Raw genomic sequence first — 57671 nt, forward strand, 5'->3', positions numbered from 1 at the left:
CTAAATCCTTCATGTTGTTATCTTGACTCAAGTGAGCCAAATAAATGCGTGAGGTGGCATCTCCAATGACATCTGTCATCGCGAGAGCAGCATCTTCATTTGATACATGTCCGACATCACTCAGAATTCTGCGCTTAATGCTCCATGGGTAGCGGCCCATTTGCAGCATCCCGACATCATGATTGCTCTCAAACACAAACGTATTGGCTGACTTAATAATGCCTTTCATGCGGTCACTCACATAGCCTGTATCTGTCATGAGGGCAAGTTTGCGCCCTCCATAATGGAACACGTAAAACATAGGCTCTGCCGCATCGTGTGAGACGCCAAATGACTCGACATCAAGGCCGCCAAAGGATTGAACGGTCTCCATATCAAAATGGAATTTCTGCTCTGTGTCAATCTTTCCGATATGAGACTCCATTGCCTTCCATGTTTTCGCATTTGCATAGACAGGAAGCTTGTACTTTCTTGCCATGACACCAAGCCCTTTAATATGATCGGAGTGCTCGTGTGTCACAAAAATGCCGTCCAAGTCCTCAGGCTTGCGGTCGATTTGGCTAAGCAGCTCGACCATCTGTTTGCCGCTTAAACCAGCATCCACCAAAAAGGCATGCTCGTCTGTTTCTAAATAAAAAGCGTTCCCCGTACTTCCGCTCGCTAGTACACTGAACTGCAAGCTCATGTTCTCTCACTCCATTGAAGATTTGTCATCTTTCTCTATATGATCAAGTGTTGAGCCATCAATGGCATTGATCAAATATTCTTCTTCTGTCTTTTTCTTTGAACCTGCTGATACGCCTTCAAGCTCCACCCGCCATACAGGTACCATGACTTGCGTGCTTGCCCCCGGGTATTGCGTATAGTAGCCAAGCTCTACCTTTTTCACGGTCGTGTTTTGGCTCAGCATATTTTGCGTATATAAGTCCTTCACGGTTTCAAGTGCTGGGACAAGGGTTTCTTTTCTCACTTCATTAATCGATGTCACCATCGATTGCTGATATGAGACGACTTCGTTTTGATCGTTGAGATTTAAGGTGATTTGCCCGATGGTTTCGGTGTCATCAAGGCCTTCTTGGAAGATGTATTTCCCTTTATACGTTTGGAAAAAGACGATTTTTCCTGTCTCCTCATCTATATTCCACAGCTTATAATTCTTCCCATCCAGCAAACGCTGGTTCACAAGGTTCGTCGCCGCTGTTTTAATATCCTTTTTCGGCAAGGCAACTGGCTTGTTGAAGGTCATTTCAAGCAGCGTGACAGGATCATCTTTTTCTGTTTTCGGGAATGTACTTTTCGCCTTTTGATCAGCTAATCCGTTGACATCCTTTTTCGTATATTGCTTCTTTTCAGCTGTAATGCGGTATCCAATCTTCGCTTCATCTGATAGATTGCCATATTTGATCCCGTCTGCCTTCATTTCTTCCAGCGTATCCGTTTTTTCGATAATCGCAAAATGATCGGTTGACCGTTTTTCAAAGTATTGAAAACCTAGAAAGATATCGAGAACGAGAAAGGCTAGGATAAAGATCGTTTTGGTCTTATTCCACTCCATGATTCTCGCTCCCCTCTGTCAAAAGATCATTCGATAGAATCACGGTTTTGCCGTTATACTTCATACACCATACAGGCTCCAGCCAGACAAACATCGCTTGATCTTGATCTGATGCAGTTGAAGCAGCTTGATATGCAGGGAAAATCTGTTCAATTTTCTCCAGATCATCATATTTCGTCTGCTTGATGATCAAGTCCTTCAGCTCTGTCCCGTTCATCAGCTTGACCTGTTCACTTTGACTCGCTTTATTGCCAAGAATATAGTTTGGACGCTTGTAATTCAAAATGTCATCATTCGCCCATTGGACTTCAAGGGAGGTCATCCCAAATGGATGCTTTGTACTGTTCACAATCGGCAGACCGTCCATAAACATATTGAAGGACAGCTGCTGGTTGCTGTTGATGCCAAAATACTGATAATCATCAGTAAAGCTTCCCGTATCATTGAAATATTTCACGCTTCGCTTAATCAAATCCCCCGTTTGGAAAACAGTGCTGGAATTGATATTGCGGTGCTGATATTGAATGCGGTGGTCTTTTTGATTGGCTTCAAGGCGGCTTGTGCCATCTGTGTACACCGTCCGGTTTAAATTAGATTCCTCACCGACAAGGCTCGGGTCCGTAAACAAAGCGTCTTTGAACTTGTTTGTCTTAATCGTTTCGATAAAGAACATCTTCGCTTCAAGCTGCTTTTGCTTTCTCGGAAGAAGGAAATCTCGTTTAGAATTCGTCGAGAATGTATAAAGATCATAGCGCGGCATCTCGTTTTGAGCGGCTGCGATACTGTTCATAAGATTACGGTAATTGGCGGACTCAATTGTCAGCTCAAGCACCGTCTCCTTGCTGTATGAGACCAAATATACTTTTTTATTCGCCTTATCCTGCTGGGCGAATGGCACGATCATCCGATCAAACGAGTTGTATTCAATGGACTTGTTCGGCCATTTAAAGAGCGCTTGGAAAATATCAATCGGAATCGGATCATTGAACACAAGATCCAATGTTTTCCCTTGTCCTTCGCGTCCATAGAAGAAATTCTTAAATTTCTGCTCGGAATATTGATCTGACACATCATTAATCTCTTTGACATCCCAAAGGCTCACATCATTCCAAAAGTTTTGAAAGAGTTCCTTTTGATCCACTTTAAAATGCTCTCCATTTGAATGAATGAACATCTCGCGCGGCTTCACGACATCAATGAGACTTCTAGGCTCGTCGCTTGAAATCTTCTTCGTTTCCACGACCTTTGTGCCGGTATCTGCCTGATCCTGCATGACGGGCTGGAACATCCAGATGTTCCACGTAAATACAAGACTGATCGCAATTAGGATTGTCAATATTATGGTTTTAAAGGTCTCACGCTTCATCCCAATCATCCTCTTGTTCTTCATTGTACGGAAGGGTAAAGGTCACCGTTGTCCCTTTTCCTTCAATGCTGTCAGCCCAAATATCTCCGCCATGAGCTTGAACCATTTCTTTTGCAATCGCAAGACCGAGGCCGGTTCCGCCGAGCTTTCTTGTTCTTGCTTTATCTACCCGATAAAAACGTTCAAAGATTTTATCCATATCCTTCTTCGGAATACCGATTCCTTCATCTTTGACGCTGAATAACACAAGGCCTTTCTCTTCATCCAGATCAACGGTAAACGTGATGTGTCCACCCTCTGGTGAGTATTTCATGGCATTGGAAATGATATTATCGAGCACCTGAGTAATTTTATCTTGGTCGATTTCCACATATACTTCACGCTGCGGCAGGTTGCGGATAAAATCGACATGCTGCTCCTTCGTCATTTCAAAACGATCAATGACGAGCGAGATAAACCTGATAAAGTTCGTCCACTCACGGTTGAATTGATAATCCTTGCTGTCGAACTTAGACAGCTGCAGCAGGTCATTAACAAGCCGGATCATGCGCTCAGTTTCATTTTGCGTGACACTGAGGAATCTTGGCGCAAGCTCTTTATCACCAATCGCACCTTCAGCCAGCGCCTCAAGGTAGCTTCGCATCGTCGTCAGCGGTGTGCGCAGCTCATGCGATACGTTCGCGACGAATTCACGGCGTTCCGCATCAATTTTCTCCTGCTCTGTGACGTCATAAATGACCGCAATTAAGCCATCAATTTTCCCATGCTCTTTCTGAATGACGGAAAAATTCACACGCAATACAGACAGCTGGTCTTCGCGTTCAATTTCTATCAGCATGGAATCTTGATTTTCGACTAAATCTTCAAATGTATGAGTTTCCTCTAAGCCAAGCAAAGACGTGATCGGCATCTCTAGTGCTGTTTCACGTGAAACATTTAACAGCTCTAATGCAGGGCTGTTTAATAGAATAATTGCACCGTTTTGATTCGTTGCGATGACACCGTCCGTCATATAGGCAATAACAGAAGAAAGCTTTTTCCGCTCCCCCTCCGTCATCAGCTGAGCTTCCTCCAGCTCTCTCGTCAGATGGTTAAAGGTTGTCGCAAGCTGGCCAATCTCGTCATGTCCATACTTCCGGACCTTTCTGGAGAAGTTCCCTTTGGCAAGCTCAATCGCCTGCTTTCTCATATCTGAAATAGGATGAGTGATCGTTCTGAAGATGAAGATACCAAGTAGAGCAGTCGTCCCAAGTGCAATCAGTGTCCCAGTCGCTAAAATGGTGTTAATGGTTCGCATTTGGTTAAACACACTTTCCATTGAAGACACAACATAAATCACACCAACGGTCTCTTGGTTCTCATTTTTTACGGCTGTCGCAGAAATACGCACCCTTTTATTTGACTCAGGGTCATAGAATTTTTTCTCATAGTCTTTGCCGACCGCGAAAATACGGCTAATGATTTGATCAGTGATTTTCTTGCCGGCAATCTCTTGGCTGCCGTTATTTACAGAGGCAATGACCTCTCTGCTTTCGTCAATATAGCTGACTTCAGAGATTTCATTAGACTCATCTTTGTTGTTAAAATCGTTTAATATCTTTTGAGCATCCTCTTTTAATTCTGCCTTGCTTTTCGATGAATCTTGTTCTAGGTAATACGATAACGAGTAGATTCGCTGATTCAAGGAATTATCATATGAATTAATTAAGGACTGCTCTAGCTGCTTCACAAAGTACACGCCAATGATCTGCATGGCGACGATGATCAGCAGCACGTAAATCAAGGTCAATTTGAAGTGAATCGAGCGAAAAAAACCTACTTTACTCATAAGAATCTTAGTCCTGCTCTGGGTTTCTTAAATAATAGCCGACGCCTCGTCTTGTCACGATCCAGCTCGGGTGGCTAGGGTTGTCTTCAATCTTTTCACGAAGACGGCGGACTGTGACGTCTACTGTACGAACATCTCCGAAGTAATCATAGCCCCATACGGTTTGCAGCAAGTGCTCACGTGTCATGACTTGTCCGATATGTTTCGCTAAATAATGAAGCAGTTCGAACTCACGGTGCGTCAATTCAATCGTTTCCTCGCGCTTAGACACCACATACGCATCTGGATAAATAACAAGTGATCCAACCTCAATATCATTTGATTCAGATTCTTCCTCCGTCTGCGGAGCAGCGGTTTGTCTTCTCAAATTCGCTTTCACGCGGGCAAGCAGCTCACGTGTGCTGAAAGGCTTTGTCACATAATCATCTGCGCCAAGCTCAAGGCCGATGACTTTATCAATTTCAGAGTCTTTTGCTGTCAGCATGATAATCGGCATATCATATTTCTTTCTCACTTCACGGCATACTTCAACACCATCTTTATTCGGCAGCATAATGTCGAGCAGAATAATGTCCGGCTTGATTTCTTCTACCATTTCAAGGGCTTCGTTTCCATCATATGCACAATGAACCTCATAGCCCTCTTTCCTTAAATTAAATTCCAATATATCAGCAATCGGTTTTTCATCATCTACGACAAGAATCTTTTTTTCCATTGTGATTTCCTCCTGCATTTTTAGAATCTATGTCATTCCATTTTGCATGTATCATTACACCTTTTCCATTTATGAAAAAAAGGCTCACTGTCTATTATAACGTTTTACGAGGCAAAGATAAAAATAATAACGGCTTTCTTTTCTAGTAAACGTTGGATAGGAAGGCGCCGCTCGAAAAAATTGATGACTTTTTCCTTTTTTATTGAAACTTTTCCAATCACCAGACGTCTATATAGATGTAACGTCTTCTTCTTATGGAGCCGGGCCCTACCTAGGTCCGGCTTCTCCCTTTTTATGCCTTCTTTTCATAATAAAAACGCACCTGCGATTGCAGATGCGTTTGGAAGTGGCTCGGGACGGAATCGAACCGCCGACACACGGATTTTCAGTCCGTTGCTCTACCAACTGAGCTACCGAGCCATCATCAAAAAGATGAATATGTATAAATGGCGGTCCGGACGGGACTCGAACCCGCGACCTCCTGCGTGACAGGCAGGCATTCTAACCAACTGAACTACCGGACCTCAGTAACTTGCCCGAAAAAGCAATCGTGGTGCTCCTTCAAGCAAGTGAGGAAAAAATTAGCTTAACGCTAAAGTAAATCAATGACCCGTACGGGATTCGAACCCGTGTTACCGCCGTGAAAGGGCGGTGTCTTAACCGCTTGACCAACGGGCCAATACATGGTGAGCCATGAAGGACTCGAACCTTCGACCCTCTGATTAAAAGTCAGATGCTCTACCAACTGAGCTAATGGCTCTCGGCTTGTGAAAAGTGAATCTGAAGAAGCTGTATTGCGCCAAACCAATCGCTTTAAAAAAGCTGGAACATCGCATCCTAACAAGTTTCAGAGACCTTTGCAACAACGAGATTTATAATATCATAGAGTAAATACATATGGCAATACGTTTTTCGACATTTTTTTAAAAAAAGTGTCGGATTGAAATATCTTCTATCAAAGCTCCCACTTCTGCAACCGCCTTCATTAGATAGCCCTTTTCGGATGTCTTCTGCCTACTCAAACACATAGACACGTTTCAGGCCGCTCAAAAATGGCTATACATGAAACAAGTGACATTGTCATTGAAAAAGGAGGAAACAGTATGAGTTCATTCAAATTAGGAGATAAAATGCCCAACTTTTCACTTCCAACAATACAGGGCGAACACATTGATTTCGACAAACATTTAGAGGAGCATCAAAGCTGGCACCTGATCGTTTTCTTTAGAGGATCTTGGTGCCCAGTATGTGTCGAAGAATTAAAAGAACTCGAACAGCAGCAATCATACTTTCAGGACAAGGATATTCACTTGATGGCGATTTCAACGGATAACCCTGATGACTTGAAGGCATTTGCGGATAAAGAGGAACTGTCCTTCCCGATCATGTATGACCATGATCTCACGTCATTAAAAGCATATGAAGTCCACTATCACGGGGAAGATGCCCCATATGAAGACCACGGGGTGCACGGTGAACCCGCCTATTTCTTATTAAATGAAAAAGGTCAAGTGCTCTATCAGCAAAGACAAACAAGTCCGTTTGGCAGACCGCATGCCAACGAACTACGCAAAATCATTCAGTACATCCGTAAAAATTTAAAAGGCCAATATAAAAGCCTGAAGTAAGGAAAAAGCCCTCGCGATGAGGGCTTTTTTATGAACGTTTTTTGTTAAATAGCCAGTCAGCGGAGAAAAAGACAAGGAGTCCCGCCATTAAAATGACAAAAGTAACCGGTGGTCTGTCACCTTGGAAAAATGCGTACAGCGCATGCCCTCCTAATGCCAGAAGATAAAAGACAAATGCCGGCACAGCAGCTTTATGTGCATTCGCTTGTTCTCTTTTCGTCATTTTTTTAAAAAACATTGTGCTCTCCCCTTTATGATGCTTGTTTCATCGTCACCCGGCGAAGTGCCCGTGAACGGATATATTCCATTGGTCCAATTCTCCAAACCTTTAGGCAAACTGCTGAAATCGCGATTTGCAGAAGTGAAATCAACAGCCATGCCAATACAATAAGGGGCGCATTGATTTGACCGCCAAGACCCAATCCCCAGCTATAAAAAAGAATGGAACAGATGACATTTTGCAGGATGTAGCAGCTAAGCGCCATTTTCCCTACATATTCAAACCAAGTCCACATGAACCAAGACTCCGTGCGTGCGAGGAGCTTCGCAATGACAGCTATATAGAAAATAGAGAGAAATGGTGAAAAGGCGTAGCGAACCACAAATTCCACTAAATCGTTCGATACGAAAACTAGTGCATTCAGCGGCAGACCAATCCACAGTCCGATTCGGAACAATATTTTCCGGAGAGATTGTCCGCGTTCATTTGCATAAAATACACCGGCTCTCATCATCCGCACACCCAATAAAAACAGAAATGTGTTCATTGGAATAATAAAGATCGCTTCTTCTCGGTACATGAAGAAGTATTGTAACCGTTCTTGAATCTGCGAGATCCATGTCTCTGGCAGCTGCTCTTCCAGCGCCGGTTCACCGCTTTGATCATCAGTCGCTGACTCCATTTCAGAGAGGGAGTACAGCATCAGACATGACATCACGAGCAGATGAATCACACCTGAGAAAATCATGCCCTTTTTGATGCGCCTGCTTCCTCCCCGTACAATGTAAGCCACAAGCAGCCCCGTAACGGCATAGCTCATGAGCACATCATATTCCATCACAAGCGTAAAATGGACAAAGCCTTCGATAAATAAAAATAAAAGAATCCACAAATAAGTACCCGGCCAAGGCGTGTCCTTCCTTTTTGCCTGCTGGTATTTCAGCTCCAATCCAACACCAAACATGATCGTGAGCAGCGAGAGCATTTTTCCATAAACGAACATGGAGACAAGACTTTCTAGAAAACTGCCATTTTCATATTCATCCGCAATCTGATCTGTCGCAAAGGAATCCCCTGCATACGCAAAAAACCAGACGTTCGTTCCCAAGGTGCCTAGTATGGCAAAACCTCGTAAAATATCTAATAATCGTATTCTTTTTTCCACTAGAACGCTCCTTCCCTCCTATACAGTTATCATATTTTGGTAATGACCGGAAGTCCGTTCTAGTGAAATTAAGGAATATTTAAACAAAAAAACACCAGTAAAATGCGAGATTTTACTGGCGCTTCATCAATCTATTCTTATGGACGGTACACGCTGCGGACAACGTTCGTTTGTGAACGATCTGGTCCGACTGAGAAAATGGAAAGTGGAATACCTGTTAATTGTGAAATGCGCTCTAAATAATGGCGGGCATTTGCAGGCAGCTCACTTAAGTTCTTCACACCTGTAATATCCTCTGTCCATCCTGGCATTTCTTCGTAGACAGGCTCACATTTCGCTAATTCATTTAGGCTTGCTGGGAATTCCTCAGTGATTTCTCCATTCAATTTATAAGCGACACAGATTTTCAATTTTTCAATCCCTGTTAGTACATCAATTGAGTTAAGAGATAAATCTGTAATTCCGCTCACACGGCGTGCATGGCGGACAACAACGCTGTCAAACCAGCCGACACGGCGCGGGCGTCCAGTTGTCGTACCGTATTCACGGCCAACCTCACGAATTTGATCACCAATTTCATCATGGAGTTCTGTTGGGAATGGGCCATCTCCAACACGTGTTGTGTACGCTTTTGACACGCCGACTACATGTTGAATTTTTGTTGGTCCTACACCAGAACCAATTGTCACGCCTCCAGCTACCGGGTTAGATGACGTCACAAATGGGTATGTCCCTTGATCGATATCAAGCATGACCCCTTGTGCTCCTTCAAATAGCACGCGGCGGCCTTCATCTAGTGCATCATTCAAAACAACAGATGTGTCTACGACATATTTTTTCACTTGCTGGCCATATTCATAATACTCGTCTAAAATATCTTCAATCTTGAAGCCTTCTGTGTCATACATTTTCTCTAAGAGACGATTTTTCTCTTCTAGATTACGTGCAAGCTTCTCTTCAAATACTTCACGATCTAATAGATCTGCGACGCGGATACCAACGCGGGCAGCTTTATCCATATAAGCTGGTCCGATTCCTTTTTTCGTCGTACCGATCTTGTTAGCCCCTTTCCGCTCTTCTTCTACCTCGTCCAATTTTAAATGGTAAGGCAGAATAACATGGGCTCTATTGCTGATTCTGAGGTTATCTGTACTCACATTCCGTTCGTGAAGATACGCAAGCTCAGTGACCAACGCTTTAGGATCAACCACCATTCCATTACCGATGACACAAGTTTTCTCTTTATAAAAAATACCGGATGGAATGAGGTGTAGCTTGTATGTCACTCCATCAAATTTGATCGTGTGACCTGCATTGTTTCCCCCTTGATAACGGGCAATCACCTCTGCATTTTCTGAAAGGAAATCGGTAATTTTCCCTTTCCCTTCGTCACCCCACTGCGTACCTACTACGACTACTGAAGACATATCGTGCACCTCCGTTAACCTTTCAAAACGTTATCTCTTTCAAACACATTTATTTTATCAATGCACAACGAAAAAGTCAACGCGAAATCCGAACATTAATATCTCGAAATCAAATTTTGTTCGTTTTAAATATAAAGAAAAGCGCTTTAATCACTTTTCCAGTGCTTAAAAATGGAGATTTTGAGCAAAAACAACTTTTTATCGTTTCCAGCTGTTCATCAACATAAAAAAGACCCCCAACAATGGGCGTCTTTTTTAAACAGGTGTAATACCATCTGTGTTCATCAGCACAACTCGATACCCATCTGGGTCTTCAATGGTTGCTCCTCCCCGGTCCCAGTATGGATTCGTTGAGGTGACAAGCCGTCCGCCAAATGAGAGCAACCTCTCTTTCATTTGCTGAAATTCTTCTGCATCTGGAATATAGAAAACAAGCAGCTGTTCTGGATGCGGGACGGGCAGGCTTTCTTCTTCTTCATGTTTGGTGATTTCTAAATGAACATGCTGGTGAGGCAGCCCGAGCATCACACCATCGTACCCTTCATGCTGATCAAATGAGCCTATTCGTTTGAGCCCTAAGCCTTCTTCATAAAAGGAAACAACCTCTTTCATGTTGACGGTTGGGCGTGCGATACGTAATTGAGCGGCTTCAAACTGTTGAAATTTCATCAGTCTTCACTCCTTTTCTCCTTTTAGTATACGCTCTCTCTTTTTCTCTCTCCTCCTCATTTTGATTGTTTTTTCAATCATTCTTTCGATGTAGATCAACCAAAAAAGCCCAGCTTCTTGAGCTGGGCTTTAAGCACCGGGCGGAACACCCGCATCATCAAATCTTCTTTCCAGATTGACGAATTTGTTATATTCTTTGACGAACGCCAGTGATACTGTACCAACTGGACCGTTACGCTGTTTGGCAATAATGATTTCGATAATGTTCTTATTCTCTGATTCTTTGTCATAGTAATCATCACGATAAAGGAATGCCACGATATCGGCATCCTGCTCGATACTTCCTGATTCACGAATATCAGACATCATCGGACGTTTGTCCTGACGCTGCTCTACCCCACGGGAAAGCTGAGACAAGGCAATAACCGGAACTTCAAGCTCCCTTGCCAGCGATTTTAATGCCCTAGAGATTTCAGAAACCTCCTGCTGACGGTTATCGCTTGATCGCCCGCTCCCTTGAATGAGCTGCAAGTAGTCAATCAGGATCATGCCAAGACCATTTTCTTGCTTCAATCGGCGGCATTTCGAGCGAATTTCACTTACTCTGATTCCAGGTGTATCGTCAATGAAAATTCCGCTGTTTGACAGCGACCCCATCGCCATTGTCAGCTTGCCCCAGTCCTCTTCTGTCAGATTACCGGTTCTTAGGTTTTGTGCATTGATATTCCCCTCTGCACAAAGCATACGCATAACGAGCTGCTCAGCACCCATCTCTAAACTAAAGATAGCAACACTTTCGTCCGTTTTGGTTGCGACATTTTGGGCAATGTTCAATGCGAAGGCGGTTTTCCCTACTGATGGACGAGCCGCTACAATGATTAAATCATTTCGCTGGAATCCAGCTGTCATCCGGTCAAGCTCAGAGAAACCTGTTGGAATCCCTGTGATATCGCCTTTACGGTTATGAAGCTGTTCAATATTATCGTATGTTTGAACAAGAACGTCCTTAATGTTTTGAAAGGCTCCTGAGTTTTTACGCTGCGCCACTTCCATAATGGTCTTTTCCGCATCGCTCAACAGGTCCTCTACTTCATCCTCACGCGTGTATCCATCTTGTGCAATGGTTGTCGCCGTTCGGATCAGACGTCTTAAAATGGATTTCTCTTCTACAATTTTTGCATAGTATTCAATGTTTGCGGCAGTTGGGACAGAGTTCGCAATGTCGGTTAAATACGAAATCCCGCCTACCTCTTCTAGTAAATCTGTATTGGCAAGCTCAGATGTCACCGTGACAAGATCGACCGGTTCTCCTCTATCGCCAAGTACAAGCATCGCATTGTAAATCTTTTGATGCGACATTCTATAGAAATCCTCTGGAATTAATACCTCAGAAGCGAGCGTTAGCGCAGATGGTTCTAAAAAAACAGCACCTAATACGGCCTGCTCGGCTTCTATATTTTGCGGCGGCAGCCGGTCATCGAGAAGTTCCGTCATGCCAAGCACCGTCCTTTCATAAAAAAATACGCTACTCATCATTTTAACATTTTCATCAATAAAAAAGTGAAAAACATCGACTATAGTCAAAATTACCATGTTGATATTTTGTGCAAACCAGCGCATTTCAATAGAAAAGACTCTGTAACATCAATTGTTATAGAGTCTTTCGTTATCGCTAATGATTTTGTATCTGTCATCGTTCAAGTTTTGTTAATCTATCGCTTTCTTAACCCCATAATTCACTTTTTGCCCAATGTCTTGTAAAGAATCGTTTTGATAACCAATAGATAACACCAAATCTGGAATGGAATCAAACCCGTTTTTCGCTAGATCAAATAGCTGTGCACCATAATGTGAAGCGGCAATGCGCGCATTTTCTGCTGTATATGGATTTTTAAGAAGTTCTTCTTTGTATAGATCAAAAATATTCGTTCCGTTATCCGTTACAAATTGACCATTTACAATGCTTAAATCCTTTAAATTGTAGCCTGTGACCGCTTTGATTTGATTGACAAGATGGAACTTTGCCAGAGAATCCGGTGTGAATTGAGTAGAATCATCATTTCTGCTTTTCATGATATGGAAAAATAATTCTCTTGTATTGTTGGTTGTATTTAATAAGTCTTCTATTTGTTTCATCAGCGATTCGTCTTTTGAACCACTTACCACTAATTTAAAATTGTTCGGGTCAATGGTAAAAGTGAGATTTGTGTTTTTAGGAATGGATATCCCGTTTTTAGAGAATAAATCTTGTAATTGTTCGTTGACCTTTTGACGATTGAATATTTTTTTCTCTACGCTTTCTTGGGTTGGATCGTACCGTTTTTCATTACGGAAGATGGCATCATTGAAGTCATATTGTCCACCTTTATTATTCCTTGCCCAACTCATTTCCATAATGTAAGCAGCTTCTCTTTCCGGTTTTGTTAGATCACTTCTGAAATAAGAAGAGTAAGGGTTTCTATACTTATTATATATATGGTCTTGAGGATCATTGAAACGTTTATTTTGTTCATTTATTTTTTCGTATTTTTCATCTAATATTTTCATCCGTCTATCAGATTCGGTCATCACCTCATTTGTACTTTTAATAGTTGATTGGTCTTTAGAGCCTATTCGGTTCTGATTGTTTGAAGCTGCCGTGTATGACGTATTAATATTCATTTTGATTCTCCTTTTTTAAAAAATTAGTGATTATTAAATATATCGGCATTTCAGTTAAAATTTGTTAGTTTTGATCCGATATAGTAATTATTACAAGGAGGGTTAAAATATGACAAATACTATCTTCAAACGTTTTTTATTACCTGCATTGGCATTCGTGCTTGTTACTAGTTTTTTTGCACCTCATTCAGCGGAAGCGGCTATCACGGGGAATAACAGTCCTAACACAGCCAGCTCAATGGGATATTGGAAAAATAGTCGTTCAGATACAACAATCTTACCTGAAGGTGAAAATGAAGCGTATTATCAGTTCACGATCAATAAAGGTGAAAGGGTTTATGTAAGAAGTTCGTATAATAAGCAATATACAGGGATGAAAATCGAAGTGTATAATTCGAAAAACTCTAGGACAGGGTCCGAAGTTATTAATCCTGATTCAATAACGCCATTTATTTTTGCCAACACTGGTGAAGTTACTTCAACTTCAGAAACTTATTTTGTGAAAGTGACCCGTGGTACATATACGGGAAATATGTATTTTACTGTCTCCATCCAAGATCGTATCAAATCTGGGAATGGGACATTCAATTTTACGGGGACTGCTACTAACTTGGGGAATTCTTCTTTAAATTTTTTAGGAGTTGATTCTTCAGTCATTACAATGGATTTAACTAATAATTCCACAGTTCCTAAACGTGCTGTCGTTAAATCGATTTCAACGACTAGTACCCAATCGCCTAACCAAGGAAATGTCACACACAAACTGATGGCTAGTGAAAGTAATATTTGGTACACATCACTTGTTTCATCTGCAACAAGTGGGTCCTATCGTATTTCACTGGAAGATGAATTAAAAGTAGCTCAAAAATGGAGCTTTAAGTACAACGCAAAGGCTACTGCGAGATCTACTATGAGCAATGTCAAAGCCGATATCCGTTACGAATATGATGTCACAGATGGATTCTAATTAAATGGTGTTTACAGACATATACACCGATTGATCAAAAAGTAAGGGGACATCCCTTACTTTTTTCATTTCCGCATTTTTGATGCTATATGATATTTGGCCAACTTTAAAACAGCACCGTCCTTTCATAAGAAATACGCTGCTCATAAAAAGTGAAAGTGTTAATGGTGGTTTTGCTTGAGGGCGTATTGAAAGAGGAGGATGGTGATCATATCGGTGGCCCGCTGGTATAAATCCCATTGTTCATAGGCCGCAAATGTCATCCGTATTTCATGTAATGATTGCTTCATTTCTTGATATTCTTCCACTGTAAACGTATTTTTCAATTTGAACTGATGTTCAAGCAGTTTTAGCCTTAGCTTTCCTAATGGAGTTTTCATTCTGCCTACATTCCCTTCGATCTTGTCTTCCTTAGAAAATTGTATATGAATTTACGCATGAGATTGAATAAGTTGTGAGATATGCTCACCAGCTTTTCGAAAAATTCTCCTCTTTTTTCCTAAAAATACAAGAAGGTCTATAGACTTATTTTTCCTCAAAATGATTTCAAGAAGAAAAACCTATATATATTCCTGAATCAAACAGAAGAAAATGGTAAATATCCCGTGACGGTCAAGGTCTTTTGGCATTTCTCCTCTTTTTAAATGACTCAGTCCGGCATTCCCTATTTCCATTCATTTGGTAGTTATTTAGTCCTTTATTTTCCGAAAATTTAGATCAAATTATCAATTACACCACTTAATGAACATTTGACTTCATAATTGATAACCATTATCATTTGATTTGCTTGCGTGATAATTGAGAATCATTTTCATTTGAAGGGACCATTCTTCAATCTCTACACTCATCCTATATCCGCAAGCCTGCTTTTATCAGCATATGAGAGTCAATTTGAGGAAGGGGATTTTTTACACATGTCCAAACGCCCTGAAGGAATGGGTACTGAGGATTCTCTTTTCGGAGAAAGCCGTCCTTTTTTTATACCTGGGACGGAGCAACTGGATATCACAGCACACCCATACAGACTTTTTATATTTAAACCGACTACTACTCCTCCAGCGGCTGGTTTTCCAGTCATGTACGTGCTTGATGGGAATTCACTTTTTGGCACAATGGTCGAAGCCATTCGTTTACAGTCAAGAAGACCCGAAAAAACAGGTGTTGTACCTGCCATCATTGTTGGAATTGGCTATCAGACAGAAGCGCCCTATCATCCGCTCAGACATTATGATCTCACTCTAACCGGCCCTGACGCTTCCATTGGTGGCAAAAGAAAGGACTTCTCCAACCATACATATGGCGGCGCCTCTGCGTTCTTTTCTTTTTTAGAAAAGATTGTAAAGCCTTATATCGAGCAGCGCTTTCCGATCAACCAGAGTCGTCAAACACTATTTGGGCACTCTCTTGGCGGTCTTTTTGTATTACACACACTATTTGAGCACCCTGATGCTTATCAGACATATATTGCGGGCAGTCCTTCTATCCACTGGAACAAAAAATTATTTCTAGAAAAAGAACACCAATTCACCAGCCATATACGTCAGATGTCTATGAATGTCAGGCTGCTTGTAGGTGTAGGTGAGTTAGAAAAGCATCATCCGTGTCAAATGAATGATCATGCACATGGACTAGCAAATCGTATGCTGCCCTTATCCCCATATGGCTTGCATACAGCCTATCACGAATTCCCTAAAGAAGGACATACGTCCGTTTTACCGGTGCTGATGAATGACGCTTTTCGATTTGCACTCTATCATGATGATCCTTTCACAACCACAGACATGAAGGAAAGGCAGTGAACACATGAAACACAGTGGTCTATCTCAAAAAATTGTCCTTGTCACAGGCGCAGGACAGGGTATTGGACAAGCAGTCGCAAAAAGACTAGCCGAAGAAGGTGCGATTCTTGCAGCAGTTGACGTAAAAGAAGATCAGCTGCAAAGCACCGTCCAGCAAATGAATGATGAAGGCATACGTGCCTTTGCCTATCCAGGTGACATTACCGATCAAGCATCTGTTCAGCACATTGTCGATCAAATTGAAAAGCAGCTTGGCCCCATTTATTTACTGGTCAATGTAGCAGGCATTCTTCGAATGGGTTCTATTGACCAGCTTAGTGCAGATGACTGGCAGCAAACTTTCGCAGTCAACACACATGGTGTCTTTTACGTATCTCAAGCTGTCTCCAAATACATGATAAAAAGATCAGAAGGGGTCATTGTGACCGTCAGCTCTAACGCAGGTGCCATTCCTAGAATGAATATGGCTGCTTATGCCGCTTCAAAAGCAGCAGCCACTTCATTTACAAAAACGCTTGGATTAGAACTGGCTGCCTATGGAATCAGGTGCAACGTCGTCTCTCCTGGGTCTACCGCAACGCCTATGCAATGGGCTTTATGGCCTGATAAACAAGGAGAAAATCAGGTGATTAAAGGTTCACTAGAGACGTATAAAACCGGTATTCCTTTACAAAAAATCGCTGATCCTCAAAATATCGCTGATGCAGTCATTTTCTTTGCATCTGAGCAATCCAGTCATATTACGATGCAGAATCTCACGATCGATGGCGGCGCAACACTCGGAATCTAGCATTTCATTAAAAGGAGGCTTTTTCATGAAACATCCATTATTGTCGTCCGAAGAAAAAGTACAATTGCTTCAAGACTATCAGCCAGGTGCTTTTTTCCTTGCTTCCCCTAAACGCACAATACTTGCCGAAGGGATTTTCCAGCATATTGAAACCAATCAGCTAAATGAACTATCCACAAGGGTAGCGCACGTATTTGAAGATGCCAAACAAGCTGGAATTCAAACACCGATTGTGGCTGGTGCTGTCCCGTTTGAACCGGCGCAGCCCGTTCGTTTAAATGTACCATTCCATGTACAGTTTAGTGATCCACTCGAATTTCAACAAGGTGATGAGGAGTCAGAAGCGGCATCGCCATCCTATGAGGTGACACCTGTCCCTTCTCCTGAAGTCTACATGAATGGTGTGAACGAAGGGTTAGCTAAAATTGAAAAAGGAGAGCTTAGCAAAATCGTCATTTCTCGATCTCTCCATCTCAAATCAAATCAAGACATTCCTACGAAAACAATACTCGAACGACTGGCTCGTCATAATACGACTGGCTATACGTTTGCTGCAAATGTAGCTGATCCGAAGGCTTCCCAAAAGCGCACACTTCTTGGGGCAAGCCCTGAGCTGCTCCTTTCTAAAACCGGTTCATCTGTGATTTCCAATCCACTCGCTGGTTCCCGGCCGCGCAGTTCAGATCCAGTAGAAGACCAGCGCCGCCGCGATGAACTCCTTACCTCAGCGAAGGATTTACACGAGCACGCAGTGGTTGTTGAAGCTGTCACTAAAGCGCTTACTCCATACTGTCATACACTAGATGTGCCTGCATCACCATCCGTCATTCAAACAGAAACGATGTGGCATTTATCTACTGTGGTCAAAGGTGACTTAATAGATTCCAGTGTGTCCTCAATTGATTTGGCACTTAGCCTTCATCCAACACCCGCAGTATGCGGCACACCTACAGCAGATGCACGTGAAGCCATTCAAGCGATTGAACCCTTCGATCGAGGATTTTTCACAGGAATGATCGGTTGGGCAGATACAAATGGTGATGGTGATTGGATTGTCACCATTCGTTGTGCAGAAGCTGAGGGTCATTCTCTCCGTCTCTTTGCTGGTGCAGGAGTGGTCAAAGGATCAAAGGCAGAAGAAGAGCTAGCTGAAACATCTGCAAAATTCAACACGATGCTTCACGCGATGGGCATCTATCAGTGATAAAAATAAATAGGAGATGACAAAAACATGTTTGTTCAACCACCTACATGGCCAGAAGAATTTGCAAAACGCTACCGTGAAAACGGCTGTTGGCGTGGGGAATCCTTTGGCGGTATGCTTCGTGAACGCGCCGTATCGTTAGGAAATAAAACAGCCATTACATACGCTGATACGCACATAAGCTACCAAGAACTTGATCAGCGCGTCAGCAGTCTTGCTGCCGGTTTTCATCAGCTTGGAATTCAGAAAGGAAGTCGAGTTGTCGTGCAGCTTCCTAACATTCCTGCTTTTTTTGAAGTCATTTTCGCTTTATTTCGAATCGGTGCTTTACCCGTCTTCTCTCTGCCATCTCATAGAAGCAGTGAAATCACTTATTTTATTGAGTTTGCCGAAGCAGACGCATATGTCATACCAGATATCGATGGCGGCTTTGATTATCGATCACTCGCACGTCAAGTGAAAGAAAAGCTTCCCTCATTACCTCATGTCATTGTTGCAGGGGAAGCTGAGGAATTCCTTGACTTGGATGATCTGCGCAAGGACCCAGCACTCGATCCTCAAATTCATGTAGAGGCAAGCGATATTGCGTTTCTTCAGTTATCTGGAGGCAGCACAGGCCTTTCTAAGCTGATTCCTCGTACACATGATGACTATATTTATAGTCTTTGGAAAAGCAATGAAGTGTGCGAGCTCACACAAGATAGTGTGTATCTAGCTGCACTTCCGGTTGCGCACAACTATCCATTAAGCTCGCCTGGCGTCCTTGGGACGTTATACGCAGGCGGAAGAGTCGTTCTTGCACCTGGATCAAGCCCTGATGTCGTCTTTCCACTCATTGAAAAAGAACGGGCGACCATTACCGCTGTCGTTCCACCTATCGCATTGATTTGGCTAGAGGCCGCTCCTCATCGGTCAGATGACTTATCGAGTCTTGAAGTCTTACAAGTCGGTGGTGCTAAATTCAGTGCTGAGGCAGCAAAACGAGTGATGCCTACACTTGGATGTAAGTTACAGCAAGTTTTTGGCATGGCAGAAGGTCTGGTCAACTATACCAGATTAGATGATCCTGAACATGTCATTATTCATACACAAGGACGCCCAATGTCTGAATATGATGAGGTACTAGTGGTAGATGATGAGGACAAGCCCGTCCCGCATGAAGTGGCTGGACATCTTTTAACAAGAGGACCTTATACGATTCGCGGCTACTATAAAGCCGATGAACAAAACAAAAAAGCATTTACACCCGATGGCTTTTACAGAACAGGTGACATCGTGCGATTAACCAAAGAAGGCAATGTTGTTGTAGAAGGCAGAGACAAGGATCAAATCAATCGTGGCGGCGAAAAAGTTGCCGCTGAAGAAGTTGAAAACCATTTACTTGCGCATCCTGACATTCATGATGCCGCCATGGTGTCTATGCCAGATCCATTTCTTGGCGAACGCTCATGTGCCTTTGTTATCGCGAAAGGAAACAACAAACCAACACCGCACATCTTAAAATCATTTCTAAGAGAACGCGGGCTCGCAGCCTTTAAAATTCCCGACCGCATTGAATGGATCGATGCGTTCCCACAAACAGGTGTAGGCAAAGTCAGTAAAAAGGCATTAAGAGAATTAGCTGCAACCCATACTGCCAACGTATAAAAAATGAGGAGTGAAAATCATGGCAATCCCTACTATTCCTGCATATCCAATGCCAAGCACACAAGATTTACCCGAAAATAAAGTGAACTGGATACCAGATCCGAAACGTGCTGTTCTGCTGATACATGACATGCAACAATATTTTTTAAATGCATTTCAACAAGATACATCACCGATCACAGAGTTAGTGCAGCATATTCAACAATTACGTGATACATGCAATGAACTTGGAATCCCCGTCGTCTATACAGCGCAACCTGGTGACCAAGACCCGAAGGATCGTGCCTTATTAACAGATTTTTGGGGACCTGGACTTGGTGATGATGAAGCATTGACAAAAATCATTGATCAGCTTGCTCCATCTGAAGCAGATACAATGCTGACAAAATGGCGTTATAGCGCATTCAAGAAATCTAATTTTTTGGATATCCTTCAAGAAGGCGGGCGTGATCAACTAATCATTACTGGCGTATATGCACATATTGGCTGTATGCTGACAGCCGCAGAAGCATTCATGCTCGATATTGAAACCTTTTTTGTCGCCGATGCCGTCGCTGACTTTTCACTGAAACATCACAAAATGGCCATGACCTATGCAGCTGAACGCTGTGCAGTCACCACAACGACAAACCAAATCATCAGTCGTTTAACAGGACAAGAACCAAACAGTGATGATTTATCCTTTGAGGCCATCGTTCACCAAGTAGCTGAGTATCTCCAAATCGAGCCAAATGAAATACCACTTGATGAGAATCTCGTCTACCTTGGGCTTGATTCTATTAGAATGATGAGCCTAGCGGAAAAGTGGAGGCAGCAAGGAGCGACAGTCAATTTCGTTGAGCTTGCAGCAAATCCAACGCTCGCTCATTGGCGGACTCTTCTTTTCCCAGAAAAGCAGCCATCTATCCCAAATATCGATTACTTGTAAAGGAGGTATAGACCCTTGTCGATCCAGTCAGTCGATTCATTCCCGCTAACCGGTGCCCAATCAGGCATTTGGTACGCGCAGCAGCTTGATCCAGCTAATCCTATTTTCAATACAGCTGAGTATATAGAGATTAAAGGTCCTATTGATCCCATACAATTTGAAGCAGCCATTAGAAAGACTGTCTTAGAAGCAGATTCCTTGTATATGCAATTCGTTGAGGATACTGACGGTCCAAAGCAATGGATGACATCTAAGAAAGAGATTCCATTTCAATATGTTAATTTACAAAATGAAAAACAGCCTCTTGATGCGGCTAAAGCATGGATGAAAGCCGATCTTTCAACACCAGTCTCTTTAGAGAAAGATGTATTATTCCGTGAAGTACTTTTTCAGCTTGCTGACGACCGATTTATTTGGTATCAGCGCATTCATCACATTGCCATTGATGGATTCGCCTTTTCGCTCATTGCGCGTCGTGTTGCTGAGGTCTATTCAGCCCTATCGAATGGGACACCTATGCCCCCTCAAACATTTGGATCCTTACATGACGTAGTCCAAGAGGAGCTCACCTATCAACAGTCTAATCGATATGAAGATGATCAAGCGTTTTGGAAAAATCGCTTTGCTGATCAACCTGAAGTTGTCAGCCTTGCTGAGCTTGCCCCAAGAACGTCGGATCATTTTATCCGAAAAACGGCTGGCTACGATGCAGAAAAGGTAAGCAAAATGAAAAAAAATGCTCAAGCCTTCGGTGGTACGTGGCATGAAATGATCCTTGCTGCATCCGCTTTATATATGCATCGTATGACTGGTGCACATGATATTGTTTTAGGATTACCTGTGATGATGCGCCTTGGATCGTGCGCCTTACAAACACCCGGAATGGTCATGAACCTGGTACCGCTTCGTTTAACATGCAAACCAGAAATGACGCTATCAGCACTTGTTCGCCAAGTATCTGATGAACTAAAAGCCATTCGCCCTCATCAAAGATATCGCCACGAGGACATGCGGAGAGACTTTAAACTTATCGGAAGAAATCAGCGATTATTTGGCCCGCAGATCAATATCATGCCATTTGATTATGATCTCATGTTCGATCAGAGCATGGGTCAAGCACATAACCTCTCAGCAGGACCCGTGGATGATATATCGATCAACATATACGACCGCGCGGATGGGAACGGATTTCAAATCGACTTTGATGCAAACCCTGCCGTATACAAAGAGCAAGCAGTTGACGCTCATCAGCAGCGTTTTCTTCAATTGCTGGAGGAAATAACCGGACTAGAGCAAGATCAAACGATCAGTCAATTCAACCTTCTTTTGTCTGAAGAGAAAGAGAACATCCTCAAGCACTGGAATGATACAAAACGAGAATTACCAAGGGAATCTTTACGGGAACTATTTGAAAAACAGGTGAGCAAAACACCACAAGCAAAAGCATTACAGTTTGAAGGAATTACTTTGACCTATGAGGAGTTGAATCAGCGGGCTAATCAATTAGCTCATTATTTGAAAAAACATGACATTGGACCAGAACAATTTGTCGCAATTGCTCTGCCTCGGTCCATCAATATGGTCGTAAGTCTATTAGCCGTCGTCAAAACGGGAGCCGCATATCTGCCACTAGACCCTGATTATCCTAACGATCGTGTCGCCTATATGCTAGAAGATGCCAAACCGGCGTGCTTGCTCACAATTAAAGAGACAGCAGACGGTTTGAACCATCCGCACATCGTTCAGCTGGATGATTCAACTGTTCATCAGGAGATAGCAGACAGTCCGCACATCAATCCGGCTTGGAGCGAGGGCTCTCCACATCACCCAGCTTACATCCTCTACACATCAGGATCGACAGGCAAACCAAAGGGTGTTGTTGTAACAAAACGAAATGTGATCAACTTTATATTGTCCATGCAAGATTCATTTTTATTAGATCAAAAAGACCAGCTTTTAGCGGTAACAACCATTGCCTTTGATATTTCTGGGCTGGAAATGTTCCTACCGCTTTTACATGGGGCTGCTATTTTATTGGCAAAAAAAGAAACCATACAAGAACCAGCAAAGCTTTCAGACATGATTCGTTCTCATCATGTCACAATCATGCAGGCAACACCAACGTTGTGGCATGCGTTGGCAGATGAATACCCTGATGTGATCACAGGTATGCGTGTTCTTGTTGGAGGTGAAGCTCTCCCTGCCTCCCTTTTGCACACATTGCAATCTCTTCAATGTGACATTACTAATTTGTACGGACCTACAGAAACGACGATCTGGTCTACGATGGAAAATGTCACAGCACATCGAGAAAATAGTGGACCGGCAATTGGTAAACCCATTTGGAATACGAGCATTTACATTTTAGATGAAGGACTAAACCCAGTCCCAGCAGGATCAATCGGTGAGCTTTATATTGCAGGTGAAGGAGTATCCAGAGGATATCTTGGACGATATGATTTAACGGCTGAACGTTTTGTCGCTGATCCATTCAGCACAAAAGGCACGAGAATGTATCGCACTGGTGATTTAGCCAGATGGCGTGAAGATGGTTCAATTGATTATATCAGCCGTGCCGATCATCAAATTAAAATACGCGGCTTCCGTATTGAACTAGGTGAAATTGAAACAGTGATGATGCAGCATCAAGCCATAAAGCATACATCTGTTATCGTTCATGAGGATCAACCTGGGCAGCAGCTGCTTTGTGCGTATGTTGTGCTGACAGACGGGTCTTCTCTGCACCCTTCAGAGCTCAGGCAGTTTGCGGCTTCATTACTTCCTGACTACATGGTGCCCTCTGCTGTTGTCGTTTTGCCAGAACTTCCACTTACACCAAACGGCAAAATCGACCGCAAAGCATTACCAGCACCAAATATGTCTTTAGTTAGTTCTGAGCGTACACCTAGAACACCACAAGAAGACATGTTATGTAGTTTATTTGCAGAAACCCTTGGTCTATCTCAAATTGGCATAGATGATAGTTTCTTTGACTTAGGAGGACATTCCTTACTCGCCGCTCGCCTGCTTAGACGTATACGCGATACACTTGGTGCAGACCTAAGTATGAGTACCATTTTTGAATCGCCTCGGGTTGCTGAGCTTGCGCAGCACATTGACAAAGCGAAGGACATTCGGCCGCCGCTTCAGGTTGAAGACAAACCAGATGAAATTCCATTATCCTTTGCCCAAAAACGGCTCTGGTTCCTTCATTGCCTTGAAGGGCCAAGTCCAACTTACAATATTCCACTTGTCATTCAGCTGACAGGTACACTAGATCAAACAGCTCTCATTGGTGCACTGGCAGATATCACTGAAAAACACGAAACCCTTAGAACCATTTTTCCAGATAAGAACGGCATGCCAAGACAGGTCATTTTACACCCGAAAAGTGTTCAGCCTGAACTCCATGTCACAGCTTCAAGCGATCAACAAATTGAGAATCAGTTAAACGAAGCCATTCGCTATAGCTTTCAGATTGAAGAAGAACCTGCACTTCGAGCTGAATTATTCACGCTTGATGCAAACCGATCCGTACTGCTTCTATTGCTGCATCACATCGCTGGTGACGGCTGGTCACTTGCACCATTGACGCGAGACTTAGCTGCTGCTTACGAAGCCCGTATACAAGGAAAATCCATCTCCTTGCCAGCAGAACCTGTTCAATATGCTGACTATGCTATTTGGCAGCAGAAGCTGTTGGGCAGTGAAGAAAAGGCGGATAGTCTATTTGCCAAGCAGCTCAGCTATTGGAAAGGTGCCTTACATGACCTGCCTGAAGAACTTGAACTGCCTTATGACTTCCCGCGTCCACAGGAAGGAAGCTTCAACGGTGCGACGATAGACTTTACGATTGAACCCGCTTTACATCAGAACCTCCTTGAGCTTGCAAAGCAGCATCAAGTGAGTTTGTTCATGGTGCTTCAAGCATCACTTGCAGCATTACTGACACGCCTTGGGGCCGGTACAGATATCCCAATCGGCAGTCCAATTGCTGGACGGAATGACGATGCTCTTGACGATATTGTGGGATTATTTGTGAACACACTAGTATTACGTACAAATACAGCTGGTAATCCAACCTTTAGTGAGCTATTGAAACGAGTGCGAGAAGTTGACTTAGCAGCCTATGAGCATCAGGATCTGCCATTTGAAAGACTAGTCGAAATTCTAAATCCAACCAGGTCCAGATCACGAAATCCATTGTTCCAGGTCATGCTAGCCTTCCAAAATACACCGAAGGCGGAAATGAAGCTGACACAACTTGACTCAGATCTTTACGTGAAACCAGTAGGGTCAGCTAAATTTGATCTGACCATCGAATTGGCAGAACAAAGAACGGAAACTGGGTCAGCAGCGGGATTAACAGGATTGTTTGAATTCAGCACAGATGTATTTAAACAAAGCACCATTCGAGCAATCGCTGACAGAATGAAGCGCTTTTTAACTGAAGTGACTGAGCGCCCGCATGTGCCGATTGGTCAAGTGAACATTTTATCAGATAAAGAGCGGCAAACATTTCTCCCTGACAAAAAGACATTTGCTCAGTTAGACCAAGCACATAGTCTCCCGGCCTTATTTGAAAAAACGGCGCAGCAATCCCCTGATCGAGTCGCAGTAACGGATGGCAAGAGGCAGCTTACCTATGAAGAGTTAAATAACAAAGCCAATCGTCTTGCTCATTTATTAATAAAAAGAGGCGTTGGACCAGAACAGTTCGTTGCACTTGCCCTGCCTAGATCAATCGATATGCTCGTAAGCTTATTAGCCGTTCATAAAGCAGGCGCAGCCTATGTTCCGCTTGATCCTGATTATCCAGCAGACAGGCTGGCATACATGATACAAGATGCCAAACCAGTTTGCAGCATCACAACAAAAGCAGATGCAATGCACCTCCCTGCTGATTGCGATTTGATTTTGTTAGACGAAAAAGAAACGAGCGATCAATTGCTGACTACGCCAAATCACAATCCGGCTGATATAGACAGAATTGAACCGCTATCTTCTCTGCATCCGGCCTATATTATTTATACATCCGGTTCTACAGGGAAACCAAAAGGAGTGGTCATCCCACACCAAAATGTCATCCGTCTTCTGACATCTACTGAACATTGGTTCCAATTTGATGAAGAAGATGTTTGGACAATGTTCCATTCCTATGCCTTTGATTTTTCAGTATGGGAAATATGGGGACCACTTTTATATAGCGGCCGGCTTGTCATTGTACCTCATACCATCTCTCGCTCCCCAGAAGAGATGCTGCAGCTTCTAGTTGAGGAAGGCGTGACTGTACTTAATCAAACACCTTCTGCCTTCTATCAGCTCATGCAGATAGACAAGGAACAACAAACACTAGGCCAAGCATTATCACTCCGCTATGTCATCTTTGGCGGTGAAGCATTAGAGCTTAGCAGATTAGAAGATTGGTACAGCCGTCACTCAGACTGTAAGCCAAAGCTCATTAACATGTACGGCATCACAGAAACCACCGTACACGTTACGTACAATGAACTCAATCGAGACATGATCACAAAGAACTCCAGCAGTTTAATAGGCGAACCGATTCCTGATTTACACGTGTACGTACTAGATGAATACCTGCAGCCTGTTCCCCCTGGAACGACAGGTGAAATGTATGTAGCTGGAGCTGGCCTTGCAAGAGGTTATCTAGGCAGACCTGACCTGACATCAGATCGATTCCCTGCCGATCCTTATGGCGCACCTGGCACAAGGATGTATCGCACAGGCGACCTTGCGCGCTGGACAGAAGAAGGGGCTCTTGATTACATTGGCAGAGCTGATCATCAAATTAAAATACGCGGCTTCCGCATTGAACTTGGAGAAATCGAAGCCGTTCTGGCACGCCACGATGCAGTTGCACAAGTGGCCGTCATGATGCGAGAGGATCAGCCTGGCGACAAACGCCTAGTCGCCTATATCGTCCCAACTGAAGAAAACCGTTTCGATACAGAGACCCTTCGTCATTTTGCAGCAGCCAGTCTTCCTGATTACATGGTGCCCGCGGCATATGTACAGATTGACGCCATGCCGCTTACAGCAAACGGGAAGCTTGATCAAAAATCACTGCCAGCACCTCAATTGCATATGCAGCAAGCAGATGGCCGCGGCCCTAGAAATCCGAAAGAGGAAATCCTATGTCATCTCTTTGAAGAGGTGCTTGATTTGCCTAAAATCAGCATAGACGATCGCTTTTTTGACATTGGCGGACACTCACTGCTTGCAGTTCGTTTAATCAGCCGCATTCGTGATGCACTTGGTGTCAAACTAAGCATTGGGACATTGTTTGAAGCACCAAATGTGGCAAGTTTGGCAGAGAAACTAGAAACAGGAAGCGATGAAAACGCACTAGACATCTTGCTGCCGCTGCGAACAAATGGAGAAAGATATCCACTCTTCTGTGTTCATCCAGCAGGTGGTCTTAGCTGGTGCTATGCAGGTCTCTTGAATACATTAGAAAAAGACATCCCTATTTATGGATTACAGGCTCGAGGAATCGCAAGAAAAGACGACTACCCGCACACACTAGATGATATGGCTGCGGATTACATCAAGCACATCCAAACCATTCAGCCCAAAGGCCCTTATCATCTTCTTGGCTGGTCACTAGGCGGAAACGTTGTTCAGGCAATGGCTACACAGCTCCAGCAGCAAGGTGAAGAAATCGCACTCGTTGCGATGCTGGATGCCTATCCGAACCATTTCTTACCGATTAAAGCAGCACCTGATGAAGAAGAAGCACTAATCGCTCTTCTTGCGCTTGGCGGTTATGATCCAGATACCTTAACAGGTGAACCGCTCACAATGAAAAGTGCCATCGACATCTTGAAAAAAGATGGCAGTGCACTAGCTAGCTTAAATGAAGATGCCATTAGAAATCTAAAAGAAACCTATGTGAATTCAGTTCGATTGCTCGGAGAATATCAGCCAAAAACTTATCAGGGGGACATATTATTCTTTAGATCTACCATTATCCCAGATTGGTTTACACCAATTGATCCCGAAGCATGGGCACCTTATATCAACGGAACAATCGAACAGCACGACATTCATTGCCGGCACAAAGACATGTGCCAGCCTAAACCCCTAGCAGAAATTGGTGTCATCTTAGACAACGCACTGCATCGGGTCAAACAAAAGCACTAAGAATAAAGGAGAGATGACAAATGACAAATCCCTTTGATCGTGAAGACGGTGTATTTCTTGTGCTGGTCAATGAACAAGGACAGCATTCACTTTGGCCATCATTTGCACCAGTGCCAGATGGATGGGAAAAGGTCTTTGGTGAAGACACTAGAAATGCCTGCATCGATTATATCCAGACACACTGGCAGGACTTGCGGCCATTAAGCTTAACAAAAGAACCTGCGCTAGCACATGGAAAAACGGAATAAATCACCGCACCCTGATCTCCATCAGGGTGCTTTTTTGACAGAATAAACATCACCATCTTTCAGCTCTTTCTGCTACAATTTAATTGAGAATGTTTATCAATCAATAAGAGATCAGGTGGTTTTATGGGAAACAACAATCAATTACGTACATTGGCAAATGCCGAACAATTCATCTACCGATTAACATATACTGAAAAAATAAATAATGCAGAGCTTCCACATACAGAGCAGCAGCTATCAGATACATTCTGCCTCCTCTTCAGCATAAGCGGCAGCGGTTTACTCACATTGAACGATCAAAAATGGCGATTGAAACATCTGACACTCTATACAATCATGCCTGGGGAAACATTTATGTTAAAAACAGAGCCTTATCAAAAACACGAGCTCTATCTGTTTCGCTTTCAGCTCTACACGCTGCAAAATCAAAACATAGGAGAAGTATCAACGGAACATGCCCGTTCTTTACTGAATAAATGGCAATTTATCGATATTAGCTCGATTGAACATATTCATTCTTTATTGTCCGATATGACAGAGGAATGGCAAAGACCTGAATCCATTAGCTTTTTTAGAAGCCAAACTCTTTTTCAGCAGCTCATTATGCAGCTTTTCACACTGCATAAAGAAGATATTTGTGACACGGCACATGCCCTTTTCAAAACAAAACAATATATCGATCAACATTCCGAAGAACCCCTCAGCCTGACAAGTCTATCTCATATGGCTGGCATCAGCGCCAATCATTACAGCGAGCTATTTAAAAAGCATTTTGATGTGAGTGTCAGTGATTATATCACCAAAAAAAGGATGGCTAGAGCCAAACAATTAATGGCAAAAGGCAACGCAAAGCTCAAAGACATTGCACTGGAAATCGGCTATCAAGATCCGTATTACTTCAGCCGCATCTTTAAGAAAAAAACGGGCATAACCCCTTCAACTTATATGAAAAGCCGTCAGCGGAAAATTGCAGCCTATGGCCATTCCATACTCGGCCAGCTCACACCCATTCATATCATCCCATATGCTGCCCCTCTTCACCCTAAGTGGACAGCACATGATTTTGAGCATCATGCAGAAGAAATTCCGATTCACCTGAGTGCACATCGGATCAACGAGCACGCTGAAGCCAATTTACAGCTATTAAAGGAAACAAAACCTGAGCTGATCATTGCCAATGATCATGTGACAGAGGAAGAAAAACAAGTGTTAAAAACCATCTGTCCTGTTCACTTTGTTCCATTCACACAATTAGATTGGCGCACTCAATTCAAACAAACAGCTACGTTCCTAAACGAAGCGAACGAAGCAGAAGAATGGCTGATTCATTACGAGGAACTCGTCAATCAAGCGAAAAAGGCATGCCTTTTTGATCATCCACCAAAAACCGTCCTGCCTCTTCGTATCTTTCAAGATCAGCTCTATTTGTCTGTGAATCGCACCATGTCAGAAGTAATTTTTCAAGACATTGGCCTTCTGCCAGCTTTTCAGAATGACGGCCAGCTAATAGAAAAGAAAATCAGCATTCGCTCTATACAACAGCTAGATCCAGACGCCATCTTCCTCTTCCTGCATAAGGAGCCAAAAACCATTGCTTTTTATCAAAAATTAAAACAGCAGGAGTCTTGGCAAAATCTCAAGGCTGTGACGCAGCAAGCCGTCTATCCACTTACGTCTGACCCTTGGCGTGAATACACAGCAGCCAGTCATCAACGAGTCATTCAGGACCTTTTATCCTTTTTTCCGTAAAAAGTCCATCATTTGACAGATCATTGTCTATGGATAAAAGGACAAAAGACTACTACAATCTTTAATTGAGAACAATTATCAGTTAAAGGAGAAAACAAATGAAAAAATGGTTCGCATTGCTTATCCTTTGTATCATGACGATCACCGCAGCAGCCTGTGGTGCTGCAGAAAATAAACCTGCTTCAAACACGACCAAAAGCAAGTCAGCTGAAACAGCAGAAACAAATATCAACTACTTAGATCAAACGTACAAACTCAAAACACCAGTGAAACGAATTGTCATTGCTGGAAGCCTTGAATCAATGGAAGATGCAAAATTACTTGGTATCGAGCCTATTGGTGCTTCTACTGTAGGCGGCACATTCCCTGAATTATTTAAAGACATTACAGCGAAAACAGAAGGTATCGGTGAAAAAACAGAACCGAACCTGGAAAAAATCCTAAAACTAAAACCAGATGTGATACTCGGATCAACCAAGTTCCCGCCTGCAACAATTAAAAAATTGGATAAAGTCCAAACGACGATCCCAGTATCCCATGTCTCTTCTGACTGGGAAAGCAATCTATTATTACTCGGTGAACTGACTGGAAAAAGTAAAGAAGCGAAAAACATCATTTCTGATTATCAGAAAGATCTCAAACAAGCGAAAGAAACCCTGAAAGACAAAAGCAGCAACAAAACAGCTGTCATTTTGCGCATTAGACAGGGCGACCTGTACGTTTACCCTGAAGACGTATACTTCAACTCGACCTTATATGGGGACTTAGGATTTACAGCACCAAGTGATATCAAAAAAGCCAAAGCACAAGCATTGATTTCATTGGAGCGCCTAGGCGAACTCAATCCTGACTATATTTTTGTTCAGTTCTCTAAAGAGGAAAACTCCTCGAATCCAAATGCATTGAAGGACTTAGAGAAAAATAAAATTTGGACAAGCCTAAAAGCTGTGAAAAATGGGCACATCAATGAAAATGCCGTTGATCCTATGCTTCAAGGAGGAACAGCACTAAGCAAAACAACCTTCCTTGATAAGGCTGTCAAATGGTTAGATCAAAACAACTAAACAGATGCGTGATCAGATTTTTGACAAAGGGCTAAATTGTTTAGCCCTTTGTCTTCTTTTCAACGCAGTTGAAAACCTTTAGGAGAGGATACACATGAACGGAACGTTTCTATATGATGAGTTTAATGGGCGTCAGCTTGATATTTACCTCCCACAGGACACCTCTATTGATGTTCCAGCTGTCTTTGTACAAGATGGCTCTTCTTTGTTTAGAACACACCTGCTAGAGATCGAAAGAATGATCGAAACCAAAACCATCTCACCAATCATCATTGTCGGCATACACCCATTCAATCGACTTGACGAATATACACCATGGAAGGCGTCATCACTGCGATCTGGGTTTCCTGACTTTAAAGGTGAGGCACAGACGTATGTGTCATTTTTAGCGAATGACTTGCTCCCATATATCAAAAGAGAATATCCAGTTCAAGAGACCTGTCATGAACATAGCCACTTAGGTGCTTCATTAGGCGGGCTGTTTGCTATTTATACTTTATTCATGCACCCTGATCTTTTTAAAAACATCGCATCGATCTCCGGGTCATTTTGGTATCAAGATTTTCTACCGTTTGCTAAACAACAAAGCATTCAGTGTGTGGATCACTTTATTTATTTGTCTGTAGGCAGTGAAGAAGGGAAAGGCAAAACATCTGCTCAACAGCACATGCCTTTATTCAACAAACAACTGCATGACCTTTTATTACAGAAAGGGATGCAAGAAAGGCAGCTGCAATATCACATCGAACAAGGGGAGGGCCATCATCTGAAACAATTTCAAAAAAATTTCTTATCGGCCCTAAAGTGGTTTTATCAAAGAGAACGCTAATTTTTTATCAGCATGGCACAAAGCCGATATGATATATTGGAACGTATAGATTGAAAGAGGAGGGATTTGCGCATGAGACCTTTACAAATCTCAGCCGATACCGCACAAAAGCTTGCTGCATCACTCAATGTACCGTTAGAACAAATCATGCATATGCCGCAGCATATCTTATTAGCTAAATTAGCGGAGCTTGAACAGAAGAAAGATCGTTCTTCTTAAAGAAATAAAGGAGTTTACATTCATGGAACAACAACTAGAAAAATCAACATTACATCCTCGCAGTACAGGACAAACCATCCTGCTGATTGCTGGGATTTTGCTCATTGCATTTAATCTTCGGCCTGCCATTACATCCGTTGGCCCTGTTATCGGCGCGATTCGTTCCGATTTACAGCTTTCAAATGGACTGGCGGGTTTTCTTACGACATTACCACTGCTCTCATTCGCATTGCTTTCTCCAATTGCCCCTAAAATTGGAAAACGACTTGGCAATGAACGAACCCTCTGGCTTGGACTTGCCGTCCTTCTCTTTGGGATTGTGATTCGCTCGTTTGGCTCCATCACCTTCTTAATGATTGGAACAGCGCTGGTCGGCGTTGGAATTGCGATTTGTAATGTGCTCTTACCGGGGCTTGTGAAGCATAAATTTCCTGCACATGCAGGCTTGATGACAAGTGTATATACGACTTCAATGTCCGTCTTCGCTGCACTTGCTTCAGGTGTCAGTGTTCCGCTCAGTCATACGATGCCTGGCGGCTGGAATACATCATTCCTTGTATGGGCTGGACTTGCCCTTCTCGCCATGATGGTTTGGGCGCCGCAGCTTCTTCATCAGAATACAGCGGCCGTCAAAAGTATTTCTCTTACAGAGCAGCCAATATGGCGTTCACGTGTTGCATGGCAGGTGACCTTTTTTATGGGGTTACAGTCATTCCTTTTCTATAGCAGCATCGCATGGTTTCCTGATATCTTAACATCCCATGGAATGAACCTGTCTACAGCTGGCTGGATGCTGTCCATTATGCAGTTTGTTGGGCTGCCATCCACCTTCTTAACACCCGTTTTTGCAGAAAAATTAAAAACGCAAAGACCGCTTGTCGCCGGTCTTGTCCTTGTGTATTTACTCGGCATGATTGGACTTCTTCTCGGAGGATCGACGCCTATCCTTGTCATCTCTGTTCTATTGATCGGCATTGGACAAGGGGCCAGTATCAGTCTTGCCCTCACATTTATCGGTTTACGTACAACCAATATGGAACAAGCAGCTGCCCTCTCTGGAATGGCGCAGTCTCTCGGTTATTTATTAGCTGCTGTTGGGCCGTTCATGATTGGTATCCTTTTTGATTCCACACATACTTGGACACCAGCGATTATCATCTTTATCATCATTCTATTTTTCATGTTTTTATCCGGTATGCGTGCTGGACGCAGTGTCTATATTTCAGATCCTTCATAAAAAAAGAACCCGCCTCCTCGTGAGACGGGTTCTTTTCTACTTATGCCTGCTCTGTCACATGTACCTTTAACGTTGCTTGTACCTCTGGATGAAGCTTCACCGGTACATTTGTGTAACCTAATGCACGGATGGCGTCATTCAGCTCGATTTTACGCTTATCGAGTTTAATTTGATGATCTTTTTGCAATTTATCAGCGATTTGTTTGCTTGTAATCGAGCCAAACAAACGGCCGCCTTCACCTGATTTTGCAGTGAGTTCCACTGTTAACGCCTCAAGTGTTTCTTTTAATTGTTTTGCTTGTTCAAGCTCTTGGATGGCATTCTTTTTCTCTTTGTTTTTCTGCCCTTCCAATGCGCTTAGGTTCGTTGGAGTTGCTTCAACAGCTAACCCTTGTTTGATGAGAAAGTTGTGCGCGTATCCGTCAGCTACATTCTTGACTTCGCCTTTTTTCCCTTTGCCTTTTACGTCTTTTAGAAAGATGACTTTCATCTTTGAACCCCTCCTTCGAAATATTCGTCTATGGCAGCCTTTAATTTCCCTACCGCTTCTTCAATGGTTATACCATAAATCTGGGTAGCAGCGTTAGTCAAATGACCGCCGCCGTCTAATGCTTCCATAATAATTTGAACGTTGATATCCCCTAATGATCTAGCACTAATACATACTGTGTCGTCATCTCGTCTAGCGACAGCAAATGACGCTTCTACCTCACTCATTGACAACAGGGAATCCGCTGTCTGGGCAATCGTAATTTGATCATAATACTCCGACCTGTCAGATGGCAATGAAGCAATGGCCACCTGATTTTGATACAGTTCTGTATGCTGAATGAGTTTTGCTCGTTTGATGTAATGATCGACGGTTTCTTTTAAGAACTTTTGCACAAGGACAGGATCTGCTCCCTTTGCACGAAGGTAGGATGCTGCATCGAACGTTCTTGACCCCGTTCTCAGGGAGAAACTCTTCGTATCAACGATGATCCCAGCCAGAAGCGCAGTCGCCTCAATCATGTTAATCCGTAATTTCTTCGGCTGATATTCTAAAAGCTCTGTCACAAGCTCTGCTGTAGATGAAGCATACGGCTCCATATAAACAAGTAAAGGATCACGGATAAATTCCTCGCCGCGTCTATGATGGTCAATGACCACGACATTTTCAATCTTATTCAGCAGCCGTTCTTCCATAACGAGAGACGGTTTATGTGTATCCACGACGACAAGCAATGTGTCATCCTTTGCAAGCTCCATTGCTTCCTCTGGGGTGATAAAACGTGACCAAAGCTCTTCATAATTTTTAATTTCACTAATTAAGCGTTGAACACTGTCTCCAATCTGATTGGCATCAATGACAATATAGCCTTCTTTTCCATTGGCCTGGGCGACCTTTAAAATCCCAATGGATGCACCGATCGAGTCCATGTCGGGGAACTTATGCCCCATGATCATGACATTACCGCTTTCAGATACAATTTCTTTTAAAGCATGAGAAATGACCCGTGCGCGTACGCGTGTCCGTTTCTCCATTGGATTCGTTTTTCCACCGTAGAATTTCACTTTTCCATTCGGCTGTTTAATGGCGACCTGATCCCCGCCTCGTCCGAGGGCAAGGTCAAGACTCGATTGCGCAAGTGCTCCAAGCTCTTTCAAGGAAGGAACGGACGCACCGATCCCGATACTCAGAGTAAGCGTCGCACTATGTGCCCCTGTTTTCTCACGGACCTCGTCTAAAATGGAGAATTTTGACGCTTCAAGCTCAGCTAAAATGCTCTCATTTAGAACCGCCATAAATCGTTCAGACGAAATTCTCTTCAGGAAAATACCGTATTCTTGTGCCCAATTGTTGAGCAAAGACGTCACTTCACTATTAATCGCGCTGCGCACTTGATCATCAAGGCCCTGCGTGACATCGTCGTAGTTGTCTAAAAAGATATAAGATAACACCGTTCGTTCATTTTCGTACTGTCGTTCAATCTGCACCTGTTCCGTGACATCAAAGAAATATAAAAGGCGCTCTGACCGTTTAATAATGACTTTGAATTTCCGGTCATTCAGCGTCACATTTTCGGTCTCGACCTCTTGTTTAATAAGAGGCACAATAGACTCGAATGTATCGTACAAGGATCTGCCGACAAGTGTGCTTTCATGAAAGCACGAAGCGAGAAACGGATTGGTCCATTCGATATAATACTGGTCATTAAACAGCATAATACCAATTGGCATCTCCATTAATGCTTCTTCTCCAACCTTTTTGACTCGATAGGATAATGTTGAAATATATGAATCAATCTCTTTCTGCACTTGCGTATCTGCCCACTTTAAGAAGTAGAGCACACCTGCAAGGACGATAAGACCAACTGCTCCTATGATCCAATTGAAATAAAGGTTGAGGAGGACTGTGACCACCGCAAGAACAATTAACGCGAAGATCGGATACTTGATGACAGGTTTTCTATAGAAGCTTGGCACTGATATCAACTCCTCAACATTCAGAGTGAATTATTTGTTTTTTACTTTTTCTCTTAAATCAAAGCCTATGTCAGCAATCCCTATAATTCGCACAATCACACCGATTGGCGGAAAGAAAACCGTTAACACGACAGCGAAAATGGGTACCGCTTTTGAGATGTTTTTTTCGTGGCAATAATAGAAGAGAAAAGAAAATCCCTGAATAAGCACCAGTATAAATAAAATTTGAAACGCACTCGTTTGAACGAGCCATAAAAAGCTGCCTTTTTCCGTCTGAATCAGCATCAAAAGCAATGTGAGTAAATAATACCATACCATGCTTTTTGGCAGCCGCATATCCTTAAATTTCTTCAAGGACGGCATGTCTGAAACAAACCGTTTGAGCAAAGGCCGCACGAACCAGTGATTCACAAAAGCCATCAGCGTCACCAAAATCAATAACGCTACAGGTAAAGCACTTAATGCCGTATCCTGCATCTCTTTAAACTGTTTGAGCTGTTTAGCTATGTCCTTTTCAGAAGCCCCGGATTGCTTTAAAACACTCTCTACCATCGGCATCATTTGCTCAATCGACTCTTTCGCAATATTCATGATATCGATTTGAAAGAGCTGAACACTGATAACAAAGGAGATGAGAATACTGAACAAATAAATCAGCGCACCTGTAATGATGGCATTCCCAGGCTGCCTTCTGCTGTAGAAAACACCCATGCCTAATCCGACGGCAATTAAGATAGGTGCACTCATGAGCCCAGCCATAGACCCAATTAAAAAGCTGATCACTATCCCAATAGCGCCAGCAGCAATTCCTTTTTTCAAGCCGTGCCTGATTGTATAGAGGATGATCGGAATCGGAGCAGCTAGAAAGAAAATAATGGATAATAGCGGCACATATAAATAAAACAGCATCATGACCGCGAAAATACTCATCATGATTGCGCCCTCTACTAACGCTTTTGTTTGTTTCACACCTTCACCTCTATCCAATCCTTTTGTTTATATCTTGCTCAATGTGTACTTCTATGTATACGTATGATGTCAGCTCCATCATGTCTTGCCCCAACCTTTATTTTACCATAGCGGTAAATCTCAAGTAAAATACAGGCTGTCCTGGGAGCGTTTCACGTGGAACACCGATATGGAATGGCACATGCAAGTTTTCAAACAGCATGTTACAATTTTTTAGATTATTCTTAGCTATAAACCCTGAATTCAAGGTCAAAAGCTGTTAGAATAGAAACATCATCAATAAATGTAAGAAGGAGAATTCACATGGGAAAAACACTCGTATTCGGACACAAAAATCCTGACACAGACACGATTTGCTCTGCTATTGCTTACGCTGATCTGAAAAACAAAATCGGCGTTCAGGCAGAAGCCGTCAGACTTGGAGAAATTAATGGAGAAACACAATACGCATTAGATTTCTTTAAACAAGAAGCACCTCGTTTCATTGAAACGGCTGCAAACGAAACAAAGCAAGTCATTCTTGTCGATCATAACGAATTCCAGCAAAGTGTAAGCGATATTGATCAAGTACAAGTAACTGAGGTCATTGACCACCACCGTATTGCCAACTTTGAAACAAGTGAACCTCTTTACTATCGTGCAGAGCCTGTAGGCTGTACAGCAACGATCTTAAACAAAATGTATAAAGAAAACCAAGTGACGATTGAAAAAGAAATCGCTGGTTTGCTTTTATCTGCGATCATTTCTGATTCCTTACTATTCAAATCCCCAACATGCACACAGCAAGATATCGATGCTGCACATGAGCTTGCAAAAATCGCAGGGGTAGATCCAGAAGTTTACGGCCTAGACATGCTGAAAGCAGGCGCTGATCTAAGCCAAAAAACGGTTCAAGAATTAATTACACTTGATGCAAAAGAATTCGCACTAGGCAAAAGCAAGGTGGAAATTGCACAAGTCAATACAGTAGATATCGCTGAAGTGACAGCAAGACAGGCTGACATTGAAGCGAAAATCAATGAAGTCATTGCAGCAAAAGGTCTTGACCTATTTGTTCTAGTCATCACAGATATTTTAGAAAATGACTCCCTTGCTCTTGCACTCGGTGCAGAAGCAGCAAAAGTAGAAAAAGCATTTAACGTCACACTTGAAAACAACACAGCTTTACTAAAAGGTGTTGTATCAAGAAAGAAACAAGTCGTACCTGCACTGACAGACGCACTTTCTTAATAAAACACGACAAGACTGCTGAATTGTTCAGCAGTCTTTTTTGTCTGTCTTCTTTTTAATGAATGTACGTATCACTAACGAGAACATCCTTTAGCACGCTTGTTGGAATCGTGAATTCAACAACACCCATGTAGCCAGGCGCCACATCATATTCATTAAAGGAAATCACAAGCTTCCCTTTTGAATTGATATAGAAGTTTTGATCCGGCTTAATTTTCTTAAATGGATCTGTTTCTTCCTTGCCAATCCAGTATATTTTGTCTGAATCCTCTTTCATCTGTTTCTTCATTTGTTCTTTAATATTTTCACTAATCACATCAATATAACGATCATCTTTAAACAGGCTTGGTAATGTAATGAGGACATGGTTTTTCTTATCAACCGTATCATATGTCATTTCCTCTGCCGCAGAAGCCTGAGTCGTCACCTTGTATCGGCCTAGTGAAAGGATTTGATCATTGTTCGTTCTCACTTCATAACCGCTCTCAACACTTAAATGACCATTTTTATAACCCTTTGTTTCCTTTTCAAAATCTTGATACAGCTTTTTGTTTTCAGCTAAATATTTTTGATTCAGGCTGTCTTGTAATGTTCCGTCCCCAAGTCCTGAAACGTGTGGTGTTTTAAGATCAATATTCGTTCCTTGATCGCTCTTTTTAAATTCTGTAAACGTTACGACTTTCACCAGCTCGCCAATGACAGGCACCTCTGAAATCGCTCTTGCTGCCTGTGGACTGACATTAACCGTTGTAACAAAAAGAGCAGCAGCCGCAACAAGTCCGATGGTCCATTGCTGAAAATGAGGTTTTTTATTTTTTCTTTTTAACGTTCGTTCAACCATCGCATCATATTCCGGTGGAATAGGGATTTCTAAATATTCATCTTTTAAATGTTCCAAATACTTATCCATTTAAATTTCCTCCTGTGATAATTCTACTTTTAAAAGCCGCAGCGCCTTATATAATCTTGTTTTAATGGTGTTTTCATTTTCATCGAGAATCTGGGCGATGTCCTCTAATTTTAAATCTTCAAAGAATCTCAAAATAATGATGACTCGATACATCTCAGGCAAATCCTCTATAGCCCGTTTGACGTCTTGATCCTCGTATACATCTGATTCTCCCTGTGATAAGAATTCAAGCGTATCATCATCTGTCACCTGCACCCGCTTCTTCTTTCGTAAAAAGTCTAGAGCAGTGTTCACCACGATCTTATAAAACCAGCTATGCATCTTGCTCGCATCCTCTAATCGGTGAACAGATTTGAGTGCTTTATGAATGGCCTCCTGAACAACATCCATAGCATCTTCTGGGTTTTTGACATAACTATAGGACAACCGATAAAAACTGTGTTTATGCTCCATGACGTAATCCGCAAATTGATCATCTATTTTTCGTTTCTTCATTTTACAAAGAGCTCCTTTATCTTAAATGCGCATCTGTTATTTCTTACATTGGATAGACGCGCGCCTTTTGAAAATAGTTTGCGCTCGGTTATTTTTTTAACATGTCATCGCATTTACGTTCCTATACAAAAAGAGCGAACCAGATGGGTTCACTCTTTCCAAGCGGATAGTGTTTGATGGACAAACTGTTTTAGTGGAGAAAGCGGATGAATAATAGGAACGCCTGTCTCCCGCTCCACCTGCTTTGCCGCACGAACCATCGAAAGCTGCATCACACAAATGTCTCTCCCTTTTTGCTTCATACATTTTCTCAGCTGCTCCTTGATTTGTTCATCATAGGCTTGCATATCACCGTTTAGGCAGAGATGAAAGACATCCTCCATCACAACCATTTCTACTTCAAGCTGTTTGCCCCGCTCTGTGGCATATGATTCAAGCCGATGCATCGTCCCTTCCACTGTATCTGGGTTGGAAAACACCAGTTGAATAGGCCTTTGTTTCTCACAAATCAGCTCAAATAACGGTTCATCGATCGGAACAATCGGTTGTTTAAAGAGCTGCTGCTGATCACCCAAAGCGGCAATGTATTGTGTACACGTGAGCAGAATGAGATCGGCTTCAATTTCCTGTTTTAATCTGTTGATAGCATACGTTTGCTGCTTGTGTTGATCAAATGCAGGATCTTGTGTCGCGCGTTCTATAAATGATGAATCGACCGTGTGATGCAAATCAACATCTGTATCACCAAACGCATCTTCTATATATGACTGATTGGATGGATGGGCGTGAAGGCAGTGTAATCGAATCATCAGGCTCGCTCCTCGTGAAAGTTTTCAATCATTATATCAATCCTTGTATGAAATAGGGAGCAACATGACCATATTGTTAGGGAGATATTAAAGGAGGGATTCTAATTGAAAGAAGATCAACAGCCTAAATCATCTTCAGAGTCAGAAGAAACCTTAACGAATCGGCAAGGTCATCCCGTAACAGATAATCAAAATATGAGAACTGTCGGGAATAGAGGACCCACTACGCTTGAAAACTACGATTTCCTAGAAAAAATCAGTCATTTTGATCGTGAACGCATCCCTGAACGTGTTGTACATGCACGCGGTGCCGGAGCTCACGGTTACTTTGAAGCCTACGGCACATTCGGGGATGAGCCCATCTCCACCTATACGAGGGCAAAATTGTTTCAGGAAAAAGGGAAAAAGACGCCTGTTTTCGTTCGTTTTTCTTCTGTGATTCACGGCGGTCATTCGCCAGAAACATTACGTGATCCGAGAGGGTTTGCGATTAAATTTTATACAGAGGAAGGCAACTGGGATCTCGTAGGGAACAACCTGAAAATTTTCTTTATTCGAGATGCTTTAAAGTTCCCTGATTTGGTTCATGCCTTTAAGCCTGATCCTGTCACCAATCGTCAGGACGGCGAGCGTATTTTTGATTTTGTCTCACAATCACCTGAGGCGACGCATATGGTGACATTTCTCTTTTCACCATGGGGCATCCCAGCTACATACCGGCACATGCAAGGCTCAGGTGTCCATGCGTACAAATGGGTCAACCATGAAGGAAAAGCGGTGCTGGTTAAATATCATTTTGAACCGAAACAAGGCATTCGCAACCTGACCCAAGAACAGGCGCAAGCGATCCAGGGAGAAAATTTTAACCATGCCACACAGGATTTATATGAAGCCATCGAGCAAGGTGATCATCCTGAATGGGAGGTATATGCACAGATCATGGAAGATGATGCCCACCCTCACCTCGATTTTGACCCGCTAGACCCGACAAAGCTTTGGTACAAGGATGACTACCCATGGAAACCAATCGGACGGATGGTATTAAACAAAAATCCAGAAAACTATTTCGCAGAAGTCGAGCAGGTTGCCTTTGGGACTGGTGTACTCGTAGACGGTTTGGATTTCTCAGATGATAAATTGCTTCAAGGCCGTACCTTCTCCTACTCTGACACGCAGCGATATCGTGTAGGGCCAAACTATTTACAGCTGCCGATCAATGCACCGAAAAAGCATGTCGCCACCAATCAGAGAGACGGTCAAATGGAATACCATGTCGATCAAGGCAAAGGGCAAAATCCCCATGTGAATTATGAGCCGTCGATACTCGGTGGATTAAAAGAAGCCAAACAGGATGGAAAGGATCATACGCCTTTTGTAGAGGGTGAAGTCAAACGAGAAGCCATTGACCGCCCAAACAACTTTGGACAAGCAGGAGAAACGTATCGCCGTTTTAATGATTGGGAGCGTGAGGAACTGATTAAGAACTTAGTCAATACCCTTGCGACATGTCAAAAGGACATTCAAGACCAAATGATCGAAAACTTTACAAAAGCAGACCCTGATTACGGAAAGCGTGTCGCTGACGGCTTAAAAGCCTTTAAACAAGAGCAGCCAAGCGGACCTATCGGCTCTACAGGCGCTGCCGAAGCCGTGGACGATGCCATCAACAACAGCACACCATCAGATCCTTATTAATGAAAAAAAGAATGCAGCGGCGAGGCTGCATTCTTTTTGTTTACATCTTTTAAGCGTTTTGACCTTTTTTGATCCATTCTGCTACATTGACTGTACGTTTTGCCTGATGTTTCACAGCTGCTTCTGCATCCTCTTGGATTTTTCCATTTTGGTCAACAGTGACACTTACGCCATAAGGGTTGCCCCCTGCACCGTATAAGGAATCATCTGTGTATCCAGGAGCGGCAATAATGGCTCCCCAGTGGAACATCGTCGTATATAGGCTGAGAACCGTCTGCTCCTGTCCGCCATTTGCGTTTTGAGCTGAAGTCATCGCGCTGACTGCTTTGTTTGCCAATTTACCTTGGAACCACAAGCCGCCTGTTGTATCTAGGAACTGCTTCATTTGAGCTGGAAGGTTACCGAAACGTGTCGGCATGCTAAAGATGATGGCATCTGCCCACTCTAAATCACTTAATTGAACCTCTGGCACATCCTTTGTTTCGTCTAAATGTGCTTTCCATGCTGGATTTGAAGCGACAACTGCTTCTGGTGCCAATTCAGCAACCTTTAATACTTTGACCTCTGCGCCAGCTTCTTTTGCTCCAGCTTCAGCCCATTTCGCCATCTGATAGTTTGTACCTGTTGAACTATAATAAATAATCGCTAATTTTACGTTTTCCATTTGTTCCAGCTCCTTTTGTTTGTTTTGCCCAAAAAGCTTCTGTAAAAATCCCACCTGTATTCCCCACCTTATTTAAAATTGACGACGATACCATAAAGCCGCAGCATCGACTTCTTCTCTCGTTAGCTGATGTCCGCGATTTTCCCAATGAAGTGTAACCGATGCACCTGCACCCTGCAGCAATTGCTCCAGCTCCTGTGATTCCTCTGGACGGCACATTGGGTCATTTTCACCTGCTGCTATAAAGACTTGTTTCCCTGCTAATGAAGGCAATGAAACTCCGCGTCTTGGAACCATTGGATGATGCAGGATGGCGCCTTTTAGGGCATCCCCATAATGGAATAACAAGCTTCCAGCAATGTTTGCCCCATTGGAATATCCGATAGCTACCACATTGTGACGATCAAATCCATATTCATCAGCTGCTTCACCGATAAATGTATATAGTTCCTCAGTACGCTCAATCAAATCCTGTTCATCAAATACACCCTCTGCCAAACGTCTGAAAAAACGCGGCATGCCGTTTTCTAATACATTCCCTCTCACACTAAGAACAGATGCATCAGGGTCTACTATCTGTGCAAGCGGCAATAAATCTTCTTCCGTCCCGCCAGTTCCGTGCAGTAATAACAGGACAGGTCTTTGTTCATTCTTTCCTTTTCGAAAAAGATGCTTCATCATGAATCTCCTTTCCCTTTAACTTCTCTCACTTCAATTGGAAACACAATTTGTTCAATCTGACGGCGCTGCGCCTCATATTGCGGTGGCAGTTTCAATGCTTCACCCATTGTTTCCACTGATTCATCGTGTGCAAACCCTGGAGGATCAGTAGCGATCTCAAATAATATGCCGCCAAGCTCTCTAAAATAAATAGCATTAAAATAATTTCGATCTTGCACAGGTGTCACTTGATACCCGCTTTGTGCAATATATCTTTGCCAATCTAATTGATCCTGATCATCTGTTGCTCTCCATGCAATATGGTGCACAACTCCAACACCCATACGTCCTCGTGGAACAGGTGTGATGTTCACATCAATGACATTGCCTATTTCACCAAACGAACGGAATCTCACATAGTCTCCTTCTGCTCCGACTCGTTCAAGTCCCATCGTTTGCTCTAGCAGCTGCATCGTTTGCTCCGGCTGCGAAGTTAATAAAACAGCTCCGCCAAATCCTTTAATGGCTACATCTGGTGTGACACCATTAAAGGTCCACTCGTTTTGCTTTCCTTCCGCACGCTCTACCAGCTCAATCAATAAGCCGTGTGGATCTTCAAATGAGAGAAAAGCTTCACCAAAACGTTCAACCGTTTCATAAGAGACATTAAACTGCTCAAGACGATCTTTCCAGAAAGAGAAAGCGCCTGCCGGTACAACATATGTCGTCACGCCCACTTGCCCTGCACCAATTTGACCTTTTTGTGCCCCCGGCCAAGGGAAAAACGTAATAATTGTCCCTGGAGAGCCGCCTTCATTTCCAAAATATAAATGGTATGTGCCCGGATCATCAAAATTCACGGTCTTCTTCACGAGACGAAGTCCTAAAACACCTGCATAAAAATCAACGTTCTCCTGAGGATGACCTACAATAGCTGTAATATGGTGAATTCCTTCTGTTTTTTTCACTTCTCATGCCCTCCTAAATTGAAGTAAGAAACCTCTATTCATTATGTCTTTACTGACGTCTTTATATTATCTCGAATTCGAGATATTAGATCAAAAAAATATATTTATCTCGAATTAAGGATATGATGTTTTTAAATAAATGTCAATGTTTTTTGTTTTTCTTTTAAAAAAGCAGAGCTGTTTTGCATGAAACAGCCCTGCTTTCCCTTGATTATTGCAGCAATTTTTTCTTTTTTAAATAGGCCTTCGCTACCTGAAATGCATCCTTCTCCTTCACATTGACTTCATAATTCATTTCTCTCATCTCATCGTCTGTGATTTGACCCGCAAGCTTATTGAGAGAGGTCTCAATCTCAGGGAATTCAGTTAATGTCTCCTGCCTGAGCAGCGGTGCTCCTTGATATGGCGGGAAAACATGCTGATCATCATCAAGCACCTTTAATTTGTATTGTCTCAATTCACTGTCTGTCGAATACGCATCGACCAAATTGATATCTCCTTTTTGAATCGCTCGATAACGAAGCTTCGGCTCCATCGTCACAACATCGTCAAAGGAAAATTGATATGCTTTTTGAATGCCTCGATACCCATCCTGACGATCAGAAAACTCTAAGGTAAATCCAGCTTTTATACGGTTTTTGACCTTACCTAGATCTGAAATGTTGGACACCTCATATTGATCAGCCAGTGACTGTGGCACGGCTAAAGCATACGTATTGTTGTATGCCATGGGCTCAAGAAGACGGAGCTGAAAGGACGATTCCAATCCACGCCGCGCTTGCTCATACACTTTTCTTTTATCTGTGCTTTTTGCTGTTTCTTTGAGGAATTCAGAAATCGCTGTACCCGTAAACTCAGGATAAATATCGACATCACCAGAGCGTAAAGCCTGGAAAACAAAGGACGTTTTACCAAGACCGGGCTTCAGGTTCACTTGAATATCTGTATCCTGTTCAATTAAAAGCTTATACATCGAGATCAAAATCTCAGGCTCTGATCCTAACTTTCCGCCAATGGTGATTTCTTTCTTTTCTTGCTGAAACAGCGAGGGGACAGCGACAACTGCTCCTGCAATCAGAGCAAAAACAGCTACATAGATCACAGTCTTTTTAAAGGAAATTTTCTCAAAGGTTCGCAGCACCACATCAAATAAAAGTGCGAGTAAGGCTGCTGGTATCGCACCAATGACAATGAGCGACATATCATTTCGATCAATTCCCAGCAGAATTAAGCTTCCTAATCCCCCAGCTCCGATCAGTGCTGCCAGAGTGGCCGTTCCCACAATGAGTACCATCCCGGTTCGGATACCCGCCATGATGACTGGCATGGCAAGTGGAAGCTCTACCTTTAATAACCGTTTGCGATGATTCATCCCCATAGCAAGCGCTGCTTCTCTCAGGGAAGGATCGACCTCCTGAATGCCTGTATATGTATTTCTTAAAATAGGGAGTAAGGCATAGACCACAAGCGCAATAATCGCAGGCACTTGCCCAATCCCCACGAGAGGAATCAGCAAGCCAAGAAGTGCAAGCGACGGAATCGTTTGCAAGACAGCCGTCACCCCAATGATCCATTCCGCTAGCTTTGGAACCCTCGTTAAATAGATACCTAATGGAATGGCAATCAAAATCGCTAAAAATAAAGCAATAAAAGAAATTTGAATATGCTCAAGTAAGGCGTGCCCCAATTGTTCTTTGCGTTCCCATAACACACGGGTCCAATCATTCATGTGACTCGCCCCTCTCTTTAGAAGAATCAGCTAAAAACTGAATCACTGCTTGACGATTCACTAGTCCAATCCGCTCTCCATTCTTTTCAACTGCCAATTCCTCGTGCTTTGCCAATAGAGACAAGGCTTCATCCAGTGTGGCATCTGCTGAGACCGCCTCATAGAGGAAAAGAGCTTCGTGAGCCATCGGGTGGGCCAAGGTTTCCAGCTCAAAAGCTTGATGTCCCACATGGCGGGCAGCCCCTGAAACAAACTCCTTTACAAAGGCATTGGCTGGATGTTGAACCAATTCCTCAGGACGTCCGATCTGCACTACTTTTCCTTCATTCATCACACAAATCCGATCACCCAGCTTCATAGCTTCCTGCATATCATGCGTCACAAAAACAATGGTTTTTTGTATGCGGCGCTGCAAATCAAGCAGATCATCCTGCAATTTCTCCCTCGTTAGTGGATCTAACGCACTAAAAGGTTCATCCATCAGGACAATCTCAGGATCAGCTGCAAGTGCACGTGCCACACCGACACGCTGCTGCTGTCCACCAGAGAGCTCTGCTGGCTTTCGATGCCGATACATAGCAGGATCAAGCCCGACCATCAACATGAGATCATCGACACGCTGATTGGTCTCATTCCGGCTCCATTGTTTAAGCTCTGGCACCACAGCAATATTTTCTTCTATGGTCATATGAGGAAAAAGCGCAATTTGCTGCAAAACATAACCGATATCCCAGCGCAGCTCATACATATCATAATCACTTATTTTTTGACCCTTTATGTAAATCTCACCTTCTGTAGAAGAAATGAGGCGATTGATCATTTTCAATGTCGTCGTTTTCCCGCTGCCACTAGGTCCAATCAATACAAAAAACTCACCTTGCTGAATCTCCAAATCAACAGATTGAACGGCATAGCGTTCATCAGAAAATTGCATCGATACCTTATTAAATTCAATCATCTTCCCACGCCCTGACTGCAATTATTTTCTAGACTACCAATATGACAGATCAACCTCATATTTGTATAGAATAAACTGTCACTTTTACATACTTCCCCTAGGTTGACTGTCAAAAACAACTCTAGCAAAAATAGATGGGATTCACAGTGAGGAAAATAAAAAAAGCGAAGAGCTCGGGGCTCTCCGCTTTTTAAGTCAACGACTTACTCACCAGTAACGTATGGAAGTAATGCCATTTGACGTGATCTTTTGATCGCTAAAGTCAATTTACGTTGATACTTAGCGCTAGTTCCTGTTACACGACGAGGTAAAATTTTACCACGCTCAGAAACAAACTTTCTAAGAAGATCAACATCTTTGTAATCGATGTGCGTGATACCGTTAGAAGTAAAGAAACATACTTTACGACGTTTCGCACGACCGCCTCTGCGTCCACCTGCCATTTGTTTTCACACCTTTCCTTTAGTCATTTTTTCAGATCAATTAGAATGGCAAATCATCATCGGAGATGTCAATCGGTTTACCATCGTTCGCAAATGGGTCATCATTAAAGCTATTTCCCTGATTACGATTTTGGTTGTTTTGATTGCCATATGGATTTTGACTTGGTTCATTTCCAAATGGATTCTGATCGTTTTGGCTACCGCCATAATACTGGCCTCCGCTATTGCCACCGCCGCTGTATCCACCTGAACCAGCACCGCCGCTCTTAGGCTCAAGAAATTGAACACTTTCAGCTTGAACCTCTGTCACGAAGACACGCTGTCCTTGCTGATTTTCATAGTTTCTTGTCTGCAAACGACCGTCTACACCGGCAAGACTTCCTTTTTTCAAGAAATTAGCCACGTTCTCGGCTTGTCTTCTCCAAGTAACACAGTTAATGAAATCGGCTTCACGCTCTCCAGATTGATTCGTAAACGTACGATTCACAGCTAGAGTAAACGTGGCTACAGCCGCACCATTAGGCGTGTAGCGAAGCTCAGGGTCTTTTGTTAGTCTTCCGACCAATACAACACGGTTTAGCATATTGAAAGACCACCTTTAAATATATATTTCAATGATTTATACTTCTTCTTTAACAACAATGTGTCGAATGATATCGTCACTGATCTTAGCTAAGCGGTCAAATTCTTGAACTGCTGCAGCGTCAGATTGAACGTTTACGATTTGGTAGAAACCGTCACGGAAATCATTGATTTCGTATGCAAGACGACGTTTACCCCAATCCTTTGTTCCAGTGATCTCCGCACCGTTAGAAGTTAACACGTTATTGAAACGCTCGATAACTGCTTTTTTAGCCTCATCGTCAACTGTTGGGCGGATGATGTACATAACTTCGTACTTTCTCATCTGATTGCACCTCCTTTTGGTCTAAGCGGCCCTAAACGGGCAAGGAGCAATAAATTATATTACTCACAATTGTATATTATAACAAATCACTTGGCCTATGACAAGAACCTATACATTAAAACGGAAATGAATGACGTCTCCATCTTTCACTACATATTCTTTGCCTTCTAGACGAACTTTTCCTGCTTCTTTAGCAGCAGACATGCTTCCGCCAGCTAGTAAATCCTCATACGCAACCGTTTCAGCACGAATAAATCCACGCTCAAAGTCTGTGTGGATGATTCCAGCACATTCTGGCGCTTTCATTCCTTTTTTAAATGTCCAAGCACGTACCTCTTGCTCACCTGCTGTGAAATACGTAGCTAATCCTAGAAGTGAATAAGATGCTCTAATTAGCTGATCAAGCCCTGACTCATTAATACCAAGCTCGTCAAGGAACATTTGCTTCTCTTCTCCTTCAAGCTCTGCAATTTCAGACTCGATCTTTGCACAAACGACGATGACTTCAGCGTTTTCACCAGAAGCAAACTCACGGATTTGCTGCACATATTCGTTGCCCTCATGATCCGCTACTTCATCCTCACTCACATTTGCTACATAAAGAACTGGTTTAGATGTGAGTAAATGAAGCTGTTTCACAAGCTTTTGCTGTTCATCTGTAAATTCTACAGATCTTGCCGATTTCCCAGCTTCAAATGCGTTCATTAGCTTCGACAAAATCTCAAATTCAGCTACTGCTTCCTTGTCCTTTTGTTTTGCAAGCTTACTCACACGAGCTAAACGCTTTTCAACTGTTTCTAAATCAGCCAAAATCAATTCGAGATTAATCGTTTCAATATCTGCTACAGGATCAACCTTACCAGCTACGTGTGTAATGTTATCGTCTGCAAAAGCTCTGACCACGTGACAAATCGCATCTACTTGACGAATATGAGAAAGGAATTTATTCCCTAAACCTTCACCTTTAGATGCACCTTTGACAATACCCGCAATATCAGTGAATTCGAAAGCAGTGGGAACTGTCTTTTTCGGCTGCACCAATTCTGTTAGCTTTTGTAAACGCTCGTCAGGAACTTCTACAATTCCGACGTTTGGATCAATGGTACAAAACGGATAGTTAGCAGACTCCGCTCCAGCCTGTGTAATTGCATTAAATAGCGTTGACTTCCCGACGTTAGGTAAGCCAACAATACCAGCTGTTAAAGCCATTCTTTCATCTCCTCTATATCAAACGTGCTCGTTATACTGCGTAATATGAACCTAGAGCAATTATAAGTAGGTTTACATGAAAAGACAAGCTAACCATCATGCATTTTCAATAGAAGAAACATCGTCAAAAAGAATAAATCAATGCTTCAAAACGAGAAATTGCACCTGGCTTTGCTGTAGAAAAGACAAATTTAATGAAAAAAGCATGAGGCCTACTTAAGCAGTTGGCTCCTCATGCTTGACGAGAATTTTCTTCATTTTTCGTTCAAAATCTCTTCTTGGGATCATCACGCTGTGTCCGCAGCCTTCACATTTAATACGGATATCCATGCCCAAACGAATGACCTTCCACCGATTGGCACCACATGGATGGGGCTTTTTCATTTCTACAACATCATGTAACCCAAACGCTTTGTCTGCCATCAGCCTTCACCTCTCCTTGCTCACTTCATTGAATCTATTGTACAAAAAAACGGCGATGGAGGGCAATGCACAAAACAAAGAGTCTCTTTCAATCGTTCATCCTATTCTTTTTTAGAGAAAAAACCCTTCTTTTAGATCATTTTATTTGTGACCAATAGTTACTTAAACTCCGTTTTTTTTCAATATTGTCACAAACACTGTAGGTCAAAAGGTTTTTATTGGTAGAACGCGGTGGTTTTTCCATATTTTTTGATTTATGATATCTGCATAAATGTTATGTGAGGGAGCAGGTACGATGGTCAATCGAAAGGATAGATTAACTGATAAAGAATATAAAATCATATCCGATCATGCTGGAAATATCGACAATTACCAGCAGCACCATACAATAGAAATAGGTCAGCAAACACTCACTGTCCACGATTTTCTAAAGATCGACCGAAAATTATATGGTTTAACAATGCAGCCGGAACAATCAGATGAATTCATCGTCGCTTTTCACTGCCCGCTGCCACATCAAATGACGGTGTCATCTAAGCAAGATGTACACAACGCAGCACAGTCATTGCTCAAAACTGACTATGCCTATCCAATTGAAAGAAAGTCCCTTGATGGCAATCAAGGCCATGTCTTTTTTAAAGGGAAGGAATACATAGAGAAAGTCTGTCAGAAGCATCCGAATGCAGGTATCCATCTCACTGGACAAGCACTTGCCGGTGCTGTTTGTGCTTATATTGCAACAGAACAGCCAGCTGTCAAAAAAGCCGTCACCTTTGACAGCCCAAATATATGGAGCAGCCTGTCGCCTTCGATTCAGCAAAAGGCGCAGCAAGGTCAATATAAACGCATGTTGACTGAATATATTCAGCCTAGTCATTACGTCGGTTTACTCAATCGTCATGATCAAGGAGTTGGACAAATCAAGTACACCGTACCGCCACGGCAGCAAGACTCAGTCCAAGAATCCGTAAAATACAAAAAAAGAGAAATTGACACCTTTTTAAAATCAGCTTTTGCATCTATGAATATAGAATGGAACGAATCTTTTGATACAAATGCTTTTTTAGCTCTCGTTTCAGGTGAATTCAAAGCAAATGGATATTCATTCCATCCAAATGGATCTGCCCGTATTTTAGATGAACAGCTTGATCATAATACAAGTTTTACAGCCATGCTGCTGCAAGAGATTCATTCTGGACGTGCATATGCACAAAACGGACTTGAAATTATCATAAAATCCCATTTACTGAAAAATTCATCCTATGATCTGCAAAGTATTATTGAACATGAAGTGCACACTGTATTTGAAAAAATCGATGGAATTGATGAAAGCGTAAAAGACGCCGTCCATCATGTAAAACAAGAACTCAAAGGACTCGTCGGCTTTGGCCACTATGATTTATTAAGTCATAGTGATGTGGAAGCACTGGTAGAGGAAGTCAGGATGGAACAGTCGCATTCCTCCTTTTATTCACACGAAAAACAGCTGAATGCCTTGTACACCCTGAGGGATTACGAACAAGAGCTTTCTGCTCTTTCAAGACATATGTACACAATGGGTGATGACTACGCCAAGGCAGATAGACGCCTTGCGATGCAAATGGGTATTCATTAAGAAAGGAGTCATCGCATGATCAATCAAAATAAGCCTCCTAGTGACGCCCAGCGTTTCTTGCAAAATGTGAGTGCCCGCCGCTCCATGTCTGTATTCGAAAATCAATCGGCACCACACACACAAACACAGTCTCCTGAAGAAATCGCCGCCATTCAGGCCATGCGCAGAGAAGGACAGCGAAAGGATCTAAAACGGCTGCTCAAAATGCGGCTGCACGACGAATTAGCAAATACTCGCGTGCACTTGGAATATCAATTGTCTAAAACAGAAGACATGATAAACCAGACGACCATTGTCAAACAACACATTTCCCAGCATTTAAAGGGACAGGCCATTTCAGAATTAGAGGATCGCCTCCAGCGTCTCAAGCAAATGCCTGTCTATGATGATATCAAAGAAGCTATTGATTCAATTCAGATCAAATAAGCACAGCTCTAAAAAAGAGAGGTGCTTATTTTATTTTATCAATATAATTTTTTAGGACGAGAAAATATCTTTTTACTTAAAATCGGATACAGCATTAAACAGACGAGCAAATAAAGATTCAACAAACTATAAATTGGATACAAGAACGCAATCAAATCAGCAAATCCAAGAGATGTCAAAGGGGCCATCAAAAGAAGCATCACCAATACAACCAGCCAGCGGGGCATTCGTACAAAAGAAAGCATTCGGCTGGATAAGCCAAATAAACCTGCTGCCGTCGTCGTATAAATCGCTAGACAAAGGACAATGGTCATAAACACAAACAAAGACGTCGGCGCCCCTTCTAATACTGTAAACAAAGGAATTCCCTCTGCTGAAAGGCTTCCAGAAATATCAACCAGTATTTCGTTATACACATACGAGATCACACCAAAGATGAGACCGCTTAATATACTCGCCACTTTGGCTTCCCCCAGCCCCTTCATTTCTTTCCCAACCGAAGACAGCACTGCCACAACAGATAATATATTCAAAGAAGCAAAAACAATGCTGGCAGGCCAATTGTACTGCTGCCCAAAATCAATACGCCACATATGATCATGATTCATATAATAAAAAACAAACGCATAGATGAGCCCCGCCACCAAAATTGGTATAATGAAAGCATTCACAGATAAAAGCCCTTTCACATCCCAGAAAAAAATCATAAATGAAAACAAACAGAACGCGCCGATGCCAACCCAAAAAGGCACATGATACATCTCAAGAGTCACCCCGCCGCCAGCAATCATGACCGTCGTTGTCGTGAATAAATAAAGGACAATTAACACGTCATACACCTTAGCCAGCCATGGACCGACAAGCCGTTCCAGCACTGGCACAAAGTGATCGGCACGCACCTCATAACTGATTTTTAACACCACATAAGTAGACAGCATAAACATCAATGTAAACAGTAGAATGGCTAGTCCGCTATCAATGCCAAAAAACTGCCAAATTTCCTGGCCGGAAGCATATCCCGCTCCTATTAAGCTTCCTAAAATTAAAAGCGTCCACCTTGAACCAGCCTTCCACACAATCATCACCTCATAGGTATAGAATTAAGCTTGTTTCCGTATACTGTTACTAACTACTATGACAAGGAAGTGAGACCTATGAATAGCAAGAACGGTCTTTTTTTTAGAAATAGGGTGAAAGAATATGTGTCCCATACGGATACAAACGCCATTCAACAGCTTAAAAGTATTTTATTCTCGCATCTTCAGAAAGCAGGAAAAAGACCCGTTGCCATCGTTTGTATTGGAACAGACCGCTCAACTGGCGACTCTCTAGGTCCACTTGTTGGTTCAAAGCTTTCAGGTCTGGATTTGAAAAAGCTTCATGTATATGGAACACTCTCTGACCCAGTGCATGCGGTCAATTTAAAAGAAAAACTCGCTGAAATTGAACAAGCTCATAAACACCCGTTTATTGTAGCGGTTGATGCCTGTTTAGGAAGAGTAAAAAGTGTCGGTTCTTTCCAAATTGGAGATGGACCGTTAAAGCCTGGAGCTGGTGTGCAAAAAGAGCTTCCAGAGGTAGGAGATATTCATATTAATGGGATCGTCAATGTGAGTGGTTTCATGGAATACTTCGTCCTCCAAAACACACGTCTTCATCTTGTCATGTCTATGGCCAATACACTTTCTGAAAGTCTATCTCACATTGACCAAATGGATTGGACGAGAGAAAAAAGCCGGTCTCTCTTCACCCCTATTCAAAATATCACTGGAAGAATATAAAAAAGACCATCTCATATCAAGATGGTCACTCTGATGATTCCCTCGTAGAAAGCAATTCAAGGATTCTGTCTAAATCTTCATTTGAGAGGAATTCAATCTCAATTTTACCTTTTTTCTTCTGTTTCTTGATCGTCACTGAAGTACCAAAGTAGTTTTGTAAGAAAGACTCTCTTTCTTTCAACACTCGATCCTTTGGTGCTTCTTTTTTCTTTGTTTCACGTGGAACATTTTCGTTTAACTGCTGAACAAGTTTCTCAACCTGTCGTACGTTTAACCCCTCATCCACGATTTTCTTTACCAAAGGCGCCAGCTTCTTTTTGTTCTTTAAGCTAAGCAATGTCCGGCCATGTCCCATTGATAACGTTCCATTTGCAATCAGCTTTTGGATCTCATCCGGTAAAGTCAACAGACGGAGATGGTTCGCAATATGCGGTCTGCTTTTCCCTAATCGCTTCGCTAATTCCTCTTGCGTCACACTTAGATGATCCAGCAAGGAAGCATACGCTTCCGCTTCCTCTAGTGGAGAGAGATCCTCACGCTGCAGGTTTTCTAAAAGGGCAATTTCTCTCATCAGCGTTTCTGAAAACTCTCGAACGATTGCAGGAATTGTTGTCAGACCAGCTTGTTGTGCTGCGCGAAAACGACGTTCTCCTGCTACTATGTCATATCCTTTAATCGATTTACGAACAATGATCGGCTGTAAAACACCGTGCTGCTGAATGGATTCTTTCAGATCAGACAATGCATCATCATCAAACGTTTTCCTTGGCTGATAAGGATTCGGACGCAAATCCTTTAATTTAATTTCTTCAACCGTTTCTTCATTTGAGTCTACGTTGTTAAATAGTGCATTAATACCCTTTCCAAGACCTTTAGCCATTCGCATCCACTTCCTTTGCTAAGTCTAAATAGACATCTGCACCTCTTGAACGTGGATCATACAAGATAATCGGCTTTCCATGACTTGGCGCTTCACTCAGCCTCACATTTCTCGGAATAACGGTTTGATAGACTTTATCTCTAAAGTACTTCTTCACTTCTTCGATAACCTGAATCCCAAGATTTGTTCGGGCATCAAGCATTGTCAGCAAGACACCTTCAATGGCAAGATCGGTATTTAGATGTTTCTGCACGAGACGAACTGTGTTTAACAATTGGCTCAATCCTTCAAGCGCATAATATTCGCACTGAACTGGTATTAAAACGGAATCGGATGCAGTTAACGCATTAATCGTCAGCAGTCCAAGTGATGGCGGGCAGTCAATAATCATATAATCATAATTCTGCTTAACAGATTCAAGTGCTCTCTTCAGCCTCACTTCACGTGAGATTGTAGGCACAAGCTCTATTTCAGCCCCTGCAAGCTGTATCGTCGCAGGAATGACATCAAGATTTTCGACCTCTGTCGTCTTAATCACATCAAGAACATCTGCATCATCAACTAAAATATCGTACACACACTTCTCTACGTCGGCCTTCTCAATCCCAATACCACTCGTGGCATTGCCCTGCGGATCAATATCAACTAACAACACTCGTTTGCCTATGTATGCTAAACACGCACCCAAATTAACAGAAGTTGTCGTCTTCCCGACGCCGCCCTTCTGGTTGGTAATCGCTATGATTTTCCCCACGATGTCACCCACTTTCAACTTAACAAGTTTCTCATTCATTCATACTTCCTATTCTATCAAAAAAAGTATGAAACGTTTGCTTTTTTTGTTTCCCTATTATAAATTCGTCGGTGAATGTGCCTTTTCGTACATAAAAGAACGAATGAAAACACATCTGAAAAGTATATTGATATATCTTTTTTTAAGAAATAGACATGCATCAAAACCCTCACTTCTATCAAAAGTGAGGGTCACATATTAAAAGTATAATTCACCTATTTTACGGCCTTCACTGACAATGACCTTAGGAGTTACTGTTTTATAGCTTTTCTTTTTTAAAAATCCATAGGGTGTCTTAATGGTAAAAGTCGCATGTCCCAAAGCGTCCCCTGTTTTGCCATAGGCCTGCCACACGATCTTTGAACAATAAGTCGGGTCCAATGATTGAATTGACATGGTGATGGAGTAGCGAGCCTTCGGATGATCTTTCACATAATCGTGTGCCCATTCCCCTGCTAAATCTGCCTTCTCCTCTTGATTAATCCGAATTACCTTTGTATTGGCACTATAGCGAAACCAGTTATGAATGGAATCAAGTTGAGGATGCTTTCGAAACCCTGGAATAGAAGCATAGCTTTTCTCATTAATGACGATACCTGCATGTCCAACCAAACCCTTCACAGCATCAGTGGTTGTCACCAAGATATCTCCTTTTTTAGGAATAATATCGGTACCAGGATACGGCTTTCCTAAAAGTTGCTTGAGGGTGTGCGGCTTTTCATCCGTCACCAGCTCATCATGCTTATTTTGTCGTAAACCATAGTTCTTCAAATCATCGTCAGCTGTAATCAAGTCGATCGAATCGTCGGAAGACGCATACTCTTGATTAAATTGCTGTACAGTCACATCTTTAGAAACAACACCTTGCTTCTTCAAAACGTTCAATTCTTCGTTGGTCATCAGGCCTTCATCCGCATGAGCCGTTGGCGATTTCACAGCGTATATTGTCGCTTCATTTGGAAAAACAGAAAAAGAAATTAGTAAATAGCAAATAATGGCGAAAATAGTCTTCTTCATTTTCATCAGTAGTTGTCACCTCCTTTATACTATGAAAATCATATTTTACCAATTTATAAATATTATGTAAATATGGTGTGTGCAGGAAATAAGACAAACAAAAAAAGCTGACGAGTGGCGCTCATCAGCTTTTTTCTATTTAGGAATTCGAATCGTTAATTGGATATATTCCTCAAACTCTTCTTCCTCGGTATTTATTTTAAGTCCGCTGTCTTCTACCATGTGGAGAGACTGACGAATGGTATTCATCGCAATTCGTGTATCACGACTAAACGCCTTACGTTTTGGCTTCGGTTTGCGATCCGTTTTTTGTTCAAGCATCTTCACTACACGCTCTTCAGTCTGTTTCACATTCAACTGCTTTTCGATGATTTCCTGCAATAGCGCGATTTGTAATTCTGGAAGCTTTAGGGGCACAAGTGAACGTGCATGCCTTTCAGAGATTTTTTTCTCTAAAATGGCTTGTTGTACCTCTTCAGGCAACTTTAAAAGTCTTAATTTGTTAGCAACAGTTGATTGTCCCTTGCCTAAACGCTGAGCAAGCGCCTCTTGTGTTAAATCATGAAGCTCTAAAAGACGTGCATAAGCATGAGCCTCTTCAATAGAAGACAGCTCTTCTCTTTGCAAATTTTCAATCAATGCCACAGATGCCGTTTCCGTATCAGTAAAATCTTTTATAATAGCGGGGATTTTCTCCCATTGAAGAGTCTGTACCGCTCTCCAACGTCTTTCGCCGGCGATCAGTTCATATTTTCCTTCTTCTTCTGTTGGTCTAACAACAATCGGTTGGATAATGCCATGGGTATGAATCGTCGTGGCCAGCTCTTGTATCTTTTCTTCTGAAAAAATGGTGCGTGGCTGAAAACGGTTTGGCATAATTGTGTCGACCGGGAGCTCCTGTATCTCTTCCTTTAATGTATCATGCTCAGCAATCTCTGCCTCTATTTCGGTTTCACGCTCAGGATGTTCTTTGTCTCCAAGCCCGAAGAAGCGTGAGAGTGAATGCTTCATGAACCTACACCACCTTTAAAAACTACCTTTTTATAATTCTATTTTCTCATGTTTTTTCCTTCTGTAAAATCATAAATATTGAAGAAAAACCGACCTTTTACATGATCAACCTTCTATTGGTGATTTATTAGGTGTTCCTGGTTTTCTAGGATATTTTTTTGGTGTTTGCTTTTTCTTTTCAATGACAATGATGTTCCGTTCGCTTTCTTCTAAAGGAAGAACAAAGGAATGCTTTTCAACAACCTCTCCTCCGAGGACTGTGACAGCTTTTTTCCCTGCTTGCATTTCTTCATCAGCGGCAGATGCTTTTAAGGCAACAAACAATCCTTCCTTTTTCACTAGAGGCAGACATAGTTCGCTCAAGACGGATAAACGTGCAACTGCTCTAGCAGTGACAAGATCATAGCTTTCACGCTTTTCCTTACGTTGTCCAAACGTTTCCGCACGATCATGATAAAAAGTAGTATCTTGTAAGTTTAATCCTTTTGCTAACTCATTGAGAAACGTAATTCGTTTCTGAAGAGAATCAACAAT

At 42.5% G+C, this 57671-nt stretch carries 53 protein-coding genes and 4 tRNA genes (2 of these 57 running past the window's edge); 19 read left to right on the forward strand and 38 right to left on the reverse strand.

Annotation, left to right across the window (positions count from 1 at the left end; genetic code table 11):
• The 9 genes from AAYR28_RS18610 to AAYR28_RS18650 all read right to left on the reverse strand — a co-directional run.
• Window positions 1-685, reverse strand: partial view of an MBL fold metallo-hydrolase gene (locus tag AAYR28_RS18610; RefSeq protein ID WP_034283589.1) — the 5' portion only. 110 nt of this gene lie to the left of the window's left edge; the window shows 685 of its 795 coding nt (coding positions 1-685); it begins with the start codon at window positions 683-685; its stop codon lies off the left edge, out of view.
• 6 nt (window positions 686-691) lie between these two features.
• Complete coding sequence (locus tag AAYR28_RS18615; protein ID WP_135033105.1) at window positions 692-1555, reverse strand: two-component system regulatory protein YycI; 864 nt, start codon at window positions 1553-1555, stop codon at window positions 692-694.
• On the reverse strand, window positions 1542-2921 hold the full coding sequence (yycH, locus tag AAYR28_RS18620; RefSeq protein ID WP_073208144.1) for a two-component system activity regulator YycH: 1380 nt from the start codon (window positions 2919-2921) through the stop codon (window positions 1542-1544). The genes AAYR28_RS18615 and yycH overlap by 14 nt, the downstream gene beginning before the upstream one ends.
• A complete protein-coding gene (gene walK, locus AAYR28_RS18625; RefSeq protein ID WP_024424029.1) occupies window positions 2911-4749 on the reverse strand; it encodes a cell wall metabolism sensor histidine kinase WalK in 1839 nt (612 codons plus the stop codon). Before walK ends, yycH begins: the two co-directional genes overlap by 11 nt.
• A gap of 7 nt (window positions 4750-4756) precedes the next feature.
• Window positions 4757-5464 carry a response regulator YycF gene (yycF, locus tag AAYR28_RS18630; protein ID WP_024424030.1) on the reverse strand — a complete coding sequence of 236 codons (708 nt, stop codon included), beginning with the start codon at window positions 5462-5464 and terminating at the stop codon, window positions 4757-4759.
• A 347-nt stretch (window positions 5465-5811) separates the two neighbouring features.
• Window positions 5812-5884, reverse strand: a tRNA-Phe gene (locus tag AAYR28_RS18635).
• Between the two features lie 27 nt (window positions 5885-5911).
• Window positions 5912-5988, reverse strand: a tRNA-Asp gene (locus AAYR28_RS18640).
• 82 nt (window positions 5989-6070) lie between these two features.
• Window positions 6071-6142: transfer RNA gene (locus AAYR28_RS18645), tRNA-Glu, on the reverse strand.
• 6 nt (window positions 6143-6148) lie between these two features.
• Window positions 6149-6224 (reverse strand) — tRNA-Lys (locus tag AAYR28_RS18650).
• Between the two features lie 343 nt (window positions 6225-6567).
• Between AAYR28_RS18650 and AAYR28_RS18655 the strand changes: the two genes are divergently transcribed.
• Window positions 6568-7092, forward strand: a complete 525-nt coding sequence (locus AAYR28_RS18655; RefSeq protein WP_120208928.1) for a peroxiredoxin family protein — start codon at window positions 6568-6570, stop codon at window positions 7090-7092.
• Between the two features lie 28 nt (window positions 7093-7120).
• On the opposite strand, the gene AAYR28_RS18660 is transcribed toward AAYR28_RS18655, so the two are convergent.
• The 6 genes from AAYR28_RS18660 to AAYR28_RS18685 form a co-directional block, all read right to left on the reverse strand.
• Window positions 7121-7330: a hypothetical protein gene (locus tag AAYR28_RS18660; protein WP_120208925.1), complete on the reverse strand. Its 210-nt coding sequence runs from the start codon at window positions 7328-7330 to the stop codon at window positions 7121-7123.
• Window positions 7331-7343: 13 nt separating this feature from the next.
• On the reverse strand, window positions 7344-8477 hold the full coding sequence (locus AAYR28_RS18665; protein WP_120208923.1) for a DUF418 domain-containing protein: 1134 nt from the start codon (window positions 8475-8477) through the stop codon (window positions 7344-7346).
• A gap of 137 nt (window positions 8478-8614) precedes the next feature.
• Window positions 8615-9904, reverse strand: coding sequence for an adenylosuccinate synthase (locus tag AAYR28_RS18670; protein WP_024424032.1), 1290 nt, complete (start codon window positions 9902-9904; stop codon window positions 8615-8617).
• 255 nt (window positions 9905-10159) lie between these two features.
• A complete protein-coding gene (locus tag AAYR28_RS18675) occupies window positions 10160-10573 on the reverse strand; it encodes a VOC family protein (RefSeq protein WP_046312594.1) in 414 nt (137 codons plus the stop codon).
• A 129-nt stretch (window positions 10574-10702) separates the two neighbouring features.
• Window positions 10703-12067, reverse strand: a complete 1365-nt coding sequence (dnaB, locus tag AAYR28_RS18680) for a replicative DNA helicase (protein WP_003214779.1) — start codon at window positions 12065-12067, stop codon at window positions 10703-10705.
• 213 nt (window positions 12068-12280) lie between these two features.
• Complete coding sequence (locus AAYR28_RS18685; protein WP_120208920.1) at window positions 12281-13234, reverse strand: DUF4885 family protein; 954 nt, start codon at window positions 13232-13234, stop codon at window positions 12281-12283.
• A gap of 109 nt (window positions 13235-13343) precedes the next feature.
• On the opposite strand from AAYR28_RS18685, the gene AAYR28_RS18690 reads away from it, so the two are divergent.
• A complete protein-coding gene (locus tag AAYR28_RS18690; protein ID WP_042968152.1) occupies window positions 13344-14201 on the forward strand; it encodes a hypothetical protein in 858 nt (285 codons plus the stop codon).
• A gap of 161 nt (window positions 14202-14362) precedes the next feature.
• On the opposite strand, the gene AAYR28_RS18695 is transcribed toward AAYR28_RS18690, so the two are convergent.
• Entirely contained in the window at window positions 14363-14581 is a 219-nt protein-coding gene (locus tag AAYR28_RS18695; protein WP_120208918.1) for a hypothetical protein, read from the reverse strand.
• Between the two features lie 534 nt (window positions 14582-15115).
• Here AAYR28_RS18695 and AAYR28_RS18700 point away from each other — a divergent pair.
• The 12 genes from AAYR28_RS18700 to AAYR28_RS18755 all read left to right on the forward strand — a co-directional run bounded on the left by AAYR28_RS18700 (window position 15116) and on the right by AAYR28_RS18755 (window position 33079).
• Window positions 15116-16000 (forward strand): alpha/beta hydrolase, encoded by an 885-nt coding sequence (locus AAYR28_RS18700; RefSeq protein WP_120208915.1) that lies wholly within the window; start codon window positions 15116-15118, stop codon window positions 15998-16000.
• A gap of 4 nt (window positions 16001-16004) precedes the next feature.
• Entirely contained in the window at window positions 16005-16790 is a 786-nt protein-coding gene (locus tag AAYR28_RS18705) for a 2,3-dihydro-2,3-dihydroxybenzoate dehydrogenase (protein ID WP_120208913.1), read from the forward strand.
• Between the two features lie 25 nt (window positions 16791-16815).
• Window positions 16816-17994 carry an isochorismate synthase DhbC gene (gene dhbC / locus AAYR28_RS18710; protein WP_101677471.1) on the forward strand — a complete coding sequence of 393 codons (1179 nt, stop codon included), beginning with the start codon at window positions 16816-16818 and terminating at the stop codon, window positions 17992-17994.
• Between the two features lie 27 nt (window positions 17995-18021).
• On the forward strand, window positions 18022-19641 hold the full coding sequence (locus AAYR28_RS18715) for a (2,3-dihydroxybenzoyl)adenylate synthase (protein ID WP_101677470.1): 1620 nt from the start codon (window positions 18022-18024) through the stop codon (window positions 19639-19641).
• Window positions 19642-19660: 19 nt separating this feature from the next.
• Complete coding sequence (locus AAYR28_RS18720) at window positions 19661-20569, forward strand: isochorismatase family protein (RefSeq protein WP_120208911.1); 909 nt, start codon at window positions 19661-19663, stop codon at window positions 20567-20569.
• Window positions 20570-20584: 15 nt separating this feature from the next.
• Entirely contained in the window at window positions 20585-27733 is a 7149-nt protein-coding gene (locus tag AAYR28_RS18725) for an amino acid adenylation domain-containing protein (RefSeq protein WP_120208908.1), read from the forward strand.
• A 20-nt stretch (window positions 27734-27753) separates the two neighbouring features.
• Window positions 27754-27981, forward strand: a complete 228-nt coding sequence (locus tag AAYR28_RS18730; RefSeq protein WP_025093680.1) for an MbtH family protein — start codon at window positions 27754-27756, stop codon at window positions 27979-27981.
• Between the two features lie 123 nt (window positions 27982-28104).
• Window positions 28105-29730, forward strand: coding sequence for a helix-turn-helix domain-containing protein (locus AAYR28_RS18735; RefSeq protein ID WP_101677467.1), 1626 nt, complete (start codon window positions 28105-28107; stop codon window positions 29728-29730).
• Window positions 29731-29828: 98 nt separating this feature from the next.
• A complete protein-coding gene (locus AAYR28_RS18740; protein WP_034283615.1) occupies window positions 29829-30794 on the forward strand; it encodes an iron-hydroxamate ABC transporter substrate-binding protein in 966 nt (321 codons plus the stop codon).
• Window positions 30795-30888: 94 nt separating this feature from the next.
• A complete protein-coding gene (locus AAYR28_RS18745; RefSeq protein ID WP_101677466.1) occupies window positions 30889-31623 on the forward strand; it encodes an alpha/beta hydrolase in 735 nt (244 codons plus the stop codon).
• Between the two features lie 72 nt (window positions 31624-31695).
• Entirely contained in the window at window positions 31696-31842 is a 147-nt protein-coding gene (locus AAYR28_RS18750) for a YycC family protein (RefSeq protein ID WP_064498621.1), read from the forward strand.
• Window positions 31843-31864: 22 nt separating this feature from the next.
• Window positions 31865-33079 carry a CynX/NimT family MFS transporter gene (locus AAYR28_RS18755; protein ID WP_034283619.1) on the forward strand — a complete coding sequence of 405 codons (1215 nt, stop codon included), beginning with the start codon at window positions 31865-31867 and terminating at the stop codon, window positions 33077-33079.
• 40 nt (window positions 33080-33119) lie between these two features.
• Here AAYR28_RS18755 and rplI read toward each other — a convergent pair whose 3' ends face one another.
• From rplI to AAYR28_RS18770, 3 genes are read right to left on the reverse strand one after another with little or no spacing between them, the layout of a single operon-like run.
• On the reverse strand, window positions 33120-33569 hold the full coding sequence (rplI, locus tag AAYR28_RS18760) for a 50S ribosomal protein L9 (RefSeq protein WP_008359128.1): 450 nt from the start codon (window positions 33567-33569) through the stop codon (window positions 33120-33122).
• Entirely contained in the window at window positions 33566-35545 is a 1980-nt protein-coding gene (locus AAYR28_RS18765) for a DHH family phosphoesterase (RefSeq protein WP_046312571.1), read from the reverse strand. The genes rplI and AAYR28_RS18765 overlap by 4 nt, the downstream gene beginning before the upstream one ends.
• A gap of 30 nt (window positions 35546-35575) precedes the next feature.
• Complete coding sequence (locus AAYR28_RS18770; RefSeq protein WP_142925564.1) at window positions 35576-36514, reverse strand: YybS family protein; 939 nt, start codon at window positions 36512-36514, stop codon at window positions 35576-35578.
• Window positions 36515-36817: 303 nt separating this feature from the next.
• On the opposite strand from AAYR28_RS18770, the gene AAYR28_RS18775 reads away from it, so the two are divergent.
• Window positions 36818-37744 (forward strand): manganese-dependent inorganic pyrophosphatase, encoded by a 927-nt coding sequence (locus AAYR28_RS18775; RefSeq protein WP_024424048.1) that lies wholly within the window; start codon window positions 36818-36820, stop codon window positions 37742-37744.
• Window positions 37745-37799: 55 nt separating this feature from the next.
• Here AAYR28_RS18775 and AAYR28_RS18780 read toward each other — a convergent pair whose 3' ends face one another.
• From AAYR28_RS18780 to AAYR28_RS18790, 3 genes are all read right to left on the reverse strand, one after another.
• Entirely contained in the window at window positions 37800-38654 is an 855-nt protein-coding gene (locus tag AAYR28_RS18780; RefSeq protein ID WP_120208902.1) for a DUF3298 and DUF4163 domain-containing protein, read from the reverse strand.
• Entirely contained in the window at window positions 38655-39149 is a 495-nt protein-coding gene (locus tag AAYR28_RS18785) for an RNA polymerase sigma factor (RefSeq protein ID WP_024424050.1), read from the reverse strand.
• A gap of 149 nt (window positions 39150-39298) precedes the next feature.
• Entirely contained in the window at window positions 39299-39958 is a 660-nt protein-coding gene (locus tag AAYR28_RS18790; RefSeq protein ID WP_120208899.1) for an aspartate/glutamate racemase family protein, read from the reverse strand.
• Between the two features lie 105 nt (window positions 39959-40063).
• On the opposite strand from AAYR28_RS18790, the gene katX reads away from it, so the two are divergent.
• Window positions 40064-41653, forward strand: coding sequence for a catalase KatX (gene katX, locus AAYR28_RS18795; protein WP_034283627.1), 1590 nt, complete (start codon window positions 40064-40066; stop codon window positions 41651-41653).
• A gap of 49 nt (window positions 41654-41702) precedes the next feature.
• On the opposite strand, the gene wrbA is transcribed toward katX, so the two are convergent.
• The 10 genes from wrbA to AAYR28_RS18845 all read right to left on the reverse strand — a co-directional run bounded on the left by wrbA (window position 41703) and on the right by AAYR28_RS18845 (window position 49614).
• Window positions 41703-42317, reverse strand: coding sequence for an NAD(P)H:quinone oxidoreductase (wrbA, locus tag AAYR28_RS18800; RefSeq protein ID WP_034283654.1), 615 nt, complete (start codon window positions 42315-42317; stop codon window positions 41703-41705).
• Between the two features lie 72 nt (window positions 42318-42389).
• Window positions 42390-42998 carry an alpha/beta hydrolase gene (locus tag AAYR28_RS18805; protein WP_034622294.1) on the reverse strand — a complete coding sequence of 203 codons (609 nt, stop codon included), beginning with the start codon at window positions 42996-42998 and terminating at the stop codon, window positions 42390-42392.
• On the reverse strand, window positions 42995-43945 hold the full coding sequence (locus tag AAYR28_RS18810) for a ring-cleaving dioxygenase (RefSeq protein WP_120208897.1): 951 nt from the start codon (window positions 43943-43945) through the stop codon (window positions 42995-42997). Before AAYR28_RS18810 ends, AAYR28_RS18805 begins: the two co-directional genes overlap by 4 nt.
• 211 nt (window positions 43946-44156) lie before the next feature.
• Entirely contained in the window at window positions 44157-45674 is a 1518-nt protein-coding gene (gene opuFB, locus AAYR28_RS18815; protein WP_120208895.1) for an osmoprotectant update ABC transporter permease/substrate-binding subunit OpuFB, read from the reverse strand.
• Window positions 45667-46632 (reverse strand): ABC transporter ATP-binding protein, encoded by a 966-nt coding sequence (locus AAYR28_RS18820; RefSeq protein ID WP_120208893.1) that lies wholly within the window; start codon window positions 46630-46632, stop codon window positions 45667-45669. Before AAYR28_RS18820 ends, opuFB begins: the two co-directional genes overlap by 8 nt.
• A 203-nt stretch (window positions 46633-46835) precedes the next feature.
• On the reverse strand, window positions 46836-47075 hold the full coding sequence (gene rpsR / locus AAYR28_RS18825; RefSeq protein ID WP_008359105.1) for a 30S ribosomal protein S18: 240 nt from the start codon (window positions 47073-47075) through the stop codon (window positions 46836-46838).
• Window positions 47076-47115: 40 nt separating this feature from the next.
• Entirely contained in the window at window positions 47116-47658 is a 543-nt protein-coding gene (gene ssbA, locus AAYR28_RS18830) for a single-stranded DNA-binding protein SsbA (protein ID WP_007497456.1), read from the reverse strand.
• A gap of 36 nt (window positions 47659-47694) precedes the next feature.
• Window positions 47695-47982, reverse strand: a complete 288-nt coding sequence (rpsF, locus tag AAYR28_RS18835) for a 30S ribosomal protein S6 (RefSeq protein ID WP_024424058.1) — start codon at window positions 47980-47982, stop codon at window positions 47695-47697.
• A gap of 108 nt (window positions 47983-48090) precedes the next feature.
• The gene (ychF, locus tag AAYR28_RS18840) at window positions 48091-49191 is read right to left on the reverse strand and encodes a redox-regulated ATPase YchF (RefSeq protein WP_120208891.1); all 1101 of its coding nucleotides are present in this window, start codon (window positions 49189-49191) and stop codon (window positions 48091-48093) included.
• A 216-nt stretch (window positions 49192-49407) separates the two neighbouring features.
• Window positions 49408-49614: a DUF951 domain-containing protein gene (locus AAYR28_RS18845; RefSeq protein ID WP_008347561.1), complete on the reverse strand. Its 207-nt coding sequence runs from the start codon at window positions 49612-49614 to the stop codon at window positions 49408-49410.
• A 295-nt stretch (window positions 49615-49909) separates the two neighbouring features.
• On the opposite strand from AAYR28_RS18845, the gene AAYR28_RS18850 reads away from it, so the two are divergent.
• The gene (locus tag AAYR28_RS18850) at window positions 49910-51229 is read left to right on the forward strand and encodes a hydrolase (protein ID WP_120208888.1); all 1320 of its coding nucleotides are present in this window, start codon (window positions 49910-49912) and stop codon (window positions 51227-51229) included.
• 15 nt (window positions 51230-51244) lie between these two features.
• The gene (locus AAYR28_RS18855; protein ID WP_034283636.1) at window positions 51245-51655 is read left to right on the forward strand and encodes a hypothetical protein; all 411 of its coding nucleotides are present in this window, start codon (window positions 51245-51247) and stop codon (window positions 51653-51655) included.
• 38 nt (window positions 51656-51693) lie between these two features.
• Here the strand turns inward: AAYR28_RS18855 and AAYR28_RS18860 are convergent, their stop codons facing one another.
• Complete coding sequence (locus AAYR28_RS18860) at window positions 51694-52734, reverse strand: YkvI family membrane protein (protein ID WP_227001755.1); 1041 nt, start codon at window positions 52732-52734, stop codon at window positions 51694-51696.
• Window positions 52735-52809: 75 nt separating this feature from the next.
• Here AAYR28_RS18860 and yyaC point away from each other — a divergent pair, with 75 nt between their 5' ends.
• Complete coding sequence (gene yyaC / locus AAYR28_RS18865) at window positions 52810-53436, forward strand: spore protease YyaC (protein ID WP_034283638.1); 627 nt, start codon at window positions 52810-52812, stop codon at window positions 53434-53436.
• Window positions 53437-53461: 25 nt separating this feature from the next.
• On the opposite strand, the gene AAYR28_RS18870 is transcribed toward yyaC, so the two are convergent.
• The 5 genes from AAYR28_RS18870 to rsmG all read right to left on the reverse strand — a co-directional run.
• The gene (locus AAYR28_RS18870; RefSeq protein ID WP_046312548.1) at window positions 53462-54316 is read right to left on the reverse strand and encodes a ParB/RepB/Spo0J family partition protein; all 855 of its coding nucleotides are present in this window, start codon (window positions 54314-54316) and stop codon (window positions 53462-53464) included.
• Window positions 54309-55070, reverse strand: a complete 762-nt coding sequence (soj, locus tag AAYR28_RS18875) for a sporulation initiation inhibitor protein Soj (protein WP_008360890.1) — start codon at window positions 55068-55070, stop codon at window positions 54309-54311. Before soj ends, AAYR28_RS18870 begins: the two co-directional genes overlap by 8 nt.
• A 237-nt stretch (window positions 55071-55307) precedes the next feature.
• Window positions 55308-56132, reverse strand: coding sequence for an orthopoxovirus pf05708 family protein (locus tag AAYR28_RS18880; RefSeq protein WP_034283641.1), 825 nt, complete (start codon window positions 56130-56132; stop codon window positions 55308-55310).
• A 129-nt stretch (window positions 56133-56261) separates the two neighbouring features.
• Window positions 56262-57137 (reverse strand): nucleoid occlusion protein, encoded by an 876-nt coding sequence (noc, locus tag AAYR28_RS18885; RefSeq protein WP_024424067.1) that lies wholly within the window; start codon window positions 57135-57137, stop codon window positions 56262-56264.
• A 105-nt stretch (window positions 57138-57242) separates the two neighbouring features.
• Window positions 57243-57671, reverse strand: the 3' portion of a protein-coding gene (gene rsmG / locus AAYR28_RS18890; protein WP_024424068.1) for a 16S rRNA (guanine(527)-N(7))-methyltransferase RsmG. The gene runs 291 nt beyond the window's last position; 429 of the gene's 720 nt are visible here — the last part of the coding sequence; its start codon lies off the right edge, out of view; its stop codon occupies window positions 57243-57245.

Origin of the sequence: Bacillus safensis (assembly GCF_039619585.1) — a bacterium.
GTDB classification, from domain to species: Bacteria; Bacillota; Bacilli; order Bacillales; family Bacillaceae; genus Bacillus; species Bacillus safensis.

Bases quoted from the DNA above. Each gene is read 5' to 3' on its own strand.
- AAYR28_RS18615 (WP_135033105.1), bottom strand. From the start codon at position 1,555: ATGGAGTGGAATAAGACCAAAACGATCTTTATCCTAGCCTTTCTCGTT.
- yycH (WP_073208144.1), bottom strand. From the start codon at position 2,921: ATGAAGCGTGAGACCTTTAAAACCATAATATTGACAATCCTAATTGCG.
- walK (WP_024424029.1), bottom strand. From the start codon at position 4,749: ATGAGTAAAGTAGGTTTTTTTCGCTCGATTCACTTCAAATTGACCTTG.
- yycF (WP_024424030.1), bottom strand. From the start codon at position 5,464: ATGGAAAAAAAGATTCTTGTCGTAGATGATGAAAAACCGATTGCTGAT.
- AAYR28_RS18655 (WP_120208928.1), top strand. From the start codon at position 6,568: ATGAGTTCATTCAAATTAGGAGATAAAATGCCCAACTTTTCACTTCCA.
- AAYR28_RS18660 (WP_120208925.1), bottom strand. From the start codon at position 7,330: ATGTTTTTTAAAAAAATGACGAAAAGAGAACAAGCGAATGCACATAAA.
- AAYR28_RS18670 (WP_024424032.1), bottom strand. From the start codon at position 9,904: ATGTCTTCAGTAGTCGTAGTAGGTACGCAGTGGGGTGACGAAGGGAAA.
- AAYR28_RS18675 (WP_046312594.1), bottom strand. From the start codon at position 10,573: ATGAAATTTCAACAGTTTGAAGCCGCTCAATTACGTATCGCACGCCCA.
- dnaB (WP_003214779.1), bottom strand. From the start codon at position 12,067: ATGACGGAACTTCTCGATGACCGGCTGCCGCCGCAAAATATAGAAGCC.
- AAYR28_RS18685 (WP_120208920.1), bottom strand. From the start codon at position 13,234: ATGAATATTAATACGTCATACACGGCAGCTTCAAACAATCAGAACCGA.
- AAYR28_RS18690 (WP_042968152.1), top strand. From the start codon at position 13,344: ATGACAAATACTATCTTCAAACGTTTTTTATTACCTGCATTGGCATTC.
- AAYR28_RS18695 (WP_120208918.1), bottom strand. From the start codon at position 14,581: ATGAAAACTCCATTAGGAAAGCTAAGGCTAAAACTGCTTGAACATCAG.
- AAYR28_RS18700 (WP_120208915.1), top strand. From the start codon at position 15,116: ATGTCCAAACGCCCTGAAGGAATGGGTACTGAGGATTCTCTTTTCGGA.
- AAYR28_RS18705 (WP_120208913.1), top strand. From the start codon at position 16,005: ATGAAACACAGTGGTCTATCTCAAAAAATTGTCCTTGTCACAGGCGCA.
- dhbC (WP_101677471.1), top strand. From the start codon at position 16,816: ATGAAACATCCATTATTGTCGTCCGAAGAAAAAGTACAATTGCTTCAA.
- AAYR28_RS18715 (WP_101677470.1), top strand. From the start codon at position 18,022: ATGTTTGTTCAACCACCTACATGGCCAGAAGAATTTGCAAAACGCTAC.
- AAYR28_RS18720 (WP_120208911.1), top strand. From the start codon at position 19,661: ATGGCAATCCCTACTATTCCTGCATATCCAATGCCAAGCACACAAGAT.
- AAYR28_RS18730 (WP_025093680.1), top strand. From the start codon at position 27,754: ATGACAAATCCCTTTGATCGTGAAGACGGTGTATTTCTTGTGCTGGTC.
- AAYR28_RS18735 (WP_101677467.1), top strand. From the start codon at position 28,105: ATGGGAAACAACAATCAATTACGTACATTGGCAAATGCCGAACAATTC.
- AAYR28_RS18740 (WP_034283615.1), top strand. From the start codon at position 29,829: ATGAAAAAATGGTTCGCATTGCTTATCCTTTGTATCATGACGATCACC.
- AAYR28_RS18745 (WP_101677466.1), top strand. From the start codon at position 30,889: ATGAACGGAACGTTTCTATATGATGAGTTTAATGGGCGTCAGCTTGAT.
- AAYR28_RS18750 (WP_064498621.1), top strand. From the start codon at position 31,696: ATGAGACCTTTACAAATCTCAGCCGATACCGCACAAAAGCTTGCTGCA.
- AAYR28_RS18755 (WP_034283619.1), top strand. From the start codon at position 31,865: ATGGAACAACAACTAGAAAAATCAACATTACATCCTCGCAGTACAGGA.
- rplI (WP_008359128.1), bottom strand. From the start codon at position 33,569: ATGAAAGTCATCTTTCTAAAAGACGTAAAAGGCAAAGGGAAAAAAGGC.
- AAYR28_RS18775 (WP_024424048.1), top strand. From the start codon at position 36,818: ATGGGAAAAACACTCGTATTCGGACACAAAAATCCTGACACAGACACG.
- AAYR28_RS18780 (WP_120208902.1), bottom strand. From the start codon at position 38,654: ATGGATAAGTATTTGGAACATTTAAAAGATGAATATTTAGAAATCCCT.
- AAYR28_RS18785 (WP_024424050.1), bottom strand. From the start codon at position 39,149: ATGAAGAAACGAAAAATAGATGATCAATTTGCGGATTACGTCATGGAG.
- AAYR28_RS18790 (WP_120208899.1), bottom strand. From the start codon at position 39,958: ATGATTCGATTACACTGCCTTCACGCCCATCCATCCAATCAGTCATAT.
- wrbA (WP_034283654.1), bottom strand. From the start codon at position 42,317: ATGGAAAACGTAAAATTAGCGATTATTTATTATAGTTCAACAGGTACA.
- AAYR28_RS18805 (WP_034622294.1), bottom strand. From the start codon at position 42,998: ATGATGAAGCATCTTTTTCGAAAAGGAAAGAATGAACAAAGACCTGTC.
- opuFB (WP_120208895.1), bottom strand. From the start codon at position 45,674: ATGAATGATTGGACCCGTGTGTTATGGGAACGCAAAGAACAATTGGGG.
- AAYR28_RS18820 (WP_120208893.1), bottom strand. From the start codon at position 46,632: ATGATTGAATTTAATAAGGTATCGATGCAATTTTCTGATGAACGCTAT.
- rpsR (WP_008359105.1), bottom strand. From the start codon at position 47,075: ATGGCAGGTGGACGCAGAGGCGGTCGTGCGAAACGTCGTAAAGTATGT.
- ssbA (WP_007497456.1), bottom strand. From the start codon at position 47,658: ATGCTAAACCGTGTTGTATTGGTCGGAAGACTAACAAAAGACCCTGAG.
- rpsF (WP_024424058.1), bottom strand. From the start codon at position 47,982: ATGAGAAAGTACGAAGTTATGTACATCATCCGCCCAACAGTTGACGAT.
- ychF (WP_120208891.1), bottom strand. From the start codon at position 49,191: ATGGCTTTAACAGCTGGTATTGTTGGCTTACCTAACGTCGGGAAGTCA.
- AAYR28_RS18845 (WP_008347561.1), bottom strand. From the start codon at position 49,614: ATGGCAGACAAAGCGTTTGGGTTACATGATGTTGTAGAAATGAAAAAG.
- AAYR28_RS18850 (WP_120208888.1), top strand. From the start codon at position 49,910: ATGGTCAATCGAAAGGATAGATTAACTGATAAAGAATATAAAATCATA.
- AAYR28_RS18855 (WP_034283636.1), top strand. From the start codon at position 51,245: ATGATCAATCAAAATAAGCCTCCTAGTGACGCCCAGCGTTTCTTGCAA.
- yyaC (WP_034283638.1), top strand. From the start codon at position 52,810: ATGAATAGCAAGAACGGTCTTTTTTTTAGAAATAGGGTGAAAGAATAT.
- AAYR28_RS18870 (WP_046312548.1), bottom strand. From the start codon at position 54,316: ATGGCTAAAGGTCTTGGAAAGGGTATTAATGCACTATTTAACAACGTA.
- AAYR28_RS18880 (WP_034283641.1), bottom strand. From the start codon at position 56,132: ATGAAAATGAAGAAGACTATTTTCGCCATTATTTGCTATTTACTAATT.
- noc (WP_024424067.1), bottom strand. From the start codon at position 57,137: ATGAAGCATTCACTCTCACGCTTCTTCGGGCTTGGAGACAAAGAACAT.